Source organism: Corynebacterium sp. HMSC072A02 (assembly GCF_001810085.1).
GTDB classification, from domain to species: Bacteria; Actinomycetota; Actinomycetes; order Mycobacteriales; family Mycobacteriaceae; genus Corynebacterium; species Corynebacterium hesseae.
Genome location: NZ_KV799832.1, coordinates 129,847 through 173,143 on the forward strand (window position 1 = coordinate 129,847; position 43,297 = coordinate 173,143).

Here is a 43,297-nt window from a genome sequence, read left to right on the forward strand (position 1 = left end):
GTGCGCCTCGTGTGAGGCGCACGATTATTTTTATCTTAGCGAGGAGGAACGTCACCGCTCATGATGACTTTGTTCTGGGCGGCGTCCCAACGGAAGTTTGCTTCCGTGGTGCCCGTCGGAGCGGCATTGGCGTCGTCTTCTTGCGGCCAGTGGTAGGTCACGGAAATCTCACTGCCATTGACTTGCTCGACGCTGGGGAAGAAGGCGTAGGGCTCGGCGGTGGCGGTGCCGATGTACTCGCCGTAGTGGAAGAGCATGATGTGGTGCGGCGAGGAGGCCGTGGCACCCTCGACGGAAATGGTCTGCCAACTCAGCTCCGCGCACGGATCGAAGTGGGCGGAATCAACCAGTGCCCATTCATGTCCATTCCACTGGGGAACCTGGGCGATGTTGTCGGCGAAAGCGGCGTGGGCATTTCCTGCCTCGCAGACTTCGGCGACGGGGCTGGCCTGAACCTCTTCTGGGCTGCTGCATGCAATGAGGGGGAAGCAAAGTAGTGCGGCTCCGGCGAAAACTCGTGGTGTGAACATTGTGTTCTCCTTTCTGAGGTCTCGGTGTGGTTCCAGACCCTACAAAGGCCGCAGAGACCCCGGCCAGAGTTACGGAGAGCATTCCTCGGGTCAGCGGGTAGTCTCTCAGGCATGGAGAATCTGTCTGGTCGTACACTGTTCGTCGCCGCCGTGGATGCCGAAGCCACGCATGTTCCTGAGGGAGCGCCGCTGCTCATCACGGGTATTGGTACGGTTCCCGCCGCCATCGAGCTGACAACGGTGCTGGCGTCGGCAGAGGTGTTGCCGGAGCGTGTCATCAACATCGGTACTGCGGGCGCGCTTCGCGACGATCTCTCAGGCGTCTTCGAGATCTCCCACGTACGCAAGCACGACTTTCACCTGGAGGTGCTCAGCGATGTCTCCCGCTATCTGCTCCCGGAGGTCATCGAGCTAGAGACCTCCGGTAAGCTGCCGACCGCCACGCTTGCCACGGGTGACGCCTTTATTTCGGATACCCCGACCCGCACGCGCCTTGCCCAGGATTCTGCGCTGTGCGATATGGAGGGCTACGCCATCGCTGCGGTGTGCCGAAAGTTTGGTGTGCCGTGCACGCTTCTCAAGCAGGTTTCGGACACCGCTAACGAAGAATCCTATGGCTCGTGGGCCTCGGTGCTCGACCGCGCGGCGGAGGAGTTGGCCGCCGCCTTCGGCACGGTGTCCGCGGACTAGGCCCTCCATAGGGCAGTTGTCGGGTGCATAATTGTGTATTGCGACCAGCATGAGGGTTCACACACTCGTGCCGCCTGGTGCACCGTGGTGTGCTTCCGGGATTGTGATGCGTGCCGATAAATAAATGTTTCTGTTACCAACACCATTAGGTGTGGGGTTGGCAATCGGGGGTTAGGCGCTACAGGCGTTGCTGAGTCTGGATGAACGGGATATATTCACAGCTGGAATAGGTGCTTGTGCCAGTTCATTTTCAGTTTGCATGGGGATTGTCATGAAAATTTCAAAATCGTTATCCATTAAGCTGTGCGCGTTTGTCTCGGCTACTGCCGTCATTACCGCTACAGCGGTGGCGCTTCCGAACGCGTCTGAGGCAGCGCTGACGGATCCAAGTCTTTCTACTCAACACGGTGATGATCTAGGTCAAGGGCCCGAAGCATCAATCACGCTCCAAACAGACCGCCAAAAGGTTAAGCCAGGTGACTCGGCGGTTGCCCATGTCACGCTTACAGGCGATGTACCTTTCCCGGAAACTGGGGCATGGCGGTACGGTGAATCGGATGCCACCGCGGTGCTTTTTGAGCTGCAGGTCGATCCAAAGCTGATCGTTCAGAACGTTGATCAGCTGTCCTTCCAGTGGGGTGATGGTCAGTCCCGCACCCCTTTGGACGTGACTGTGGACGAAGAACACAACAGTATTCTGTTTGAGTTCACTCCAGTTGAAAAACTTCCGCTTGGCCCGAACCCCACAATGAGTGTGGACATTCCTGTGACAGTCAGTGAGGAAGCCAAGCCTGGTGAAGACCTTGGAATCGGCGTGGCCACGGAGGTGGATATTCGGCCGACGCTCGACTGGACGTGGGGCAATTGGGACATGGTTGAGGACCCAAACGGAGACCAATGCGTGCGTCTGGCTACAGGTAACCTCCACTTCGAGAATCCTGGACAGTACGGCACGTGGCTAGCAGATTTGTGGTTGGGTGCGGATAACAACGATTTCGAGTTGGAGGGCCCTGCCACCTTTGCTGTCACGGATAAGAATGGTTCCGACTTTACGGATCAGGTCTTCCAGACTGAGGACTATCCTGCTTCGACGCCAAATCCGTCGGCTGAACCAGAAATCTGGACGGGTGCGGATGGTACAGATTTCGGCTTCTACCGTTGGCTGCACAGGTACCAGTGGAAGATTAATGATCAAAAGTTTGCTGGTGATGTCTGGATTCCAGAAGGGTCGACCATTCACATTGAGCAGCTAGTTCGCTCCAAAACCTGCAGCTTCGAGCCCGAAAGAGAGCATTTTGGTGCGAAGGTTGAAAGCCACAACTCGCCATTGTTTAAACAGGCTACTGCGAGGACAACCCTAACGGTAGAAGAAGAACCTACCCCTGAGCCGTCGCCGACTACGGAGTCTTCGTCGAGCTCGTCGTCGAGTTCTGTGTCTTCTTCGGTTGTTCCGTCGTCTTCGGTGACGTCTTCTTCTGCTGAGCCGTCGCCGACTACGGAGTCTTCGTCGTCTTCGTCGAGCTCGTCGTCGAGTTCTGTGTCTTCTTTGGTTGTTCCGTCGTCTTCGGTGACGTCTTCTTCCGCTGAGCCGTCGCCGACTACGGAGGAGTCTTCGACTGAGTCTTCTTCTACGACGCCAACGAGTACCGAGCAGTGCGTGACGAGTACCGTCACCACGACGGTATCGCCTTCGGAGACCGAGCCTGAAGGAACTGAAAGCTCTGAGGCCACGACTGTGACTGAATCCGAGTCCTCAACAGAGAGCACGACTACTGAGACAACGGAGGATGATCCATGTCCCCCAGTGACAGTTACTTCGACTCCTACGTCAGCACCGCAGCCGTCGAATCCGGACAAGCCCGAAGGCGATAAGCCTAAGGAAGGCTCGAGTACATGGGGATGGCTCATCCCGTTGGTACCGCTGGCCATTGTTCCGCTCCTGATTAAGAACCACCAGCCGGATACCCCAGCGCCCGAGGCTCCCAAGGCGCAGCCGGCTCAAGAGCCTGCAAGCCACGTTACTGAGCAGCCATCAACGGTGGATGGGCCTACATCTGAGCGCTCGCATTCTGTGAAGAACCAAGATAGCCCCAAGTCTCGTGTTCTTGCGAATACCGGTGCAGACGTAGCGATCATCGCGGGTCTTGCACTCGTGCTAATTGCATCAGCACTAGTGCTTCTGTGGCCTGGACGCCGCAAGGAGTCCTAGGACTGCTTAGCCTCTAAACGGACAACGCCCGAGCTGTATAGCTCGGGCGTTGTCGTAGTATCGCCTAATCCAAATTTTGCACCGGAGTCCGGCAAGAGGGAAGCAGTGTGTTCAGTCGGTGCTAGAGCAGCTCATTGACCTAGCGGGCGCCGCTGGCCTCTAGGTTCTCGTAGAGCTCCATGACGTCCTCATGGCCCTCCGCCGTGGAAATCTTAATGTTTTTAGCTTCGATTTCGCCGGCGCGTAGGCTGGCCATCTCCTGGTGGTAGCGGAAGACCACGGCAATGGTGGCAGCCACCGGCACAGCCAGGAAGGCGCCGATGATGCCGGCCAGGGCGGAGCCGACCGTGACGGATAGCAGAACCATCGCGGCGTGCAGGCCCATGGCCTTGGATTGCAGCATCGGCTGGAGCACGTTGCCCTCCACCTGTTGGACGATGATGATGAGTGCCAAAGCGAGCAAGGCCTTCGTCAGCCCATCGGAGACCAGAGCGATGACGACGGCCAAAACACCCGCAGTGACAGCACCAATGACCGGGATGAAGCTGGCGAAGAACGTAACCACGCCGATGACAAGGGCCAGCGGTACCTGGAGAGCCCAGAGGCCGAGGCCGATGAGGATGCCGTCGACAGCTGCGACGGCTGCCTGTGCCTGAATGAAGCCGGATAACGTGTTCCACACGCGAGTCAGTAGCTCGGTGGCGTGCCAACCTGCGGAGTAGCCGGTATAGGTGCGCAGCCACGGCAAGAATTTATCGCCGTCCTTGAGGATGAAGAAGGCTACGAAGAGCATGATGGCGAGCGCCATGGCGATGGAGCTGGCCATCGATACGCCGGAAATCACCCCGGTGGCGATGTTGGAAGCTTGGCCCTTGATGAAGGTCATGGCGTCATCGAGGACTTCCTGGACTTTCGCGGCATCAATATCGAAGGGCAGGTCCTTGGCCATATCGACGAGCTTGTTCAAGCCGCCTTCAGCCTGATTGACCAAGGAAGCGCCCTGGGAGGACACCACCGGGGCCATCGCCGCGAAGACACCGCCGATGATGGCCAAGAATCCCAGCAACGTGGTGATGGAGGCCAACGCACGCGGGAACTTGTGCGCGCGTAACCAGTTCGTCACGGGGAAGAGCACCGTGCACACCAGGATGGCCAGGATGACCGGCAGCAGGCCTACCCAGATGAACTTCAGCAGGTAGCCGGCCAGGCCGACGCCCGCCACCACGATGATAAAGATCAGGCACACCTTGGCCAGGGAAATGGCGTCGCGTCCAAGGACGCGGGATTTGTCATCGGTTGTCGAGACCGGGATAGTGGCTTCTTCGCTGATAGGTTGTGCCACCGCGGCGGACTGTGTTGTTTCGGGTTCCGGCGCGGTGGAGTCACCAGTGTTTGTAGTCATGGACCATATCTTTCCATATGGCCCAGGGAAACGACTATGCGCGGATGCTGCTTACCTGGCGGATGATGCCGAAGCGGTGCATCGTCACCGAGACCGCCTGCTCGAGGAGGAAGGGAAGGAGCTCACGGCGGCCATCGGCCAGCACCGGCTGGTCCAGGACCACGGAGTTGGATTCCACCGCGGCCTCAAAGACGCCTGGCTCGACAGAACCCACGGTTCGAATGCGCGCGGATTCCAAGCCGGAAACCTCGCGGGCGAAGGCGCTTGCCTCCACGGCATCGATGTCAAAGCCCAGCTCGCGCAGCTCCGCGGCCTTCTCCGGCGCGGCGCTGAAGCGCACGGGTGAGCCGGTGCGGGTGGCGGCGAGGGCGAGGCGGGAGACGTCGCGAAGCGCGGCATCAGTGCCAATGCGCACCTGGAGCGGGGTGAGCACCGGGCGGTAGCGGAAGACATTGGCCTCACAGACCAGGCCGGCGCGGTCGTGCTTGCGGCCGAATTCCTGCTGCCAAGCCAGTTCATCGAGCTCTGCCGCGCGCCACAGCCAAGCGGTGTCCTCTTCCGAGAGCTCCAGCTTGCCAAAGGCACGCAGCTGGGCTGCCACCGGCTGCGAGATGTCCACGTCGAAGGGGCGCAGCGGACCCTCGGACCAGGTGCCGAACTGGGTCACGTAGTTCGGGCCGCCTGCCTTGGCGCCCGGGCCCATGACGGACTTCTTCCAGCCACCGAAGGACTGGCGCTGCACAATCGCGCCCGTGATGCCGCGGTTGACGTAGGCGTTGCCCACCTCGACGCGCTCGAGCCAGTAATCGATTTCGTCGTTATCCAGCGTGTGGATGCCGCCGGTCAGGCCGTAGCCGGTGGAGTTCTGCCACTCGATGGCCTCATCCAGGGTCTCCGCATGCATGATGCCAAGCACCGGGCCGAAGCACTCGTTGACGTGGAACCAGGAACCTGGGCGCACGTTATCGCGGATACCCGGCGACCACAGGGTGCCCTCCTCGTTGAGCTTCTCCGGCTTCACCAGCCACTTTTCACCCGGCTCCAGCTGGGTCAGGCCGCGCAGCAGCTTCTCGCCCGGGGCCTCGGCTAGGCCATTCATCGTCGTGGTGATGTCGTAGCCGGGGCCGGTGATGAGGGTCTTGACGGCGTCGACAAGCTGCGAGCGCAGGCGCTGCGACTCGCCAGCCGCGCCGACGAAGATGACCAGGGAGGATGCGGAGCACTTCTGGCCGGAGTGGCCGAAGGCGGACAGGTAGAGATCCTGAATGGCCAGGTCCGGGTCCGCGGACGGGGTGATGATGAGCGCGTTCTTGCCGGAGGTCTCCGCCATGATGTTGAGCTCCGGCTTCCAGGAACGGAAGAGCTTGCCGGTATCGGAAGCACCGGTGAGGATGACGGCGTCGACATCGTCGTGGGAGATGAGCGCGCAGCCGGCGTCACCCTCATCGGTGAAGACGAGCTGGACCAGATCCGGGTCGAGGCCCTGTGCCTCGAGGCCGGCGCGGAAGGCCTCCACGACGAGCTTTGCGCAGTGCACGACCTGCGGCGCTGGCTTGATGATGACGGCCGAACCCGCAGCGAGTGCTGCCGCGATGCCGCCGGTGGGGATGGCCACCGGGAAGTTCCACGGCGGGGTCACCACGGTCACGCGGTGGGGCGTGAACTCGGCGGCGTAGCTCTCCAACAGGCGCGCGGACTGCGCGTAGTAGGTGCAGAAGTCGATGGCCTCGGAGATTTCCGGGTCGGTCTGCGTGACAGTCTTGTTGGCCTCGTAGGCGGCCACGGAGATGAACTCGCCGCGGCGGTTGGCCAGCTCATCGGCCACGGCCTCGAGGGCGCGGGCGCGGTCCTCGGCAGGGCGCGCGCCCCACTCGGCGCCGAGCTCGGCGGCGCGGGCCACGTGCTTGTCGACGACCCCCGCATCCGTCACCTCCTCCACGCCATGCTCACCCGGGTCGGTGGCCAGGGCCTTGAGCGCCCACTCGCGGTTGGCTTCCAGGGCCGGGTCGGTGTCTGGCTCGTTGGCGAAGCGCCCTGTGCGCGGTGCCTGGCGGCCGGCAGCCTGCTCGGCCTCCTCCAGGCGGTTTTGGGTGCGGCGCGGGCCGGCGAAGGTATCCCAGCGCTGCTCGACGGCCTCGCGGAAGACCTGCTCCTGGTTCTTAAGCGCCTGCTCCTCCGGGGCGAAGAGGGCGTAAAGGAAGTTCTGTGGTGCGGAGTTTTCCTCCAAGCGGCGCACCAGGTAGGAGACCGCGACATCGAAGTCCTCCATGTGCACCACTGGGGTGTAGAGGATCTGGCGGCCCTCGAAGGCATCGCGGACCGCGGCCTGCTGGGCCGGGGACATGCCCTGGAGCATTTCGGAATCCATCATGCGCATGACACCGCGCTTGGTGCCCAGCTTGTAGGCAAAAGCCGCGGTGTAGAGGTTGTGGGTGGCCACGCCGATGCGCACGCAGTCGGCGAACTCGGGGCGCAGGATGTAGTCGAGCAGGCGGTAGTAGTTGGCGTCCACCTCATCCTTGGTGGCATAAGGTGCTGCCGGCCAGCCGTGGATTTCACCCTGGACGTGCTCCATCGAGAGGTTTGCGCCCTTGACGATGCGAATCTTGATGTGAGATCCACCCTCGGCCACGCGCTGCTTGGCAAATTCTGCCAGGTGCGCCAAGGCGTCGAAGGTATCCGGCAGGTAAGCCTGCAGGACGATGCCAGCCTCGAGGTTGGTGAACTCCGGCTCGCTGAGCAGCTCGGTGAACAGGCGCACGGTGAGGTGGAGGTCGTGGTATTCCTCCATATCCAGGTTGATGAAGACCTTGTCCGGGCGGCGCGCGGCGGCCTCGTACAGCGGGCGCAGGCGCTCCTTGAGGCGGACCAAGGAACCCTCGATATCCCAGGGGTTGAGCTGGGCCACCATGGAGGAAGCCTTGACGGACACGTAGGTCACGCGCGGGTTCTTGATGAGCTTGAGGGTGCGCTCAGCGCGGGAGCGCGCTTCCGCATCACCCAGCACGGCCTCGCCGAGGAGGTTGAGGTTGAGTTGCTCGCCGGACTCGGCGGCCTTGTCCAGGGTCTTGTTCAGTGCATCGCTCTCGGCGTCGAGGACCAGGTGGCCGACCATCTGGCGCATGCGCATGCGCGCCAGCGGCATGACCAGGTTGGGCAGGATGGGACCGAAGAAGCCACCCAGGCCCACCAGCGAGCCGTTGATGAGGCCGAGGAAGGACGCGTCATAGGTGGTGGTGACAGACTTCAGCGCGTGGGCGGCTACCTTGTCATCCTCGGGGCGCATGACGCGGTCCACGAAGTCCATGGTGAAGGCCACCCCGTCCGGGTTGCGCAATAAGTCTGCGAGCTGTTCTGTGGCCGGGTCCTGCTCGTCGGCGGTGGAGGCGAGCCAGGAGTGGGCCTGGGCCGCGGCGTCGGCGATCAGCGCGGCGTCAATGTCGGTGGATTCGGGAACGGGGGTGTGAGCATCGTTAGTCATGGATTACAACCTTTATGGGTCTCAAGGCACACTGGTGCGGCCTTGCGGAAAGCGGAAATTGCAGACTTTCTAGTCCAACACGGGCGCATACTCTGCGCCGTGCCGTTCAGTCTGTGTGAAAAGAGGTGCTTATTTAACGCTGGCGTACACAACCGGTGGCCGGTCGGAAGAACGACGCTGCCTAATGAAGTGAGTATTCATGTGCGACCACCCTTCTTGTGTGTGGGGAGCAGCCAGGCAATGGCCTGGCCTGAGTAGCGAGAAATCGGTGACCTTGATATGGTCCGCCGCACAGAAATCGTAGACGTGTAACCCATCTCGCTTACATGAAAGCTAGCCCCTTAAGTTGGGGTGAGTCAATCCCACAGGTGTTGTTTTGAGGGGAGGTTGCTACCCCCGTGTTAGTGACTGAGATACTCCGTGAGATCTGTCGCGATCTTCTGTGCGCCCATTGGACCTAGGCCGAGTGCCCACGTATCGTCGCTGACCTCGATAGCATGGCCGTCTTTAACCGCTGGAAGCTGCTGGAACGCCGCAGTGGAAATGGCGGTGTCTTGGCCGGTGGCGGAGGGATCTCCGTAGCTGCAGTAGAAGATGTAGTCGGCGTCCGCTTGGTCAATGTTCTCCGGTGAGATTTCTGCAGCGAGCTCTTCGATGTCCTGGTTGGCGGGGCGGGCGAGGCCGGCGTCATCAAGCACCGTTCCAATGAGTGAAAGGCGCCCGTAGAGGCGTACTTTGCCCGGCATGAAGCGCAGAATGGTGACGGTGGTGTCTTCGCTAGCTGGCCCGTCCTTAATGACCTTCTTTACTTCTTCGATCTTCTTGTCATAGTCGGCCATGACTTGTTCGGTGCGCTCCTCTTCTCCGAGGGCTTCACCGATGAGTCGGAAGTTTTCTTTCCAGGTGTATCCAGGGCGGATCGAGAAAACGGTAGGTGCGATGGAATTGAGCTGGTCATAGTGCTTATCCATGCGCAGCTGCGAGCCGATGATGAGGTCGGGGTTGAGCGAAGCAATCTTTTCCATATTGACTTCGTTGATCGTGCCTACCGTTTCGATGTCACTTGCTTTGTCGGCCATGTAATCCGGGACGGGATTCTGGCCCTTGGACGTGGTCATGCCGACTGGCTTCATGCCGAGTGCTAGGACGGAATCGAGTTCGCCGCTTTCTAGAACAACCACCCGTTGTGGCTTTTCTTTGAGTTCGGTCGTTCCGCGTGCATGCGTGACCGTGCGTGGGAATTGACCAGGGGCTGCATCGCTGCCAAAGCTTTGGCTTTTCTCTCTCGCCCCGGCAAAGCCTTCGCCTCCGGTGGCCACGGAGTCATTTCCCGAGGCTGAATTGGAGTTTCCTGATTCTTTCCCGGACGGTGAGGACGCAGGGTTAGAAGCGTCAGCGTTTGAGTTGGTGTTTTCGAGGCTGGCGCAGCCGGTGAGCGCTAGCGCTGCGGTAAGACCAACAGCAGTGAGGCGGAGGAGAGGGGTGCGGGGTGCGATTTTCTTTCGAATGTTCATAAAAGGTAGCCTAACCTAAATTAGGTCGAGCTAAGGAAACGTGAGCATATGAAGGTATTTGGGTGGTGTCGGTGATTGAGCAGGGGTTGCGCGCCGGAAAGAGAAATACCCGGCGTCTTGGTTGGGTAGTAGTTGCTGGCCTTGCCATTCTCTGTATCGGCGTGGCGCTGTCACTGGCGTTGGGCGCGCGTAGCATTCCCTTCAGCGACGTGTTGGCCGCCCTTCGGGGACAGCCTGGTATAGCTTCCTCGATCGTGTGGGAGAGGCGTCTTCCCCGTACACTCGTTGCTGTTTGCGCAGGCTGTGCTTTGGCCCTCGCTGGTGCAGTTCTGCAGATCATGACGCGCAACCCTTTGGCAGATACCGGAGTTTTCGGGATTAACGTAGGCGCCAGCTTGGCCGCCGCCATTGCTCTGGGCTGGTGGGGGTGGCAATCACCTTTTGCGTTTTCGCTCGCAGCCATCATCGGTGCGGCAGTGACCATGCTGCTGGTCACCGCGGTCGGGCGTGGCAGAGCGGGCGATGTTGATCCGCTGAGACTGATTCTTGCAGGCGTAGCCATCGGGGCGGTATGTGAGGGCCTGTCCTCCGCGCTGATCCTGATAGATCCTCACGCCTTTGCAAGAATCCGTGCTTGGGTGACGGGCTCCGTTGACGTTGCTTCGTGGACGCCAGTGGTGATTGCCTTCGGCGGACTGGTGGTAGGCGTGGTGCTACTGATTGTCTTTGCTCGCCACTTGCCGCCCCTTGCTCTGGGGGATGACGTTGCGGCGAGTCTCGGCATTAACCTCAAACTGACTCGTTTGGGGCTTGTCGCGGCGGTAACGGTGTTGGCTGCTACCGCCACCGCAGCGGCGGGGGTGATTGTGTTCGTTGGACTAGTTATCCCGCATGTTGTCAGGCTGTGCGGGATATACGAAGAGCGGGCACAGCTTGTCGCCGCTGCCGTGGTGGGGCCTTTGTTTTTATTGGGTGCCGATATTGTGGGCCGCTACCTCACTGCTGCTGAGTTGCCGGCTGGCGTCACGGTGTCGCTCATTGGTGCCCCAGTATTGATTGCGCTGTCCCATCGCGCTGGAAGGAGGCTGTGATTGTGAGCGTGAGAAGTGTTTTGTCCTTTGCAGGCATTGTGATCGTCGCGCTGGCTATTGCTGCCTATTCGCTCTTCTCGCCTGGTGCCGGGCAGGATAGCGCAGCGTTGTGGTCCGTGGCTACGAATCCCAATAGCACTGACTTTGCGGCCACCGTCGTGTGGCAATGGCGTGCTCCGCGGGTGGTTGCCGCGATTGTCGTAGGAATGTGTTTGGGCATAGCGGGCGCCATCTTTCAGATCCTCACCCACAATCCGCTGGGGTCACCCGACATTATCGGGTTTAATACCGGTGCCTATACCGGTGTCATCGCGGTCTCCTTGGCGAGCTTTAGCTCCGCATTCAACATTGCGCTAGGCGCGTTGGTGGGTGGGACTATCACTGCGTTACTCATCATGGGGCTTTCATTTGCCGGAAGGCTCACGGGAGCAAGGCTGGTTGTGGTGGGGATTGGAGTGACGTTCTTCCTTTCAGCAATAAACAAGTGGTTGATTCTTAGTGGTGAGTTGGAGCAGTCCCTAGGTGCGGCGACTTGGGCTGCTGGAACATTGAATGCTGTGTCCTGGGCGCGAGTTATTCCATTGGGGGTGCTGGGAGGCGCGGCGTGCGTCGCTGGGTTGCTGCTGCGTGGCTGGTGTGACGCGCTTGCCCTGGGGGATAGCACGGCGAGTGCGTTGGGGTTGAACGTGAGTCGTGCACGTGTGGTGATGGTTCTGGTTGGCACAGTTCTTGTCGCTGTATCGACGGCGATAGCGGGCCCAATCTCATTTATTGCCCTCGCGGCCCCACATATGGCTCGGTTGCTCTCGCGTCCAGACAGGACGCCGGTGTTGCTCTCTGGAGTCCTCGGTGCACTTTTCTTGCTCGCTGCCGATTTAGCAGGGCAGCGGCTGTTTTTCCCAATTACTCTGCCTGCCGGTCTTATTACGGTCTGCGCCGGTGGCATCTACCTGGCGGGTTTGCTGCTGTGGCAATCCCGATCTGCCGGAATGAAAGGTCAGTAAAGTGAACCAACTAAAAGTATGTGACGGTGCGCCGAGCGTGCGGGCTGAGGGGGTGAGCATGTCCTATGGGAGGACTGCCCCGTTAATTCTCGACTCGGTGGATGTGTCTTTTCCGGCCGGGAAATTTTCTGCCATTATCGGCCCCAATGGTTGTGGAAAATCCACTTTGGTGAAGGTGTTGGCGCGGTTGGAAATGCCGAACGCGGGCGCGGTGTGCATTGGCGAAGAAGATGCAGCCGCATTCTCTCGGCGTAGCTACGCTCGGCGTGTCGCCGTGATGTCGCAGCAATCCATAGCTCCCGAAGGGATCAATGTCAGGGAACTGGTTGCGCGCGGGCGATTCGCCCACCAAGGATTTATGGGGTGGAGGAGCCAGGAGGACGAGCGTGCCGTTAGTCGTGCGCTAGCAAAGGTGGGCCTTGAACAACTGGAGACGGCCGAGGTAGCGGCGTTGTCTGGCGGTCAGCGTCAGCGTGCTTGGTTGGCCATGGCCCTCGCCCAGGAAACGCCTGTGCTCTTCTTGGATGAGCCAACGAGCGCGCTTGACATTGGATACCAGCATTCCTTCATGCGGCTGATGCGGCAGCTGGCAGGAAGCAAAACCCTTATTGCGGTCATTCATGATTTGGCGCATGTATTGCGCTATGCGGATCACGTCGTGGCGATGAAAGATGGAACGGTGCGGGACGCGGGCGTGCCGCGCGAGGTCATCACCCCTGCCCTTATTGAGGAACTCTATGGGCTGTCAGTCCGCGTTGTAGATGTGGACGGTGAGCCGGCAATCGTCCCTGTAGGGTGAGTCTCCGCCAAACCGGGTTTGTTTTCCCAGCGTGTTGGCGATAAATAAAAAAGTTGAGTCGATCGGGAACAACTTTGAGTTTGCCTGCGTTGTGTAGGTTGAGTGACCGGCGCTCAGGTTTGGATGACTTTGAGTGTCGCTTCTGTTAGAGTCGCTGACTGGACGCGGCAGAAGTTGAGTCGCGCACTATCAACTTAAAACAAACCCCAACACGCAAGGAGAAAAGATTATGGGACGCGCAGTAGGAATTGACCTTGGTACCACCAACTCGGTTGTATCCGTGCTGGAAGGTGGCGAGGCAACCGTTATCGCTAACTCCGAGGGTTCCCGCACCACCCCGTCCGTCGTGGCTTTTGCCAAGAACGGCGAAATTCTCGTTGGCCAGTCCGCCAAGAACCAGGCGGTCACCAATGTTGACCGCACCATTCGCTCCGTCAAGCGCCACATCGGCACCGACTGGACCATCGATATCGATGACAAGAAGTACACCCCGCAAGAGATTTCGGCCCGCACGCTCATGAAGCTGAAGCGCGACGCCGAGGCTTACCTGGGTGAGGACGTTACCGACGCCGTCATTACCGTCCCGGCTTACTTCGAGGATTCCCAGCGCCAGGCCACCAAGGAGGCCGGCCAGATTGCAGGCCTCAACGTCCTGCGTATCGTTAACGAGCCGACTGCCGCCGCGCTGGCTTATGGCCTGGAGAAGGGCGAGCAGGAGCAGACCATCCTGGTCTTCGACCTCGGTGGCGGTACCTTCGACGTCTCCCTGCTGGAGATCGGTGACGGCGTTGTTGAGGTCATGGCTACCGCTGGTGACAACCAGCTCGGTGGTGACGACTGGGACCAGCGCATTGTCGACTGGCTCGTCGATAAGTTCAAGGCTTCCCAGGGCGTTGACCTGACCAAGGATAAGCGCGCTGTCCAGCGTCTGCGTGAGGCTGCTGAGAAGGCCAAGATTGAGCTGTGCTCCTCCCAGTCCGCCAACATCAACCTGCCGTACATCACGGTGGACTCCGAGAAGAACCCGCTCTTCTTGGATGAGACCCTGTCCCGCACCGAGTTCCAGAAGATCACCCAGGATCTGCTGGACCGCACCAAGGAGCCGTTCAACCAGGTCATCAAGGATGCTGGCCTGTCCCTGTCCCAGGTTGACCACGTGGTCCTCGTCGGTGGTTCCACCCGTATGCCGGCCGTGTCCGACCTGGTCAAGGAGATGACCGGCAAGGACCCGAACAAGGGCGTTAACCCGGATGAGGTCGTGGCAGTCGGCGCTGCTCTCCAGGCAGGCGTGCTGCGCGGTGAGGTTAAGGACGTGCTGCTTCTCGACGTCACCCCGCTCTCCCTCGGCATCGAGACCAAGGGTGGCGTGATGACCAAGCTCATCGAGCGCAACACCACCATCCCGACCAAGAAGTCCGAAACCTTCACCACGGCTGATGACAACCAGCCTTCCGTGCAGATTCAGGTCTACCAGGGCGAGCGCGAGATGGCTTCCGCCAACAAGCTGCTCGGCTCCTTCGAGCTCGGCGGCATTGCCCCGGCACCGCGTGGCGTGCCGCAGATCGAGGTCACCTTCGACATCGACGCCAACGGCATCGTCTCCGTCTCCGCTAAGGACAAGGCCACCGGCAAGGAGAACACCATCAAGATTCAGGATGGTTCCGGCCTGTCCCAGGAAGAGATCGACCGCATGGTCAAGGACGCCGAGGCACACGCCGAGGAAGACAAGAAGCGCCGCGAGGAGCAGGAGACCCGCAACCAGGCCGAGTCCACCTCCTACCAGACCCGCAAGTTCATGGATGAGAACTCCGACAAGCTGCCGGAGGACTTGAAGAACCGCGTGACCGAGGCTGCCGATGCCGTCGATGAGGCGCTGAAGGGCGATGACATCGAGGCGATTAAGTCGGCCGTCGAGAAGCTCGGCACCGAGTCCCAGGAGCTGGGCAAGGCCCTGTACGAGGCACAGGCTGCTGAGGCGGGCGCCGAGGGTGCCGCTGCTGGCGACGCCGCTGGTGACCCGAACGTCGTCGACGCCGAGGTTGTCGACGAGGACGACGAGAACAAGGAGAAGTAAACCATGACCTCCCCTCAGGACCCGGGCAACCCGGCCAATACCGACCCTGAGGCAACCTCCGCTGAGGCTGCGGAGGCTGCCGCCGCCGAGGCCGCTTCTGCCGACGGTGCCGTGGATGACGCCACGGCGAACACCGCTGAGGCAGAGGCCGCGGTAGAGGACGCCGCCCGCGACATCACCGATGAAGCGGCCGCGGGTGAGGAGACCGTTGCGGAAAACTCCTTGGAAGCTCAGCTCGCTGAGCGCACCGAGGACCTGCAGCGCCTCAACGCGGAGTACACCAACTACCGCCGCCGCACCGAGCGCGACCGCCAGGCCGTGATCGAGACCACCAAGGCCAAGGTCTTGGCAGACTTCCTGCCAATCCTTGATGACATGGAGCTCGCTCGCCAGCACGGTGACCTCAACGAGGGCCCGCTCAAGGCCATCGCGGACAAGCTCACGGGCGTGCTGACCAAGAACCAGCTGACCCCGTTCGGCGCCGAGGGCGATGCCTTCGACCCCGAGGTGCACGAAGCGGTCCAGGACTTGTCCACCGGTGACGAGCAGGTCATCGGCACGGTTCTGCGCCGCGGCTACACGGTGGGGGAGCGCGTTGTGCGCACCGCCATGGTGATTATCGCCGACCCTGCAGAGTCAGCCGATACCGCTGAGAGTCCGGATAGCTCGGACAACGCAGAATAGGTATTGCAGGTGGCGTCAGGGCTCAATGTTCCTTGGCGCCACTCTTCTTTTCACTACTTAGTTAGCTTTTTTACTTAGCAAAAAATCTTAAAAACCCAACCATGAATCGACTCTCCTGAAAGGAGGAGATGCCCAGTGAACGCTAAGCCAGAATGGGCAGACAAGGATTATTACGCGGATCTGGGGGTCTCCTCATCCGCTACCGCCGAAGAGATTAAGCACGCTTACCGCAAGCTGGCCCGCCAGAACCACCCCGATGCCAACCCGGATAACCCCGCGGCGGCGGAGAAATTCAAGCAGGTGGCTGAGGCCTATGACGTGCTCTCAGATAAAGCGACCCGCAAGGACTATGACCAGTTCAAGGCCATGATGCGCGGCGGTGGCTTTGGACGGAGAGGAGGCGCCGGGTTTCCCGGCGGGTTTCGATCCACGCACATGGGTGGACCGGGTGCGCAAGAATTCGACATCTCGGACATCTTCGGAGGATCCGCTCGAGGAGCGTCTCAAGGCGGCGGTCTTGGGGATATCTTCGGTGGCGTTTTCAACCGCGGCGGTGGTGCTGGCCACACAGCTCGGCCGTCGCGGGGGGCCGACGTCGAAACACAAATAACCCTCGACTTCCGCGAGGCGGCGAAGGGAACTACCATTCCGCTGCAGCTCAGCGGCGAAGCTCCCTGCACCACGTGCCATGGCTCCGGTTCGAAGAGTGGCAAGCTGTCGACGTGCTCGACGTGCAATGGCACCGGTTTCACCTCTGAGCAGCGCGGTACCTTCGGTTTCTCGGCGCCGTGCACGGACTGTGACGGCACCGGCCAGCGCGCCGAGGATCCGTGCGCTGATTGTTCCGGTTCCGGAACGGTGCACCGCACCCGCTCCATCACGGTGCGCATCCCCGCAGGCGTGATCGATGGCCAGAAGGTACGCCTTGCTGGTCAGGGCGAAGCGGGCCCGAATGGCACGCCGTCTGGTGACCTCTTCGTGGCGGTCACGGTAAAGCCCGACAAGGTCTTCACCCGGGAGGGCGATGACCTGCACGTCACCGTCCCCGTCTCCTTCGCGGAGCTGGCCTTGGGCGACACCATTACGGTGCCGACCCTCGATTCACCCGTGCGCGTGAAGGTACCGGCGGGCACTCCCGACGGCCGCACGTTGCGAGTGAAGGGCCGCGGTGTGGCCAAGCGCGGCGGCAAGGCCGGTGACCTCATGGTGACCGTACAAGTTACGGTGCCCTCCACCCTGGATGCTGCTGCCTCCTCGGCGCTGCGCAATTACGCGCAGGCGGAGAAGGACTCGGGCTTCGATCCGCGCGCCGGCTGGGCCGGCAACACGGTAGCCCGCTAGGAGGAGGTGCGTGATGAGCAAAGACAGGATGAACCGAAGCGATGCGGCGCAGCCCAAGGCGATGTACGTCATCTCCGTGGCTGCGGAACTGTCTGGCATGCATGCTCAAACCCTGCGCACGTATGACCGGATGGGGTTGGTCTCCCCGGCCCGCACCTCCGGCGGTGGGCGCCGCTATTCCGAGAGCGATATCGAGCTTTTGCGCAAGATCCAGACGCTCTCGCAGGATGATGGTGTGAACTTGGCTGGTATCAAGTCCATCATCGAGCTGACCGCGGAGCGTGACCGCCTCGCCGCCGAGCGTGATGAGTTGCAGGCCGAAGTTGAGCGCTTGCGCAGCCAGGTGCGGCCATCGCGCGGCGAGCTGGTCCACGTACCGCGTTCGACATCCGTGGTGATGTGGAAGCCGCGTCGCAACCGACGCCGCGACAGCTAGGCACTTCCCCCTCCCTTGTGGGAGGGGGTTCTCCTGTTTTGGGGCCCAGCCAGCCCTGCTCGGCCTGAGGCCGCGTGCTCTTCGCGCGCAAGGTGCCCTTGTTGACAAAGTTCTTGTTCAAAATTGCGCTGGGCCTTCGAACTTTGGCAGCAAGGCGCCTTTAGGCAACGGCCTCAAAGCTTTCCTCATTGAAAACGTGAGTTTGGCAATACTTATCGCTACACTCGCGTCCAGCGTTGTGCTGCCTGCCACTTGTAGATGCGATTGTGTGGGCGGCCACCGTGACGGTACTGAATCCACGAGAAAGGCACTAGGCACATGACTTTGTACGCAAACCCAGGCACCCCTGACGCCATTGTCAACTTCCGCGAGCGCTATGACAACTACATCGGCGGCGAGTGGGTACCGCCGGTCGATGGTGAGTACATGGACAACATCACCCCGGTGACCGGTGAGGTTTTCTGCCAGGTGGCCCGAGGTAAGGAAGCAGACATCAACTTGGCCATCGATGCCGCGGAGAAGGCTTTCGAGACTTTCGGCAAGACCACCCCGGCGGAGCGCGCGCTCCTGCTGCATCGCATCGCGGACCGCATCGAGGAAAACCTGGAGAAGATCGCCGTCGCGGAAACCTGGGAGAACGGCAAGGCTGTGCGCGAGACCCTCGCCGCCGATATCCCGTTGGCTGTTGATCACTTCCGCTACTTCGCCGGCGCCATCCGCGCACAGGAGGGCCGCCTGTCCCAGATCGACCAGGACACCGTGGCTTATCACTTTCACGAGCCGCTGGGGTGGTGGGGCAGATTATCCCGTGGAACTTCCCGCTGCTGATGGCGGCGTGGAAGATTGCACCGGCGCTGGCCGCAGGTAACACCATCGTGATGAAGCCGGCTGAGCAAACCCCGGCATCGATTCTGCTGCTCATTGAGATTATTGAGGACCTCCTGCCGAAGGGCGTGCTCAACATCGTCAACGGCGTCGGCGAAGAAGCTGGCGTGGCTCTGTCCACCTCGGAGCGCATCGCCAAAATCGCCTTTACCGGCTCCACCCCGGTGGGCAAGATCATCAACAAGGCTGCTGCGGACAAGGTCATCCCCGTCACGCTGGAGCTCGGCGGCAAGTCACCGTCTATCTTCTTCGCGGACATCATGGACAAGGACGATGCCTACCTGGAGAAGTGCGTGGAGGGCTTTGTCATGTTCGCCCTCAACCAAGGCGAGGTCTGCACCTGCCCGTCCCGCGCATTGATCCACGAAGACATCGCGGACAAATTCCTAGAACTGGCGGTGGAGCGCGTAAAGAAAATCAAGATTGGCCACCCGCTCGATACCGAAACGATGATGGGCGCGCAGGCCTCCCAGGAACAGATGGACAAGATCACCGAATACCTTGAGGTGGGCCCGAAGGAGGGTGCGGAAACTCTCGTCGGCGGCCACGTGAACAAGGTGGAGGGCCTGGAAAACGGCTACTACATTGAGCCGACCGTCTTCCGCGGCACCAATGACATGCGCATCTTCCGCGAGGAAATCTTCGGACCGGTGCTCTCCGTGGCCACGTTCAAGGACGTCGAGGAAGCCATCCAGATAGCCAACGACACCAACTTTGGCCTTGGCGCCGGTGTGTGGTCGCGCCACCAGAACACCTGCTACCGCGCCGGGCGAGAAATCCAGGCCGGCCGCGTGTGGGTGAATAACTACCACGTCTACCCGGCGCACAGCGCCTTCGGCGGCTACAAGGAGTCTGGCATCGGACGCGAGAACCACCTCATGATGCTGTCCCACTACCAGGAGACGAAGAACATGCTGGTGTCCTACTCTGAGGAGCACGCCGGCCTCTTCTAAAAGGCAGCAACCCCACGTGGCTGCCTACTAATAGCGTCGTGCGATGATGCCCAGACCCCGCAGGAATGCGGGGTCTTTCCAATAGGTGCCATGATCGCCCGGACGCCCGCTAGCACCTGGCAGAGGTGTTGCACCGAAGGCAGGGGAGGTGGGATCGGGGCCATGGATGCCACCATGCGGACCGGTGGTAATCGCGATGGGATCCTCGGTGTTTCGCGCGCTCCAGACACGGCCGTGCAATTGCGACGCTCTATCCGCCGAGGCACCTGGGCTGCCGACGAGCACGACGTCATCCGCAACATAGTCCTGTTGCGCGGCCTTACCTACAACCACCGAGCCATAGGAATAGCCGATGAGGATGTGCTGAGCCCGAGGAAAGCGCTGCCGCAAGGCGCGTTGGAAGCGGCCTAGCTCGGCGGCCCCGCGGCGCGCCGGGTCTTCGTGCGCCGCGCGGGACAATGTGGGCGGGGCGGAGTAGCCAATCCACGCCACCGTAGGCCCATGGGTGGCGCGGGCGATGGCGCGTGCGCGCTCCATCGCAGTGGGCCAGCTTGCTGTATCGGAAGAACCTACCCCGCCCACAAACGTGCTGACCTGGGCGGCCTGTGTGCCGATGTTCTCTGGGTCCACGAGCGCCACCAGCCGCCCAGGGCTGGCCTCGAGCACGGTGACATCCGGGTTAGCCGCGGCCAGGGAGCGGACCTCCTCGCTGGCCATGGTCAGCTGGAGCTCGTGCAACTCGGTCAGTGAGAGGTCGCCGAAATCCTCCAAGCGGCTGGGTGGTTGGGCAAGCTCCGGAGTGCACAGGGCAGTGAGTTGGCGGGCGCAGGCCCAATCGAGGACGTCGGCAAGCGCGTCCAACTGCCCCAGCGCCACGCTGGCGGGTTCTGTAAAAGCGGGGGCCGAAGCCAGCCGCACAGCGCGTGCGCGCAGCTGTTCAATTCTCTCCTGCAGCGGCGCGTAGAGGCTCAGGATGTGCGCGGCAAGGCGCATCTGCTGCACGGGATCCACCAGGCTGTCGCTGGCGCGGTGCAGAGAGCGCCGCGCGGCATCGGCTGCAGCGCCAGAAAGCGCTAGACCTACCCAATGATGGTGCGACTCATCTATATAACGTGCCAGCTCAGATGCGTTTCGTTCCATCCCTAAAGCTTCCAAACGAAGCGCCTCGGCCGCGCTCATTGCGTTCCTTCCAAACGGGAGGAAAGCTCTGCATCAAGACCGTGGGTTAACCCCACGAAGCGGTCAAGCTCTTCCAATTGCGTCCGCCGAGCTTCTTCGCTGGCCCGCCGGGCGTCCTCCCATTGGGCGCTGAGGAGCGCAAGGGCGCGGGCGGTACGGGGAGGATCCTGCAAGGACGGAAACGCGGCGGGGCAGGCATGGCCGAAGAGGTAGCGGATCTGCTCGCGGGCAGCCCGGTCAATGTCGAGGTGGTTCATAGCATCGAGACTGCGCCAGCTCTCCTATTGCCGTAAAGGGCGGCCGTCGCGATCCGCGAAATCTGTGGATAACTAGTCCGGGCTCGTCTACCGTGGGCCGCATGAAGGTAGCAGCAGTTCAATTGACCAGTACCGGAGACGTTGAGGACAACCTCGCCGCAGCCCTCGACAAGATTCGGGAAGCCGCGGACAACGGCGCGCAACTTATCGTCCTGCCGGAAGCTACCACCCAGAGCTTTGATTCCGGGCGCCTCGATACGCACGCGGAGGGTCTCGATGGCCCCACCGCCACCGCCGTGCGCGCGCTGGCAGAAGAACTCGGCGTGTACGTGGTGCTGGGAATGTTCGCCCCGGCGGATACCGTCCAACGGGGAGAGAAGACCATTAACCGCGTGGCCAACGTCACGCTCATCGCGGGGCCGGGCGTCTTCGGCGGCTACGAAAAGATCCACACTTACGACGCCTTCAAGTACAAGGAATCCGATACCGTCCGGCCCGGTGGGTCACTTGTTGTCTTCGACGCCGGGGAGCTTACCGTAGGTGTCGCCACCTGCTATGACATCCGCTTCCCCGAGCAGTTTAAGGAGCTTGCCCGCCAGGGAGCCCAGCTCATCGTCGTGCCCACCAGCTGGGCGGATGGCCCTGGCAAGCTGGAGCAGTGGCGCCTGCTCAGCGCGGCGCGCGCGCTCGATTCCACGACGTATATCTTGGCTGCGGGTCAGGCTCGCCCCGGTGGGGAGGCGAAGGCGGGGGAGGCCTCCGGGCCCACTGGCATCGGGCACTCCGTCCTCGTGGCGCCGGATGGCACGCGCCTCGCGGAGGTGGGCTATGAGCCGGAGATCCTCTACGGCGAGGTGGACCCAGACACCGTGGCGAAGGTTCGTGAGTCCCTCCCCATTCTGGACGCCTAAGCTCCGTGTGCACGACTAAGCAGTGCACGACTAAGCTCCGTGTGCACGCCTAAGCGCTTTAGCGCTTAGGCCCACTGGGACTTCTTCCATGCCGCCCAGGCCTCCCAGTCATCGCCCCACCCGTCAAGCTCCGCGGCGGAGGCCGCCCACTCGTGGCCACGCTGCCAGCTATCCGTGATGATTGCCTCCTCCGAAACGCCACCGTCGAGCAGCGCCGCGCGCGCTAGTTCGATGCGATCGGCAGGACCGATGAGCACGAAGCGGCGGTCCGTTCCCGCCGCGAGCACCGGTTCCATCGGTTCATTGGCCACCACTGGGTTGAACCCGGCGGCCAGCGGCCGTGCTCCGAGCAGCCAGGGATCCTGCGAATCCCGAACGATGTGCCGCAGAGTGAGCTCCGGAACCAGGGCCTGCAGGTTGGCCTGAAACTCCGTTTCATAGTGCTCGCCCGGCGAGGGGGCCACGGCATAGACCTCGAGCCCGGAGGGGAGGGTGCTCCCCAGGGCGTCGAGAAGCAGCGCCCGGGCGCCTGCCCACCCGGTGCCGAAGGAAATGAGAGTGGTCTCGGAATCGAGCTGCGGTGGCTCACCGGCGGGCATGCCCAGCGTCCACCAATCGCCCGGCTGGGCCTTCGCCAGCATGGAGGAGGCCTCACCCGCCAGCGCAAGGTGGAATGTCAGCTGCCCCGAATCATCGGACGGCGCAGCCGGGGTCAGGGGGCGCCAGGTACCGGGCGTGAGCTGCGAGGTCACCGGTACGTGCTGGCCCGCGCGGTAGTCCAGCGCCATGCCGGATTCCAGACGGACCACAGCGGTGTTCCGGTTAGGCTTGTCCACCGCCACGACCTGGGCGCTGTGAGCAGGGGGAGTGCCGGCGGCATCCGCCTCCTGGGCGGCGCTGCGCATGATTGAACACACGCTGGAAATGGTGCGCGTTGCCACGTCGTGCTGGTGCGGCGTCAGCCCCAGCACCGTAAGCCCCTGCACCAGGGAAGCCTCGAATTTGGGATACACCTCAGGGGGGAAACCGTGGCGGCGATGATCGCGCCCCATCTGCGCTAGGCGCTTGGCGACGTCCCCCCGAACCCCACCGTCCTCCACATTCTCCAGCACCCACGCCAGCGCGGGGGCCAGTGAGGGGTGCGTGTCCTTCATCGACAGGGCAAAGACTTGGCGGGATTCGGCCACGGTGGCAAAAAAGTGCCTGTGTACTGCATCGCGATAGTCCTCGGCATGGTTGCGCAGGTGCTCACCCAGTTCCCTCATGCCCGCCCATCCTAGCGCCTGGGGGTAGCGCCAAAACCCCCTAGGGTTATACGTCAGGGGTGGCAAAGCGGGGAGGGAGTTGTAGTGTAATCTACGGTTCATTTCCCGAAAGTGGGTGAGTCTCGTCTCAAGGATGCCGCGATGCGCGGCATGGAAGGAAGATCTCGCATGGAAGATTTCTCTGCGTACACAATCATGACCGACGTGGGCTGGATTTCCTTGCTCATGGTTATCGGCAACGTTTTGCGCCACCAGATCAAGTTCGTATTCCAGGACTTGCTGCTGCCTGCCCCCATCACCGCCGGCCTGCTCGGCTTGATCTTGGGGCCCAATGTCTTGGGGTGGATCGGTTTTTCCGAGAACCTCGGTGATTACACTTCGCTGCTCATCGCCGTGGTCTTTGCTTCTATGGCCTTCTCCATGGAGATGGGCGGCAACATGGGCAAGGGCGCTCGCAACATGTGGGGCTATTCCACCATGATGTTCACCGGCCAGTGGGGCCTGTTCATCATCCTTGGCCTCTTGCTGTTTAAGCCTACTTTCGACACGCCCGACTGGTTCGGCATGATGCTGCCCGTTGGCTTTACCGGCGGTTTCGGTACCGCCGCGGCCGTCGGCGGTGCCTTGGAGGGTGTGGGCGCTGAGGCAGCCTCCTCGCTGGGCTTTACTTCCGCTACCGTGGGTACCTTGGCCGCCATCGTCGGCGGCATCATTGCGGGTAACTGGGGCATCCGCAAGGGCAAGGTTTCGCACGTTCCGAAGCAGCTCCCGGAGGAGCTGCGCCGCGGTTACATCTCGCGCCTGGAGGATCGCCCCTCGCTGGGCCGCGCGACGACGAACCCTTCCGCCATCGAGCCCATCACCCTCCACGTTGGCTTCATCGCCCTGACCGTGATGACCGCCTACGGCATTAACAAGGGCATCGCCTCCATCTGGGAGAACGTCTCCATCCCGCTGTTTGCCATGTCCATGGTCGTGGGCCTGCTCTTCCGTGCCGTGATGAACATGGTGGGTGCTAAGGACTACCTGGATAAGGACACGGTGAGCTCGGTCTCCGGTGCGGCGACTGACTACCTCATTGCCTTTGGCGTGGCGGCCATCGTGCCGGCAGCTGTCGCAGCCTACTGGCAGGCCCTCCTGCTGCTCTTCGTCCTGGGCACCATCTACTGCATCTTCTTCCTGATGTGGTTCCCCGCCGAGTTCTTCGGTGAGCGCTGGATTGAGCGCGGCATCTTCGGCTGGGGCTGGGCCACGGCCACCGTGGCTACCGGCATTGCGATCCTCAAGATCGTGGACCCCAAGCTCAAGTCCGGCACGCTGTCGGAGTACGGCATGGCCTACATCGGCTTTGGCCCCTTCGAGATTTCCTGGACCATCATCGCGCCGCTGGCCGTCATGTACGGCTTCACCGCTGGCTTTGGCTGGATCTCCCTGGGCATCGCGGTGGTCATCTACCTCGTGTTCAAATTCACCGGAATGATGCCGCCGCGCGGCACCATCTTCAAGGAAGGCATCGGGCACGTCGGCTCATCGAAGTAGACGCTAAAGCCCTTCGCGCGCAATCCCCCAGGCTGTGGCTTGGGGGTTTCTTTGTTGGTGGGGTGCTACTTGTCTGGTGAGAGGCAGCTGCCTAGGCGCATTGCTGTTTAACCGAGAATAGGGGTAAAATTAAGAAGTTATTAGCGTCGCGCTCGCCCAGTGTCTACCTTTCTTCCTCTATGTGAGCGCAAACTTAGGAAGCTGTATGCATTTTCTTTATGAAGACTCACTTCGTGAGCGTGTGCTTGAGTCTGCGCTTCATATCGGAGCTGCGGAGGGGGATGAGGCCATCTCCGTCGAATCCGTGGCCAAGCTGGCGGAGCTTAGTGCTGCTCAGGTGCTTGCGGAGTTTCCTGACCGCGAGGCCATCGTGCGGGCGATCCCCGAATATGTGACTGACCGCAAGGTCAAGTTTCTTGAGGAAACGCTCGATGCGGCCTCAGGCTACGCCGATCTTTTTACCAAACTGACAAATTTTACTGAGGCCTATTACGAGTACGCCGAGCGTGAGCCGGAGCTGTTCCGCTACCTCTTTGAAAAGAAGGCCTATGTCTTCGAGGACGAATGGCAGGCTCTCTTACAGGGTAATTTGTCCTGTAACCGGACCTTGGACCTGATCTATGAAACCATCGCGCTCATCGCGACGGAGGAAAAAATCCAGGTTGGAAGCGATGTGTGTTTTGAATCGGTGGCAAAGCTCAGCGTTGCTACCTTGGCCACTGTTCATGGCATGGCGCATCTCAGTGTTCTCGGCGTACTGCGGCACCAACACTCGGTGGTGCGGCGCTTCAACCTGCGCGAGGTATGCAAGGCGCTCATCGGAACCCTGTTCAAGGCGGCGGAGTCGCTAGAAATGCCGAACCTGCGCAATCCGATGCAGGATTACCGCGCGATGCTCGCCGGTTTTGTTCCGGACCGTGACATCTCCCTGGATATCTCCGCGATTGAGGACCTGCAGGAGCTTTCCGCAGAGCGCGCACGCATGGCCGTGATGGAACGTGCCATCCAGCTGGCTGCACGCGAGGGCCTGCAGTCCGTAACCATTGAGAACGTGGCCGAGTATTTCGACGTCTCCGATGTCTTCATTGCCTCGCTGGTGGACAATGACTTCGTGCTGCGTGAATCCGTGGATCGGGAAACCGACTGTGAGCTTGAAACCCGCAGCCTCTACCTCTTGGAGCAGCTGCCGGAGGATGCATCGGCCGTCGACAAGCTCCTGTGCGTAGCGGTGGCCTACTTCGATTACGCGGTGACCTACCCCGAACGTTATAGCGCCTGCATCGCCGCTGCCTCTGGGTCCGTGGTGCCGCTGAGTGCGGATGGCGAGGAACAGACCAAGATGGGTGTGTCCTTCGCGTTGTTGATGCGTTTTGTCCGCGAAGCGCTGCGGGAGGCCGGGTACGAACCGGAGGATCGCCTGGTTTATGTCAAGAACTTCACCCTATGGGCCGGTGCTGACGGCATGTGCCACCTGGCTTCTATGGGTGAGTTCCGTGGTATCGACCTCGAGGAAAAGTGGTCCATCTATTACCTCGTGACGGGCGTGGTCCTAGCAACCTTTGCCTACGATCTTCCCGGCAAGCAGCCGCAGACTGTCTAGCCCGTTTAATCGTAGATAAACGTAGATAAACACCGGCTCTTCCGTTCTGCTGAATCCAGCAGGGCAGAGGGGCCGGTTTTCTTGTGCCCACGGCGTGCCAGGATAGGCGGTGTGCCAATATAGGCACGCCATTACAGAGGGAAAAGAAAACTTGAGCGTGTGCCGATCAACCTGGCGTAGACGCGGAAATTTAAAAAAGTTCTAGTTGAGTGGAACAGACTCAAGTTCTGTGGCGTTATAGACAGTGAAGCTTCCTTCGCTACTGAAAGCCGCGGGAAGGTTTGGACAAACAGTAGAAACGGAGAAACACAACAATGAGTTCTTTTAACCCCACCACTAAAACTCAGGAGGCCCTGCAGCAAGCGCTGCAGACGGCCTCCGCCAACGGTAACCCGGACATCCGCCCGGCACACCTCTTAGCAGCCATCCTTGAGCAGAAGGACGGCATTGCCGCCCCGGTGCTCAAGGCCACCGGTGTGGATCCGGAGACGGTGCTCAAAGAGGCGCGCCAGCTTATCGACGCCCTCCCAAAGGCCGAGGGCGCCAACATGGCGAACCCGAACTTTAACCGCGACGCCCTCAACGTCTTGACCCGTGCCCAGGAGCTGGCCGGCGAGCTCGGTGATGAGTTCGTCTCCACCGAGGTTCTGCTCGCAGCTATTGCGGGTTCCAAGTCGGATGCCGCCGAGCTGCTGACCTCCCGCGGTGCCACCTATGACGCGCTCAAGGGCGCTTTCCCCTCCGTGCGCGGCGCGGCCAAGGTGACTTCGGAGAACCCCGAGGAGCAGTTCCAGGCACTGGAGAAGTACGCCACTGACTTAACCGCCCGCGCCCGCGAGGGAAAGATCGACCCGGTCATCGGCCGCGATCAGGAAATCCGTCGCGTCGTGCAGGTGCTTAGCCGTCGCACGAAGAATAACCCGGTGCTCATCGGTGAGCCCGGCGTGGGTAAGACCGCCATCGTGGAGGGCCTGGCCCGCCGCATCGTGGCCGGTGACGTACCGGAATCCCTCAAAGGCAAGACGCTGCTGAGTCTGGATCTCGGCTCCATGGTCGCCGGCGCGAAGTATCGCGGCGAGTTCGAGGAGCGCCTCAAGGCCGTCCTCGATGAGATTAAGGCTTCCGATGGGCAGATCATCACCTTCATCGATGAGCTGCACACCATCGTCGGCGCCGGTGCCACCGGTGAGGGCTCTATGGATGCCGGCAACATGATTAAGCCCATGCTGGCCCGCGGGGAGCTCCGCCTGGTCGGTGCTACCACCCTCGACGAGTACCGCAAGTACATCGAGAAGGACGCCGCCCTGGAGCGCCGCTTCCAGCAGGTCTACGCCGCTGAGCCTTCCGTGGAGGACACCATCGGTATCCTCCGTGGACTCAAGGAGCGCTACGAGGTGCACCACGGCGTGCGCATTCAGGACTCAGCCCTGGTCTCTGCCGCGGAGCTCTCGCACCGCTACATCACCAACCGCTTCCTGCCGGATAAGGCCATCGACTTGGTCGATGAGGCCGGCTCTCGCCTGCGCATGGAGATTGACTCCTCCCCGCAGGAGATCGATGAGCTGGAGCGTATCGTCCGCCGTCTCGAGATTGAGGAGCTGGCTCTAAAGAAGGAATCGGACGCCGCCTCGAAGGACCGCCTGGCAGCCCTTCAGCAGGAGCTGGCGGATGAGCGTGAGAAGCTCGGCGAGCTCAAGGCCCGCTGGGCCAATGAGAAGAAGGCCATCGATGACGTGCAGACCATCAAGGAACAGCTGGAGGATCTGCGCCGCCAGGCCGAGATTGCGGAGCGCGATGGTGACCTAGCCCTGGCCTCCGAGATCAATTACGGCAAGATGCCGCCGCTGGAGAAGGAGCTGGCCGCTGCTGAGGAGAAGGCGAAGCAGCAGCACAACACCATGCTCACTGAGGAGGTCACTCCGGATACCATCGCGGAGGTCGTCTCCGCTTGGACAGGCATCCCGGCCGGCAAGATGCTGCAGGGTGAGACCGAGAAGCTGCTCAACATGGAGTCCGTGCTGGGTGAGCGCGTGGTGGGCCAGAAGGAGGCCGTCACCGCGGTGTCCGACGCCGTTCGTCGCGCGCGTGCCGGTGTGGCTGATCCCAACCGCCCGACCGGTTCCTTCCTCTTCCTCGGCCCGACCGGCGTGGGTAAGACGGAGCTGGCGAAGGCTTTGGCGGACTTCCTCTTTGACGATGAATCCGCCATGGTCCGCATCGACATGTCCGAGTTCGGTGAGAAGCACTCCGTGGCCCGCCTCGTCGGTGCCCCTCCGGGATACGTTGGCTACGACGCCGGCGGCCAGCTCACCGAGGCGGTGCGACGCCGCCCGTACACGCTGGTGCTTTTCGACGAAGTCGAGAAGGCCCACCCGGACGTCTTCGACGTGCTGCTCCAGGTGCTCGATGAAGGCCGCCTGACCGATGGCCAGGGCCGTACCGTGGACTTCCGCAACACGGTCATTATCCTGACCTCGAACCTGGGTGCCGGCGGCACCAAGGAAGAGGTCATGGAGGCGGTCAAGCGCAGCTTCAAGCCGGAGTTCATCAACCGTCTCGATGATGTCGTGATGTTTGAGCCGCTGACTTCGGATTTGCTCACCGGCATCGTGGACATCCAGCTCAAGGGCTTGGCCGAGCGCCTGTCCGGCCGCCGCCTGACGCTAAACGTGTCCGATGCCGCCAAGCTGTGGCTAGCGGAGCGTGGCTACGACCCGGCCTACGGTGCCCGCCCGCTGCGCCGCCTGATCCAGCAGGCCATCGGTGACCAGCTGGCCAAGAAGCTCTTGGCCGGTGACATCGTGGACGGCGATACCGTGCACGTTGACGTCGCCGATGGCGGCGAGCACCTCGACCTGTCTGCCCGCACCGCGTAATCCGCCGACTAAGCGGTGAGCGCTAATTGCGCTCACCGCGCTCACCGGTCGCCAGCACCCGCTCATGCCCCTATGATCTGGGGGCATGAGCATTTTGATCTCCCCTCACGAGCTGAGTGAGAAGATTTACCGCGGTGACAAGACGACCATCCTCGCTTCCCTCTGGGCCCCAGGGGAAGGCGAGGCCTTCAATCTTTTTTCTTCCCTTCACATTCCAACCGCCCAGTACGCGGACGCCGCGTCAGCCTTCGTGGGCCTGCCGGGCTCCAAGGTCGGGCGCAACCCACTCCCACAGACCGAGAAGATTCAAGAGTGGATCGATCACTGGGGCCTGCGTGAGGATAGCGAGGTCGTGGTCTACGACGAAGGCCGCGGCCTCTTCGCCGGCCGCGCGTGGTGGACGCTGCGCTGGGCGGGCATCCAGAACGTCCGCATTCTCGACGGCGGCCTGTCCAACTGGCGCGCCCAGGCGATGCCCACGCTCACCGGTCCGGGCAACCTGGGCATGACCTCGAACCTTAAAGTGAAGCCGGGCTCGATGCCCACGGCCACCATCGATGAGGTCAAGGAGCACAAGGGCCTGCTTCTCGACGTTCGCACGCGCAATCGCTTCGCCGGCCGCCGCGAGAACCTCGACCTGAAGGCCGGCCACATTCCGGGCGCGGTCAACCTGCCCGAGCGCCTGTTCCACACGCAGGACATCACCGTGTGGAAGTCCAAGGAAGAGATCCTGGAGATCCTCGACGAGCACGGCGTGACTAAGGAGAACGTGGACGGCGCCATCATCTACTCCGGTTCCGGCAACCACTCCGCGCTCACCATTGCCGTTCTGGAGCACGTGGGCTTTACCGGCCTGCGCCACTTCGTTGGCGGCTGGTCACAGTGGTCGGCCAACCCGGCCAATCCCGTGGAGCGCGGCGACCGCGAGCACGTCTAGAATCCTCACGTGACCAGCGTGCCAGCGCCTATCGGGCGCGCCGGGCGATTAGAGTCGGTCAATGATGCCTTTCGTACTCTTATCCCTCGCCGCCCTCGCGCTCGCGGCCGGTGTGATCGTGCTCTGGTTGGATCAGCGCCAGCGCGCCGCGCACTCCGCCGGTGACGCAGCAACCGACGCCGTTACCGACACCGATACCGGCGCCTCTGCCGACGTTATTGCCACCGATTCTGCCGACGGCGCAGCCGATGCCGTGGTCCCTGAAGCCGCCGAGCCTGAACCCGCTGAGCCCGAGGTCGAACCTGGGCTCGCCGAAGAACCTGAGCTCGTCGAAGAGCCCGTCATCGCATCCGAGCCGGAGCCTGCCCCAGAGCCTGAGGCAGAGCCGGCCGTAGAAGCAAGCAATGAACCGGCACCAGCGCACAGCTTTGCCGAGCGCGCAGAGCGCGCCAGGTACCTCGTGCCGGGCAGCGCCCGCCGCGAGCGCAAGGCTTTCGGCCAGCAGCGCGGCTGGGAATACATCAAGCACGATTCCTACCTGGCCGATGAGTGGACCCGCGGCGCAGCCGCCTGCGGCCAGGAACCCCGGGATATCGTGGCCGGAAACGTCCGCGGCCATGAGACGCTGCTCTTCGACATGGGCTCAATCCCCGTCATGGCCATGCGCACCGGCGCGGCCTCCGACATCGTGGTTGATTTCCGCCGAGCAGGCGAGGAAGCGGAGAACCATTCTGAGGATCTGGTGTACGTGCGTGAGGAGGAAGGCTTCGAGGTCTTCGCCACCGACGCCGGCGTGGGACAGCGCCTCATCGATGCCCGCGTCACCGACGCGCTGAGCCGCCTTCCCGCCGAGGTGACCGCCGTGTGGATGGAGGGGGAGTGGGCGCTTGCCCAGACCACCCGGCAGGCGCGCAGCGCAGAGTGGGAAGAGCTGCTCGAGCCACTGGCCACGCTCGCCGATTCCGCCCGCGTGCTCCCACCGCGCTCCGAGGCTGCCCAAGTGCTGCGCGTTGATGAGCTCGACCCGAGCCGCGATATCCCGGAGCCCCCGCAACCGGAGCCGACCGGGCCCACGGCAGTTCCGGATCGTGATGATTCCCTCGACACCCCGACCATCCAGCGCCCCACCGAGCCGGTGGTCATGCCGAGCCGCACCACCAGCGAAGCCCGCGGCACCATCGACCATTCCAGCTTGGGTGCGGACGAGGTGGACGCGATTGCCGACGGCCACGAACACCCCGCCCCCGAAAATAACCAGGCTCGCCTCCCACGCCGTTTCGACGGCGGCTCCTCCATCTTCGACTAGGCCTGCCATCCCGGCACCAGCACTAGTCGCGGGCAACCGTGCGGCAAGAGGGTAAACTACAGGGCGGATTTTTCAAGGCTATAAAGCCACAGATTTTAAGGAGCGAGCGATGAGCCTGGATCAGCAGAAGAAGCAACGCCTAGCAGAGCTGGTGAAGGAGCTGGCCGTCGTCCACGGCAAAGTCACGTTGTCCTCCGGCAAGGAGGCCGATTACTACGTGGACCTGCGCCGCGCCACCCTGCAGCACGAGGCCTCGCGGCTTATCGGCGCGCTGCTGCGTGAGCTCACCGCCGACTGGGATTACGCCGCCGCCGGCGGTCTGACCATGGGCGCGGACCCGGTCGGGTTGGCCATCATGCACGCCGACGGTCGCGATATCGATGCCTTCGTCGTCCGCAAGGAAGCCAAGAAGCACGGCATGCAGCGCCAGATCGAGGGCTTTAACGTTGAGGGCCAGAAGGTGCTCGTCGTCGAGGACACCACCACGACCGGCAACTCCCCACTGACCGCGGTGAAGGCGCTGCGCAAGGCAGGCGCCGAAGTCGTCGGCGTGGCCACCGTGGTGGATCGCAACACCGGTGCTGGCGATGCCATCGCCGCCGAGGGCTTGGAGTACCGCTACCTGCTGGGCCTTGAGGACCTCGGCCTTGCCTAAGCCTGAGGACGAAGCGGAAGCCAAGGGTCCTACCGAGTGGAATGAGGGCCGCCACGGCGTTGGCCCGTGGGAAGGCCCGCTCCCGCAGGGCCCAGAGGCGAAGAAGTACGATCCCGAGCTGCTCGCGGAAGGGGATCGTCGCAACGTCGTCGACGCCTACCGCTACTGGACGCGCGAGGCGATCCGGGAGGACATCGATAAGCGCCGGCACGCCCTGCACATCGCCATCGAGAACTTCGAGAACGATTCCAACATCGGCACCGTGGTGCGCACCGCCAACGCCTTTGCTGTCGACACCGTCCACATCGTGGGCCGGCGCCGCTGGAACCGGCGCGGCGCCATGGTGACCGACAGGTACCAACACCTCATGCACCACGCGAACGTTAGTGATCTGATGGCCTGGGCTGCCGACCAAGACTTAACCGTCGTGGCCATCGATAACACCCCCGGGTGCGTTCCACTGGAGACCGCGGAGTTGCCCGAGCGCTGCCTGCTCCTCTTCGGGCAGGAGGGGCCGGGGGTGAGCCCGGAGGCACAAGATGCGGCGCTGATGACCTGTTCCATCGCGCAATTTGGTTCGACTCGCTCCATCAACGCGGGCGTGGCCGCAGGCATCGCCATGCATGCGTGGATTCGCCAGCATGCGGATTTATCAAAAGCTTGGTGAGATCCCGCGCACTGTGTTTACATCTAGGTAACGAATTCACATTTAAGAATGATGAGACAACAGTGTTAGAGAAATGGTCCCACCGCGCTGACCTCGCGGAGACAGCCATCAATGAGCGCCACGCGCAAGCCGTGTGGGGCTTGCCCCGTACCAACCTTGCCGTGGTGAGTTGGCCACCCACCACCAAAGAATCGCTCTTTGTGCACTGGCATTATTGGTGGCAGGCGCACTATTTGGACTGTCTTGTCGACGCCGCCTTGCGCAAGAACACCAAGGCCCGCCGCGCGCGCATTTCCGATACCATCCGCGGCATCCATGTGCGCAACCTCCGCGCGCTGACGAAGAACCGTTACTACGATGACAAGGCCTGGATGGCCCTGGCTATTTCCCGTGCCGGTGAGCTGAAGAAGCAGCGCCCCTACAAGAAGCTGGGCGCTCTGCAGCACAACATCCGCGATGGCATTGATTCCCAGGTGGGCGTGCTGCCGTGGCGCGAGGGCGAGACCTTCCTCAACGTTCCTTCCAACGGGCCAGGCGCTATCATGCTCGCCCGCATGGGGCGCGTGGACGAGGCCCGCCACATCGTGGACTGGATCTACGATCACCTCATCGATGACGATGGCTTCGTCATGGACGGCATCCGCATGCGCATGGACGGGCAGGAAGTAGTTCGCAACATCCACCCCTACTGCCAAGGCGTGGTGCTCGGTGCCTGCTTGGAGATTGTGCTGGCGCTGCGGAAGCAGACGGGCCTGCGCTCCGTGGAGGACATCGACACCGTTCATGAGGCCGAGCTCGCCGCGGACATGATGGATTACACCACCCGGATCCGCGGCCTCGTCCAGGCGGTGGCCACGGGAATGGCAACGTATACGGGTGTCATTGATTGGCAGACTGGCGACGGCGACGGTGGCCTCTTCAAAGGCATCCTTGCCCGCTACCTCGCGGACGTGGCGGTGCGCCTGCCGGGTGATTCCCCCGCTAACCGCGCGACGAAGAAGCTGGCCGCGCGGCTGGTGACGGCCTCGGCGGAATCCGTGTGGGAACACCGCCTTGAGGTGGACGGTCTGCCCATTTTCGGCTCCGACTGGACCGCGGATGCAAAGCTGCCCCACAACTACGGTTTTGGGCCTTCCTCCTTGGGCCAGAAGGTGGGTATTATCCGCGTGGCCGAGCGCGATTTGTCCGTTCAATTGTCCGGTTGGATGTTGTTGGAAGCCTGCACCCGAATTGTGAAGTACAAGTCAGAATCCGCCTGACGGCAGAATATGCCCAGCTCAAGGGGCTGTTTAAGTCCATGGGAGCCGGGGTTTAAGTGAGGTCACACCGCTTCTCGCGGCGGAAAACCACAATAACAGGCATACTTGGATGTTGGAACGTGTTGTTTCGCTGGTTTGTGAGACGGCACGGCTTACTGCACAGCAACTCCAAAGGATGGAATTTCATGCCTATTGCAACCCCTGAGGTTTATAACCAGATGCTGGATACCGCCAAGAAGGGCGGCTTCGCATTCCCGGCAATTAACTGCACCTCCTCCGAAACCATCAACGCCGCACTCCGCGGTTTCGCCGAGGCTGAGTCCGACGGCATCATCCAGTTCTCCACCGGCGGCGCCGAGTTCGGTTCCGGCCTGTCCGTGAAGAACAAGGTTGCCGGCGCCAAGGCACTGGCTGCCTTCGCTCACGAGGCTGCTAAGAACTACGGCATTAACGTTGCGCTGCACACTGACCACTGCCAGAAGGAAGTTCTGGATGAGTACGTGCGCCCGCTGATCGCCTTCTCCCAGGAGCGCGTTGACCGCGGCGAGCTTCCGCTCTTCCAGTCCCACATGTGGGATGGCTCCGCTATCCCGATCGATGAGAACCTCGTGATCGCCCAGGAGCTCCTCGAGAAGGCTCACAACGCCAACATCATCCTCGAGGTTGAGATTGGCGTCGTCGGCGGCGAAGAGGACGGCGTTCAGGCCAAGGCTGGCGCTAACCTCTACACCTCCCCGGAGGACTTCGAGAAGACCGTTGATGCTCTCGGCACCGGTGAGAAGGGCCGCTACCTGCTGGCCGCTACCTTCGGCAACGTCCACGGCGTCTACAAGCCGGGCAACGTGAAGCTGCGCCCGGAGGTCCTGGATGAGGGCCAGAAGACCGTCGTGAAGAAGCTCGGCCTGGAAGAAGGCTCCCAGCCCTTCGACTTCGTCTTCCACGGCGGCTCCGGCTCCGAGAAGGAGAAGATTGAGCAGGCTCTGGGCTACGGCGTTGTCAAGATGAACGTGGACACCGACACCCAGTACGCCTTCACCAACCCGGTTGCCCGCCACATGTTCGCTAACTACGACGGCGTCTTCAAGATCGACGGCGAGGTTGGCAACAAGAAGGTCTACGACCCGCGCTCCTACATGAAGAAGGCTGAGCAGGGCATGGCTGACCGCGTGGTTGAGGCCTGCACCGACCTGCACTCCGTGGGCAAGACCGTTTCTAAGTAAACCAACGTCCAGCTGACGTCGGCTCCTCCTGGACGCCGTGCTGATTCAGCACATCTCAACAAGCCACCCTTCGCCCTCGAGGGGTGGCTTTTGCATACCCAACCCCATCATCAGAACGCGTAAAATACCGGAATCATGGAAGCGCAAGAGTCATCGTCGAATTCGTCACCGGGAGTCAAACGCGTCCGCAGGACTACCCGCGAGCAGCTGCGGTTGGTGGATAAATCTCTGAAGTCGCGCTTCACGCGCATCCGCAACCGCCTGGTGTTCATGATTCAGAGCACCCTCGGTGCCGGTTTGGCGTTCTATGTTGCGCATGACTTTTTCGGCCACGAGCAGCCCTTCTTTGCCCCGATGGCCGTCATCATCATCCTCGGCCTTTCGGGAAGTGACCGCCTCAAGCGCGCCGTCGACATGTCTATCGGCGGCATCGTGGGCGTGCTGGTGGGCACGCTGCTTGTCGACGCCCTCGGAACCGGCCCCATCCACATGACCATCATCATCGGTCTGGCGCTGGTGATCGGCTCCTTCGTCACGGGCTCGCAGCTGGTGAGCAACCAGATTGTCATCGCCGCCATCCTTATCGCCACCATCCTTCCGCCGGAAGAAATGGGCGGGCTCTCCCGCGCCATCGACGCCATCATCGGCGCGGTTATCGGCCTCACGATGATTGTGCTGATTCCCTCCTCACCCCTGCGGGCGGGCCGCTCGGAAGTCTCGAAGGTCCTGGGCATTACGGCCTCGGTTCTCTCCGATGTCTCCAGGGGCCTTGCGGACAATGATCCAGAAACCATCATGGAGGCCCGCGATGCCGTGCGCGGCACGCAGGCCGACATCAACAACATGCTTAACGCCACCAAGGGCGGCGCGGAGACCGCAAAGCTCTCGCCCTTCCTGTGGAGCTCGCAGCGCAACGTCCGCTCGCTGGAGCGCATCCTTACACCGGTCGATAACGTGGTTCGCGGCACCCGCGTGTTGTCCCGCCGCGCCCTCGTGCTCGCCGAGGACGGCGACCAGGCCACTGCCGAGCAAGTGGAGCTTATCGACGAGCTAGCCGAAATCACGATGGAGCTCTCTGACCTCTATACCCACCAAACTGCGCATGAGCGCCGCGTGGATGAGGCGCATGCTATTCCGGAGATAGTCAAACGCCTGCGCCAGCTGGCAGCGCGCTGCTCGATAGACGTCGCCGGCGAGGAAGCAGTGCTCTCCGCCTATGCTGTGCTGGCCCAAACCCGCTCCGTCATCGTGGACCTGCTCATGGTGTGCGGCATGTCGCGTGAGTCCGCCGTGGCGCAGCTGGTGCCCACCTCGAAGCACCCGGCCTACCCGCCGGAGGTGCGGGAAGAGGACTAGGGCTAAAAGGTCACGCCTCAGCTGCACAAAACTGGGGTATGTGTGCGCTTCCAACCAGCTTCGTGGGGAACACGGGGGAGTGGTAGAGTCTTCCGCAGACCGCCTAGGTGCATTGCACAATGCGCATGCGGTGAGGATTCGGTTTCGAGCCTAGTGCCGAAAAGGTAATGCTGGCCGAATCCTCTTTTCGTTTTCCTTCAACCGCGAGACTTAGGGCCGCACTATCTGTAGGTCCCGCAGGTGGCGGTAGAACGTCACGCGCTTGACCGGCCTCTTGGCGCGGACTCCATCGACGCTGACGCTGAGCGCCGGTCCCCCTGCCTGCACCGCCCGGCCCTGCACGACGCTGGCGGGGTCCAGTTGCCCTGGCTGGACAGGTTTGCGCAGGCGCGCGAAGAACCCACGGCGTGGTGCTACGTCCGCCTCAAAACTTGTCACCGCCTTCGCCGCCACGATGCCCGGCGCATCCGTCATCGGCACAAGCTTTGCGCCGAAAACATCCTTCTCGCGGTCCGCGCGCAGCAGCACGGCATCGTCGACGATGATCTCACCGGTGATCTCCTCGTTCGACCATTCTGCAATCGTTGCCGAACCCGCCACGGCGAGGCCCGCGTCATTGCGGATGAGCGGCACCGGCTTGACGGGTGCGGTCATGGCAAAGGAGAGCGCGTCCTCCATCACTGCTCCCTGGTCGCCGAGACCCTGGCGGCCCTGGCCCGTTTCGCTAGCTTTTAAGCCCCAATTCATCGCCGCGGTGGAGTGCTCCCCAGTGGGAACGTAGCCTACCTCGGCCCACAGGTAATCCGCCCGCATCATGCGGGTCAGCACGGCGCTTAGCGCGGCATCGCTGCCGATGACCACAATGCGCAGTGGCTCACGCAGGAACGGGGCCTGGGGCGCTGGACCCGGCGCACCGAGGTGGCTCACGTCTGGCTGTGCGGCAATCTCATCCAGCGAAGGAGTGGGATCCTCCGGGAGAATCTCGCTGGCCAGGGCATCAATAGCCTTCAACTCCTGCCGGCTGGGAACCTCTGCGAAGCGGAAGTGCTCGACGCGCATTCCGCGCTGTGAGGCCTCGACGAGGGCAGTGGTATGGGCGTCGGTGAAGTGGCCGCCGCAGTCTACAAGCGCACAGATCATACAAGAAGCATAGAAGCGTGGAAAGAGCTTCGCTAAAAAGCGCCGCCAACAGCGCGCAAACAGCGGTGCTTTCCCCGGAAAAGTAGTGCACATCACAGCGCGTCAGTAGGCTCCAAGGCAACGCCCAACTTCTTAGCAATCAATTCTTAAGCCCCTAACAGCCGGAGGTAAGCACCATGTCCACTCGCATGACAACTCTTGCACTTGTATCCACCGCCGGGCTTCTGATGAGCTCGTGCAGCCTCATCGGCGGTGCACTGACGGAAGTCGAGGAGCCAGCATTCACCGAGGCTGCCGCCGAGTCCACGACGAGTTCGGCGGCGCCTACTTCGTCGAAGGCCACGTCGACATCGAGCAGCACGTCCTCCTCGAGCACCAACGCTGACTGCGACGAGAATAAAGAACTCGAGGACACCGAGCTGAGCAAGGTCCTCGAGAATAAAGAAGCCTATGTGAAGGGCTCGACCGAGAAATTTGAAGACGTGAGCGTCAGTGAAGATGAATACGACGCTTGCAAGTTCCTCAGCTACGCGGTGCTGGAGGGCGAGTTTGATGGGGAGGACGTCAAGGTTCCTGTCTTCTTCGTCAACGGTGAGGTCTATGACGAGGATGCCCTCTACATCACGTCAACGTCCTTCGAGGTGGAGGAAGACGGCGAAGGCTACACTTTTGAGTCCAAGACTGAAGGCGACGTCGTTGGCGTCGAAGGAAAGGCATACAAACGCCCAGGAACCGAGGCGCCGTCCATGGAAACCTCCTTCGACGGCGTGGATTCGGACATCTTCTTCATCGACGTGGATTCGGAACCAACCGAGTCCGCGGATTTGGCTAAGGATGAAGAAGACCTCCGCGGCGAAGAGCTCTTCACCATCTCCGCCGATGGCTGGAACATGGTCTGCGGCATCATTGAAGAAAACAACGCCATTGATTGTGCGCATGGCGACGGCGGGACTTGGTCCATCAAAGGTGGTAAGACCCCAATGCCGGAGGGTATGGAATTCAACCTGGTGACCTTCCTGCCTCTAGAGGGCAGTACTGAGTTCACTCAGTATGACGATGAAATCCCAACTAACGGCACAAAGATCGAGGGCAACGGGCTCTACCGAATCGGCATCGGTGATGTTGAAGCCCAAATCGCTGTTGTCGATGACGGCATCATCGTCAGCACCCCGGACAAGTCGCGGTTGATGTTTACCAATGACACCATCTACTTCGATGAGGAGGGCTCAGGCGACGGCAGCACCGACGATGAAAACACCGAAAACGTCTAGCCCACCCGTACCGACACCGCATCAATTCCTGATGACCATGTCACAAACCCACCGTCGTACCGCCATGCCGGGTAAAGTAGGTGCGTATTTGACTTCAATAAATAGGAAGTGACACCAACATGGCAGCGATCGTCATCGTCGGCGCCCAGTGGGGCGATGAAGGCAAGGGCAAGGCTACCGACATCCTCGGCGGCAAGGTCGATTACGTAGTGAAGCCCAACGGCGGTAACAATGCCGGCCACACCGTCGTGGTCGGCGGCGAGAAGTATGAGCTGAAGCTCCTTCCCGCCGGCATTCTTTCTGAAAACGCCACCCCGGTCCTGGGCAACGGCGTGGTCATTAACTTGGAGGCCCTGTTCGATGAGATCGATGGCCTCGAAGCCCGCGGCGCTAACGCTTCGCGCCTCAAGATTTCCGCCAACGCGCACCTCGTGGCGCCCTACCACCAGACCCTGGACCGCGTGCAGGAGCGCTTCTTGGGCAAGCGCGCTATCGGTACCACCGGCCGTGGCATCGGCCCTGTCTACGCCGACAAGGTTGCTCGCATCGGCATCCGCGTGCAGGACATTTTTGATGAGTCCATCCTGCGCCAGAAGGTCGAGTCCGCCCTGGACATTAAGAATCAGATGCTGGTGAAGATGTACAACCGCAAGGCCATCGAGCCGGAGCAGGTTGTGGAGTACTTCCTGAGCTACCGCGATCGCCTGCGCCCGATGGTCATTGAGGCCGAACTTGAGCTGAACCAAGCACTGGATGCTGGCAAGCACGTCCTTATGGAGGGCGGCCAGGCCACCATGCTGGATGTTGACCACGGAACCTACCCCTTCGTGACCTCCTCGAACCCGTCGGCCGGCGGTGCCTCGGTCGGCTCCGGCATTGGTCCTACGCGCATTAAGACTTCCCTGGGCATCATCAAGGCCTACACCACCCGCGTGGGCGCTGGTCCTTTCCCCACTGAGCTCTTTGACAAGTGGGGCGAGTACCTGCAGACCACCGGCGGCGAAATCGGCGTCAACACCGGCCGCAAGCGCCGCTGCGGTTGGTACGACTCCGTGGTGGCTCGCTACGCCACCCGCGTCAACGGTTTCACGGACTACTTCCTGACCAAGCTGGACGTGCTCACCGGCATCGGTGAGATCCCCATCTGCGTGGCCTATGACGTTGACGGCAAGCGCTACGACGAGATGCCGCTGACCCAGTCTGAGTTCCACCACGCGGAGCCCATCTTTGAGACCATGCCGGCTTGGGACGAGGACATCACTGACTGCAAGACTTTTGAGGACCTCCCGCAGAAGGCTCAGGATTACGTCCTGCGTCTGGAGGAGCTCTCCGGCTGCCGCATCTCCTACATCGGTGTCGGCCCTGGCCGCGACCAGACCATCGTGCGCCACGACGTCATGCAGGACCAGTAAGGCGCCGGCCAGTCCAAGACGAACGAACCTCAGGCACCGCCTAACGGTGACGGTGCCGCGCAACAACCGCCCAGCTTCTCCCGTGTCACCGTGCACATGGCTATAGGAACCACCGCACGGGAGAGGCGGGGCGGGTTAATGCCTCTAATGCCTCTGAAGGGGGTTTGGGGGACGTCGCCAAGCAATGCAGCACCAGAAGTGTGCGATAATTCGAGAATGACTACCGTAGGCGACATCGCAGGCCACATCGGAACCCCTCTGACAGGAAACGCCACCAAGGTGCTTCTTTTGGGGGCGGGAGAGCTGGGCAAGCAGTTGGTAATTGCCTTTCAGAACTTAGGGCTGGAGGTCCACGCCGTGGACCGCTACGCAGGAGCACCCGCGCAGCAGCTCGCGCACTTTAGCTACATCGCAGACATCAGGGACCCGCACAAGGTGTGGGAGCTTACAGAGCGCATCAAACCGGACTATGTGGTCCCTGAGGTGGAGACCGTCGCGGTGGAGGCGCTGAAGCGTATTGAGGAATTCGGCACCACCGTTGTGCCGACGGCGCGGGCCTGTGAGCTGACACAGTGCCGGGAGAGCGTGCGTGAGGTGGCTGAGAGCATCGGCCTGCCCGTAACGGCCTATCGTCTTGCTGAGTCCGCTGAACAGCTCAAAGAGGCGGTGGGAGAGTTGGGGCTGCCGTGCATCGTCAAGCCGGATATTACGACCTCCGGCAAGGGGCACGTCCTTCTTAAGGAAGAGGAGGACGTGGAGGAGGCCTGGGCCATGGTGCGCCACGTGTCCTCCGATAATAAGCGGGTGGTGGTGGAGCGCTTCGTTGACTTTGACTATGAGGTCACGCTGCTTGCTGTGCGCTCCATCGATCCGGCTACCGGCAAGATGGCCACGTGGTTCAGTGAGCCCATTGGCCACCGCCACGAGCACGGTGACTTGGTGGAGTCCTGGCAGCCCATGGCGATGAGTGAGGACGCCCTGGCGAACGCACGCTCCGTTGCGGCGCGTATCTCTAATGAGTTGGGCGGGCGCGGTGTCTACGGCGTTGAGCTCTTCGTGGCGGGCGATGAGGTGTACTTCTCCTCCGTCTCGCCGCGTCCTTTGGACACCGCCATGCTGACCGGATACACGCAGCGCTTCTCTGAATTTGAGCTTCATGTCCGCGCGATCTTGGGCTTCCCCATTGACGTGACGATGGTCAGCCCTGGTGCTGCGGTCATCCTGCACGCGGACGCAGAGCTTGATGACGTCTCCTTCACCGGCCTCGACACCGCCTTATCCTATGAAGAGACCGACGTGCGCCTGTTTGGCAAGCCCTGGGCCTACGCCGGCCGCCGCATGGGCATGGTGGCTACGACCGCCGAGGACGTTGAGACCGCCCGCGACAGGGCAGCGCTCGCGGCCGGGAAGATTACTGTGGGCCCGAATGCTGATAAAACCGTCCACGGTGATTCACAGCCTGTGGAGCCGACTGCCAATGCTGTCTCCGACATTGAGCTGATTGAGGTGCCGGAGCCGGTTGTCGACGTAGACCCGAAACTCATCCGCTCCACCGACGATTAAAGAAACAGTGACTTTATGAGTCAAGGGGAATGTTACCCCACGCCTTGACGGGGGAGTGGGGTGCTGAATGTGACTGAAGTGGCCGTGCGTTACGCACGGCCACTTCAGTGCATTTCTGGGGGGGCTAGTTGCCGGTGGGTCGGAATGATGCATGTAGGGCATCTTCCGCCGGGGGAGCCGGTTAGCGTGACGCCGCCTTAAGGAAATGCTTATATGGAAACTTAAGAAACCTTAAATGGGGGAATCTGAGAAAATCTAGGTAATGTGCCACGTCAACATTTAGGGGAACGTATTGGCGAAAAACGGCTTAAAGGTCAAGCGCATAGCACGTTTTACCTGCTGAATTATCGCCAAGTGGGGGTATAAGGAAAAGTTATGCAGCAATCAACTATCTTGCGGCTAGCTGTGAGCGATGATAGTATCCTGAGTGGACTATAAGAGTGCGTGAGATTCTTAAGGAGAATCGCCGGTCAGGGTGTAAAAACCTACGTCCAGATTTCAGATTGTCTCAGCGGAAACTTACTGCTGTGCAGAACAACTTGTAGACATTCACATCATTCGAAGAGGAAACGATGAGTAAATTAAGGAATATCTCCAGAGAGGGGTGGATGGTCCTTACTGCTGTTTTCACAGCAATAGCAGTGATTGCGGCCATGGTCACTGTTCCCTGGACGAAGGCGGATGCGGCTGAGCCGACCGACTTCAAGCCGAATTTGACTTTGGGGTCTGAAGCCGGCAAGGGCGGCGCTGATGAGAGTTGGGGTGACCTTGTTTGGGCTGGTGCGCCGGTTCATCATGGTAGTACTGACGTTTCACAGGGTAATCCGAAGAATAACGTCGGTTGGGGATGGTGCATCGATACACTGGTGAACCGCCCAATGCAGACTATGCAGCTTTATGACAAAGCAACTGCGGGTAAAGCGCCCATACCGGCTGAGTATCATGACGCGGCTATCGGCCTCGCTTTGAAACTTCGCGATGCTACTGAACGCGGGGACAAGGAAGCGGCAGCTAACTACTCTGTTTACCTGATTGCCCTAATCGGGCATCCTGCAAGCAAGCCTGCGGCAACCATGACTATTACTGGTCAAGATCCGGAATTCGGATCGCCAGGGGGTGGACCTCACTTCCCCTCATTTACTGGCTCGAGGGAAGAGTTTAAGCAACTCACTGGACTTGAGATCGTTAATGCCATGACGCCTGAGTTTCAGCGTGACCCGAGCATTGAGATCGCAAAGCAACCTGCAGATGCTTTTATTACCATCGTTGGGCCTAATGGCAACCTGAACGGCAGGCCTATGGGACAGCGCGTAATGCCGCCGGACCAACCGGGTCTGCCAGACGACGAGGGCGAATCCAAGACCCCGTCGATCAAGACTCAGGCTGAGTTTGCTGAAGGATCGAAGAAGGTCGTTGTGAACGATGCGACCGTAATCGATACTGTGACCTATGAGAACCTTGTTCCGGGTAAGAAGTACACCCTTAAGGCAGAGCTGATCTCTAAGGCTGATGAGAAGACCGTTCTCGGTCAGGGCGAGCTGTCCTTTGTTCCTGAGGCGGCAAACGGCTCTGAACAGGTTAAGATCAAGGTTTCGAATGCTGAACAGCCGGTTAAGTCTGCAGTTGTCTTTGAAGAGCTGACCTCTGTTGAGGTCGACGACAAGGGCAAGGAAACTCCAAATGCTACTCCGGAGAACCCGAACCACATCGCTGAGCACAAGGACATCAACGACGGTGGACAGACGGTGAACTCTAAGGATGAGCCGTCCGAGTCTGACAAGCCGTCTGAAT

At 61.4% G+C, this 43,297-nt stretch carries 32 protein-coding genes and 1 pseudogene; 24 read left to right on the plus strand and 9 right to left on the minus strand.

The features are described from left to right. Window positions 1-35 precede the first annotated feature (35 nt). Window positions 36-530, minus strand: coding sequence for an LppP/LprE family lipoprotein (locus HMPREF2698_RS04225; RefSeq protein WP_070562343.1), 495 nt, complete (start codon window positions 528-530; stop codon window positions 36-38). Window positions 531-641: 111 nt separating this feature from the next. Between HMPREF2698_RS04225 and HMPREF2698_RS04230 the strand changes: the two genes are divergently transcribed. After that, window positions 642-1,220, plus strand: coding sequence for a nucleosidase (locus HMPREF2698_RS04230; RefSeq protein WP_070523666.1), 579 nt, complete (start codon window positions 642-644; stop codon window positions 1,218-1,220). A 271-nt stretch (window positions 1,221-1,491) separates the two neighbouring features. Further along, entirely contained in the window at window positions 1,492-3,429 is a 1,938-nt protein-coding gene (locus tag HMPREF2698_RS13195; RefSeq protein ID WP_141748924.1) for a hypothetical protein, read from the plus strand. A gap of 139 nt (window positions 3,430-3,568) precedes the next feature. Here HMPREF2698_RS13195 and HMPREF2698_RS04250 read toward each other — a convergent pair whose 3' ends face one another. The 3 genes from HMPREF2698_RS04250 to HMPREF2698_RS04260 form a co-directional block, all read right to left on the minus strand. Then, window positions 3,569-4,831 (minus strand): AI-2E family transporter, encoded by a 1,263-nt coding sequence (locus tag HMPREF2698_RS04250; RefSeq protein WP_070562356.1) that lies wholly within the window; start codon window positions 4,829-4,831, stop codon window positions 3,569-3,571. 34 nt (window positions 4,832-4,865) lie between these two features. After that, the gene (locus tag HMPREF2698_RS04255) at window positions 4,866-8,312 is read right to left on the minus strand and encodes a proline dehydrogenase family protein (protein ID WP_070562360.1); all 3,447 of its coding nucleotides are present in this window, start codon (window positions 8,310-8,312) and stop codon (window positions 4,866-4,868) included. 401 nt (window positions 8,313-8,713) lie between these two features. Further along, a complete protein-coding gene (locus tag HMPREF2698_RS04260) occupies window positions 8,714-9,826 on the minus strand; it encodes an ABC transporter substrate-binding protein (protein WP_070562363.1) in 1,113 nt (370 codons plus the stop codon). 161 nt (window positions 9,827-9,987) lie between these two features. Between HMPREF2698_RS04260 and HMPREF2698_RS04265 the strand changes: the two genes are divergently transcribed. The 8 genes and pseudogenes from HMPREF2698_RS04265 (at window position 9,988) to HMPREF2698_RS04300 (ending at window position 19,093) form a co-directional block, all read left to right on the plus strand. Further along, window positions 9,988-10,917, plus strand: a complete 930-nt coding sequence (locus HMPREF2698_RS04265; RefSeq protein WP_232755653.1) for a FecCD family ABC transporter permease — start codon at window positions 9,988-9,990, stop codon at window positions 10,915-10,917. After that, window positions 10,914-11,921 carry a FecCD family ABC transporter permease gene (locus tag HMPREF2698_RS04270; RefSeq protein WP_083299193.1) on the plus strand — a complete coding sequence of 336 codons (1,008 nt, stop codon included), beginning with the start codon at window positions 10,914-10,916 and terminating at the stop codon, window positions 11,919-11,921. The genes HMPREF2698_RS04265 and HMPREF2698_RS04270 overlap by 4 nt, the downstream gene beginning before the upstream one ends. Window positions 11,922-11,979: 58 nt before the next feature. Next, window positions 11,980-12,720, plus strand: a complete 741-nt coding sequence (locus HMPREF2698_RS04275; RefSeq protein ID WP_209167872.1) for an ABC transporter ATP-binding protein — start codon at window positions 11,980-11,982, stop codon at window positions 12,718-12,720. Between the two features lie 229 nt (window positions 12,721-12,949). After that, complete coding sequence (gene dnaK / locus HMPREF2698_RS04280; RefSeq protein ID WP_070562367.1) at window positions 12,950-14,794, plus strand: molecular chaperone DnaK; 1,845 nt, start codon at window positions 12,950-12,952, stop codon at window positions 14,792-14,794. Between the two features lie 3 nt (window positions 14,795-14,797). Continuing rightward, window positions 14,798-15,478 carry a nucleotide exchange factor GrpE gene (grpE, locus tag HMPREF2698_RS04285; RefSeq protein ID WP_070532063.1) on the plus strand — a complete coding sequence of 227 codons (681 nt, stop codon included), beginning with the start codon at window positions 14,798-14,800 and terminating at the stop codon, window positions 15,476-15,478. Window positions 15,479-15,613: 135 nt separating this feature from the next. Next, complete coding sequence (gene dnaJ, locus HMPREF2698_RS04290; protein ID WP_070562369.1) at window positions 15,614-16,819, plus strand: molecular chaperone DnaJ; 1,206 nt, start codon at window positions 15,614-15,616, stop codon at window positions 16,817-16,819. 13 nt (window positions 16,820-16,832) lie between these two features. Next, window positions 16,833-17,255 carry a heat shock protein transcriptional repressor HspR gene (locus HMPREF2698_RS04295; RefSeq protein ID WP_070523924.1) on the plus strand — a complete coding sequence of 141 codons (423 nt, stop codon included), beginning with the start codon at window positions 16,833-16,835 and terminating at the stop codon, window positions 17,253-17,255. Between the two features lie 426 nt (window positions 17,256-17,681). Next, window positions 17,682-19,093: pseudogene (locus HMPREF2698_RS04300) on the plus strand (aldehyde dehydrogenase family protein). Between the two features lie 27 nt (window positions 19,094-19,120). Here HMPREF2698_RS04300 and HMPREF2698_RS04305 read toward each other — a convergent pair. Both HMPREF2698_RS04305 and HMPREF2698_RS04310 read right to left on the minus strand, forming a co-directional pair. Further along, window positions 19,121-20,233 (minus strand): alpha/beta hydrolase, encoded by a 1,113-nt coding sequence (locus HMPREF2698_RS04305; RefSeq protein ID WP_246819432.1) that lies wholly within the window; start codon window positions 20,231-20,233, stop codon window positions 19,121-19,123. A gap of 35 nt (window positions 20,234-20,268) precedes the next feature. Next, window positions 20,269-20,529 carry a hypothetical protein gene (locus HMPREF2698_RS04310; protein ID WP_070562375.1) on the minus strand — a complete coding sequence of 87 codons (261 nt, stop codon included), beginning with the start codon at window positions 20,527-20,529 and terminating at the stop codon, window positions 20,269-20,271. 101 nt (window positions 20,530-20,630) lie between these two features. Here HMPREF2698_RS04310 and HMPREF2698_RS04315 point away from each other — a divergent pair, with 101 nt between their 5' ends. Continuing rightward, entirely contained in the window at window positions 20,631-21,440 is an 810-nt protein-coding gene (locus tag HMPREF2698_RS04315) for a carbon-nitrogen hydrolase family protein (RefSeq protein ID WP_070562378.1), read from the plus strand. A gap of 65 nt (window positions 21,441-21,505) precedes the next feature. Here the strand turns inward: HMPREF2698_RS04315 and HMPREF2698_RS04320 are convergent, their stop codons facing one another. Then, complete coding sequence (locus HMPREF2698_RS04320; protein ID WP_070562380.1) at window positions 21,506-22,705, minus strand: FAD-binding oxidoreductase; 1,200 nt, start codon at window positions 22,703-22,705, stop codon at window positions 21,506-21,508. Between the two features lie 168 nt (window positions 22,706-22,873). Between HMPREF2698_RS04320 and HMPREF2698_RS04325 the strand changes: the two genes are divergently transcribed. The 10 genes from HMPREF2698_RS04325 (at window position 22,874) to HMPREF2698_RS04370 (ending at window position 36,120) form a co-directional block, all read left to right on the plus strand. Beyond that, window positions 22,874-24,244, plus strand: a complete 1,371-nt coding sequence (locus tag HMPREF2698_RS04325) for a sodium/glutamate symporter (protein ID WP_070562383.1) — start codon at window positions 22,874-22,876, stop codon at window positions 24,242-24,244. Window positions 24,245-24,449: 205 nt separating this feature from the next. Continuing rightward, window positions 24,450-25,844 carry a TetR/AcrR family transcriptional regulator gene (locus tag HMPREF2698_RS04330; RefSeq protein ID WP_070562385.1) on the plus strand — a complete coding sequence of 465 codons (1,395 nt, stop codon included), beginning with the start codon at window positions 24,450-24,452 and terminating at the stop codon, window positions 25,842-25,844. A 314-nt stretch (window positions 25,845-26,158) separates the two neighbouring features. Next, window positions 26,159-28,720 carry an ATP-dependent chaperone ClpB gene (gene clpB, locus HMPREF2698_RS04335; protein WP_070562387.1) on the plus strand — a complete coding sequence of 854 codons (2,562 nt, stop codon included), beginning with the start codon at window positions 26,159-26,161 and terminating at the stop codon, window positions 28,718-28,720. Between the two features lie 85 nt (window positions 28,721-28,805). Then, window positions 28,806-29,657 carry a sulfurtransferase gene (locus HMPREF2698_RS04340; RefSeq protein ID WP_070562390.1) on the plus strand — a complete coding sequence of 284 codons (852 nt, stop codon included), beginning with the start codon at window positions 28,806-28,808 and terminating at the stop codon, window positions 29,655-29,657. A 61-nt stretch (window positions 29,658-29,718) separates the two neighbouring features. Beyond that, the gene (locus HMPREF2698_RS04345; RefSeq protein WP_246819433.1) at window positions 29,719-30,963 is read left to right on the plus strand and encodes a type III secretion system chaperone family protein; all 1,245 of its coding nucleotides are present in this window, start codon (window positions 29,719-29,721) and stop codon (window positions 30,961-30,963) included. Window positions 30,964-31,072: 109 nt separating this feature from the next. Beyond that, window positions 31,073-31,618 (plus strand): orotate phosphoribosyltransferase, encoded by a 546-nt coding sequence (gene pyrE / locus HMPREF2698_RS04350; protein WP_070523611.1) that lies wholly within the window; start codon window positions 31,073-31,075, stop codon window positions 31,616-31,618. Continuing rightward, window positions 31,611-32,285: a TrmH family RNA methyltransferase gene (locus tag HMPREF2698_RS04355; protein WP_070562392.1), complete on the plus strand. Its 675-nt coding sequence runs from the start codon at window positions 31,611-31,613 to the stop codon at window positions 32,283-32,285. Before pyrE ends, HMPREF2698_RS04355 begins: the two co-directional genes overlap by 8 nt. A 62-nt stretch (window positions 32,286-32,347) precedes the next feature. After that, window positions 32,348-33,544, plus strand: coding sequence for a glycoside hydrolase family 76 protein (locus HMPREF2698_RS04360; RefSeq protein ID WP_070562395.1), 1,197 nt, complete (start codon window positions 32,348-32,350; stop codon window positions 33,542-33,544). 185 nt (window positions 33,545-33,729) lie between these two features. After that, window positions 33,730-34,764 (plus strand): class II fructose-bisphosphate aldolase, encoded by a 1,035-nt coding sequence (fbaA, locus tag HMPREF2698_RS04365; protein WP_070562398.1) that lies wholly within the window; start codon window positions 33,730-33,732, stop codon window positions 34,762-34,764. A 135-nt stretch (window positions 34,765-34,899) separates the two neighbouring features. Further along, window positions 34,900-36,120, plus strand: a complete 1,221-nt coding sequence (locus tag HMPREF2698_RS04370) for an FUSC family protein (RefSeq protein WP_070562401.1) — start codon at window positions 34,900-34,902, stop codon at window positions 36,118-36,120. 210 nt (window positions 36,121-36,330) lie between these two features. On the opposite strand, the gene HMPREF2698_RS04375 is transcribed toward HMPREF2698_RS04370, so the two are convergent. Continuing rightward, complete coding sequence (locus HMPREF2698_RS04375) at window positions 36,331-37,260, minus strand: hypothetical protein (protein WP_070562404.1); 930 nt, start codon at window positions 37,258-37,260, stop codon at window positions 36,331-36,333. A gap of 1,045 nt (window positions 37,261-38,305) precedes the next feature. Then, window positions 38,306-38,353: a hypothetical protein gene (locus HMPREF2698_RS13735; RefSeq protein ID WP_118781210.1), complete on the minus strand. Its 48-nt coding sequence runs from the start codon at window positions 38,351-38,353 to the stop codon at window positions 38,306-38,308. A 297-nt stretch (window positions 38,354-38,650) separates the two neighbouring features. Between HMPREF2698_RS13735 and HMPREF2698_RS04385 the strand changes: the two genes are divergently transcribed. The 3 genes from HMPREF2698_RS04385 to HMPREF2698_RS13420 form a co-directional block, all read left to right on the plus strand. Continuing rightward, window positions 38,651-39,943, plus strand: a complete 1,293-nt coding sequence (locus tag HMPREF2698_RS04385; protein WP_070562407.1) for an adenylosuccinate synthase — start codon at window positions 38,651-38,653, stop codon at window positions 39,941-39,943. A gap of 216 nt (window positions 39,944-40,159) precedes the next feature. Next, the gene (gene purT, locus HMPREF2698_RS04390; RefSeq protein WP_070562410.1) at window positions 40,160-41,506 is read left to right on the plus strand and encodes a formate-dependent phosphoribosylglycinamide formyltransferase; all 1,347 of its coding nucleotides are present in this window, start codon (window positions 40,160-40,162) and stop codon (window positions 41,504-41,506) included. A 572-nt stretch (window positions 41,507-42,078) separates the two neighbouring features. Next, window positions 42,079-43,297, plus strand: a 1,219-nt coding sequence (locus tag HMPREF2698_RS13420) for a VaFE repeat-containing surface-anchored protein (RefSeq protein ID WP_168164022.1), incomplete at its 3' end; no start/stop codon positions are given.

Coding starts and splice junctions, on each gene's coding strand:
- HMPREF2698_RS04310 (WP_070562375.1), bottom strand. CDS start 20,529: ATGAACCACCTCGACATTGACCGGGCTGCCCGCGAGCAGATCCGCTAC.
- HMPREF2698_RS04375 (WP_070562404.1), bottom strand. CDS start 37,260: ATGATCTGTGCGCTTGTAGACTGCGGCGGCCACTTCACCGACGCCCAT.
- HMPREF2698_RS04330 (WP_070562385.1), top strand. CDS start 24,450: ATGCATTTTCTTTATGAAGACTCACTTCGTGAGCGTGTGCTTGAGTCT.
- HMPREF2698_RS04230 (WP_070523666.1), top strand. CDS start 642: ATGGAGAATCTGTCTGGTCGTACACTGTTCGTCGCCGCCGTGGATGCC.
- HMPREF2698_RS04255 (WP_070562360.1), bottom strand. CDS start 8,312: ATGACTAACGATGCTCACACCCCCGTTCCCGAATCCACCGACATTGAC.
- HMPREF2698_RS04320 (WP_070562380.1), bottom strand. CDS start 22,705: ATGAGGGAACTGGGTGAGCACCTGCGCAACCATGCCGAGGACTATCGC.
- clpB (WP_070562387.1), top strand. CDS start 26,159: ATGAGTTCTTTTAACCCCACCACTAAAACTCAGGAGGCCCTGCAGCAA.
- HMPREF2698_RS04260 (WP_070562363.1), bottom strand. CDS start 9,826: ATGAACATTCGAAAGAAAATCGCACCCCGCACCCCTCTCCTCCGCCTC.
- HMPREF2698_RS13195 (WP_141748924.1), top strand. CDS start 1,492: ATGAAAATTTCAAAATCGTTATCCATTAAGCTGTGCGCGTTTGTCTCG.
- HMPREF2698_RS04340 (WP_070562390.1), top strand. CDS start 28,806: ATGAGCATTTTGATCTCCCCTCACGAGCTGAGTGAGAAGATTTACCGC.
- HMPREF2698_RS04225 (WP_070562343.1), bottom strand. CDS start 530: ATGTTCACACCACGAGTTTTCGCCGGAGCCGCACTACTTTGCTTCCCC.
- HMPREF2698_RS04250 (WP_070562356.1), bottom strand. CDS start 4,831: ATGACTACAAACACTGGTGACTCCACCGCGCCGGAACCCGAAACAACA.
- grpE (WP_070532063.1), top strand. CDS start 14,798: ATGACCTCCCCTCAGGACCCGGGCAACCCGGCCAATACCGACCCTGAG.
- HMPREF2698_RS04295 (WP_070523924.1), top strand. CDS start 16,833: ATGAGCAAAGACAGGATGAACCGAAGCGATGCGGCGCAGCCCAAGGCG.
- dnaK (WP_070562367.1), top strand. CDS start 12,950: ATGGGACGCGCAGTAGGAATTGACCTTGGTACCACCAACTCGGTTGTA.
- HMPREF2698_RS04275 (WP_209167872.1), top strand. CDS start 11,980: ATGTCCTATGGGAGGACTGCCCCGTTAATTCTCGACTCGGTGGATGTG.
- HMPREF2698_RS04325 (WP_070562383.1), top strand. CDS start 22,874: ATGGAAGATTTCTCTGCGTACACAATCATGACCGACGTGGGCTGGATT.
- HMPREF2698_RS04370 (WP_070562401.1), top strand. CDS start 34,900: ATGGAAGCGCAAGAGTCATCGTCGAATTCGTCACCGGGAGTCAAACGC.
- HMPREF2698_RS04385 (WP_070562407.1), top strand. CDS start 38,651: ATGGCAGCGATCGTCATCGTCGGCGCCCAGTGGGGCGATGAAGGCAAG.
- purT (WP_070562410.1), top strand. CDS start 40,160: ATGACTACCGTAGGCGACATCGCAGGCCACATCGGAACCCCTCTGACA.
- pyrE (WP_070523611.1), top strand. CDS start 31,073: ATGAGCCTGGATCAGCAGAAGAAGCAACGCCTAGCAGAGCTGGTGAAG.
- HMPREF2698_RS04345 (WP_246819433.1), top strand. CDS start 29,719: ATGATGCCTTTCGTACTCTTATCCCTCGCCGCCCTCGCGCTCGCGGCC.
- fbaA (WP_070562398.1), top strand. CDS start 33,730: ATGCCTATTGCAACCCCTGAGGTTTATAACCAGATGCTGGATACCGCC.
- HMPREF2698_RS04305 (WP_246819432.1), bottom strand. CDS start 20,233: ATGGAACGAAACGCATCTGAGCTGGCACGTTATATAGATGAGTCGCAC.
- HMPREF2698_RS04315 (WP_070562378.1), top strand. CDS start 20,631: ATGAAGGTAGCAGCAGTTCAATTGACCAGTACCGGAGACGTTGAGGAC.